This is a genomic window from Micromonospora sp. NPDC005710, assembly GCF_040630995.1.
Lineage (GTDB): Bacteria > Actinomycetota > Actinomycetes > Mycobacteriales > Micromonosporaceae > Micromonospora.
In genome coordinates this window covers 230200-287870 of the sequence record NZ_JBEXYP010000004.1, presented here as the reverse complement: position 1 = coordinate 287870, position 57671 = coordinate 230200, and the positions used below count along the sequence as shown (strand labels likewise).

Genomic DNA, 57671 nt, shown 5'->3' with positions numbered 1-57671 from the left:
GCTGGTCCGACGGGGACGTGGTGGCCCGGGAGGTGACCCGGCTGGGGGCGATCGAGCTGGTCGAGCGGCGGCTGGACCGGCCGGACCGGGCGGAGGTGGCCGCCGCGTTGCTGACCGGCCTTCGTCAGGACGGGCTGGGGTTGCTGCCGTGGACGCCGGCGGCGCGGGCTTTGCGCGAGCGGCTCGCGTTCCTCCGGCACCACCTGGGTGACCCGTGGCCGGACGTCGGCGACGACTCGTTGCTCGACTCCGCGCCGAGCTGGCTCGGCCCGGAACTGGCCGCCGCGCGCCGCCGTGCCGACCTGGCGCGGGTGGACGTGCCGTCGGCGCTGCGTCGGCTGCTGCCCTGGGCGCAGGCCGCCCGCCTCGACGACCTGGCCCCGGAGCGGATCGAGGTGCCGAGTGGTTCCCGGGTCCGGCTGGACTACAGCGACCCGGGCGCGCCGGTGCTCGCCGTGAAGCTCCAGGAGACGTTCGGCTGGCCGGCGGCCCCCCGCATCGCCGACGGCCGGGTGCCGGTGCTGCTGCACCTGCTCTCCCCCGCCGGCCGGCCGGTGGCGGTCACCGCCGACCTGGCGTCGTTCTGGCGTACCGGCTACCCGCAGGTCCGCTCCGAGCTGCGCGGGCGTTATCCCCGGCATCCGTGGCCGGAGGACCCGGGAACGGCGACGCCCACCCGGCGCGTCACGCCACGTCGGCGCTGAGTGCCGGCCTACTCCTCGACGACGTCGGCCACCACGACTGTGACGTTGTCCGGCGCGCCGGCGTGCAGAGCCAGGTCGATCAGCTTGGCGGCGCAGGCGTCCCGGTCGGGGTGGCCGCTGAGCACCTCGGTGAGGGTGTCCGGGCGGACCACGTTGGAGAGCCCGTCGCTGCACAGCAGCCACCGGTCGCCGTCCCGGGGCACCATCGTCGCGTACGACGGGGAGACCTCGTCACCCTGCAACGCCTGGGTGACCACGGCGCGGCGCGGATGGCTGCTGGCCTGGTCCGGGGTGATCACGCCCTGATCCACAAGCATCTGCACGAACGTGTCGTCCCGGGTGACCTGCTTGAGCACGCCCTCGCGGAACAGGTAGGCCCGGGAGTCGCCGACGTGCGCGAGCGCCAGGCAGCTGCCGGTACGGGCGAAGAGCAGCGCGGTGAGCGTGGTGCCCATGCCCTGGCGCTCGGGATCGTCGTCGACCGCCTGCCGGATCCGGGAGGTGGCCAGCGCGATGCCGCCCTCGAGCGCGGCCACCAGGGCGTCCTCGGGTGTCTCCACGTCCAGTGGGGCGACCGCGTCGATGGTGAGGGCGCTGGCCAGGTCGCCGGCGGCCATCCCGCCCATGCCGTCGGCGACGGCGACGAGCCAGGTGCCGGCGTGCAGGGCGTCCTGGTTTCCGCTGCGGATCAGCCCACGGTCGCTCGTTCCCACGGAACGCAGCTTCAGGGTCATGGGAGGCAGCCTGCCAGGCGAAGGGCGCAGTTGTCTCTAGGAGATCAGGACGACGGCGCGTGGCGCGGTCAATCTCACGTCCGGACGGCGGCCTCCGGGAGCCACCCGCCGGGCTGACCGCCCACGTGGGATGCCGAAACCCATCCAACCAGATCAATTGACAGGGCGTGCCGGCACTGGAAACATCGAGCCGATGACTGGGAGCGCTCCCAGCTTTGGGCGCACCACCGTGCCACCACCACCGTCCCACTTTCCGTCCCGGAAGGACTCCCCGTGACGCCATCCCGACGCCGCCTCCTGCTGGCTGTGGCGACAACTCTGGCCCTCACCGGCGTGGGCGCCGGCGCGGCCCACGCCGACCCACCACCGGACGCCCCCGAGCAGATCGACAACGGCGACTTCAGTGAGGGGGTGAGCCCCTGGTTCTCCTTCGGCACCGGCGCGCTCGCGGTCACCGACGGCCAGCTCTGCACCACAGTCGCGGGCGGGCTGGCCAACCCGTGGGACGCTGGCATCGGCCAGGACGGTGTGCCGCTGATCGCCGGCGCCGAATACACCCTCGGCTTCGCGGTCTCCGCCACTCCCGGCGCCGCGGTCAAGGCCGTGTTGCAGCTCGGCAGCGCCCCGTACACCACGTACGCGGCCGTCGACGCCACAGCCACCGGCACCGTCCAGCGGGTCGAGCAGACCTTCACAGTGCCGGACGACAACCCCAACGCCCAACTGATCTTCCAGGTCGGCGGTGCCGCCCAGGCGCAGACCATCTGCCTGGACGACGTCTCGCTGCGTGGCGGTGAGCCTCCCGAGCCGTACGTGCCGGACACCGGGCCGCGGGTGCGCGTCAACCAGGTCGGCTACCTGCCCAGCGGGCCGAAGAACGCCACTGTCGTCACCGAGGCCACCACCGCGCTGCCCTGGCAGCTCCGTAGCGCCGCCGGCACCGTCGTGGCCAGTGGCACCACCACCGCTCGCGGTGTCGACGCCGCCTCCGGGCAGAACGTGCAGACCGTCGACTTCACCGGGTACCGCACTCCCGGCACCGGGCTCACGCTCACCGTGGACGGCGAGACCAGCCACCCGTTCGACATCTCCGGCACCCTCTACGACCGGCTGCGCTCCGACTCGTTGCAGTTCTTCTACGCCCAGCGCAGCGGCATCGCCATCGACGGTGACCTGATCGGCGACGAGTACGCCCGGCCCGCCGGCCACCTCGGCGTCGCACCCAACCAGGGCGACACCAACGTGCCCTGCCAGCCGGGTGTCTGCGACTACTCCCTCGACGTGCGCGGCGGCTGGTACGACGCCGGCGACCACGGCAAGTACGTGGTCAACGGCGGCATCGCCACCTACCAGTTGCTGAACACCTTCGAGCGGACCAAGACGGCGGCCACCGCCGACGGAGGCGCGGACCTGGCCGACAACACGCTTCGGGTGCCCGAGCGCGGCAATGCCGTACCGGACATCCTCGACGAGGCCCGCTGGGAGCTGGAGTTCCTGCTGCGCATGCAGGTGCCCGCCGGCAAGCCGCTCGCCGGCATGGTCCACCACAAGATCCACGACCAGAACTGGACCGGGCTACCGCTCGCCCCGCACGCCGACCCGCAGCCGCGCGAGCTGCACCCGCCGTCGACCGCGGCCACCCTCAACATGGCCGCCACCGCGGCCCAGTGCGCCCGGCTCTTCGCCCCCTACGACGCGGCGTTCGCGACCCGCTGCGGCACCGCCGCGAAGACGGCCTACGCCGCCGCCAAGGCCCATCCCGCCGTGTACGCCAGCCCGACCGACGGCACCGGCGGCGGCGCGTACGACGACGGCAACGTCACCGACGAGTTCTACTGGGCGGCGGCCGAGCTGTACCTGACCACCGGGGCCCAGAACTACCTGTCCGACCTGACCGCCTCGGCGCACCACACCGGGAACGTGTTCGAGGCACGGGGCTTCGGCTGGCAGAGCGTTGCCGCGCTGGGCCGCCTCGACCTGGCCACCGTGCCGAACGGGCTGCCCGCCGCCGATCTGGCCCGGGTCCGCGCCTCGGTGACCACCGCCGCCGACACGTACCTCGCCGAGCTGCGCCGGCAGGCGTACGGGCTGCCGATGCCCGGTGACGCCGACAGCTACTTCTGGGGCGGCAACAGCAACGTCATCAACAACGCCGTCGTACTGGCCACCGCGTTCGACCTGACCCGCAACCCCGTCTACCGCGACGGGGCCGTGCAGGCAATGGACTACGTCCTCGGTCGCAACGCCCTGAACATCTCCTACGTCACCGGGTGGGGTGAGCACGCCGCGCAGAACCAGCACAGCCGGATCTTCGGCCACCAACTCGACCCGAGCCTGCCCCGACCGCCCGCCGGTTCCCTCGCCGGTGGCCCGAACGCGGCCCTCCAGGACCCGTTCGTGGCGCAACTGCTCACCGGCTGCAAGCCGATGTTCTGCTACGTCGACGACATCAACTCGTACTCCACGAACGAGGTGGCGATCAACTGGAACTCGGCGCTGGCCTGGATCTCCTCGTTCCTGGCCGACCAGGGTGACGCCGGCGCCGTGCCGGCCACCACCTGCACGGCGCGCTACACCAACTACGGCGCCTGGCAGGGCGGCACCGGGTTCACCGGCCAGCTGACCATCCAGAACACCGGTGCCAGCGCCGTCAACGGCTGGAGCGTGCGGTTCGCGTTCACCGGTGACCAGCGGGTACGCGAGGCGTGGCTGGCGAAGGTCACCCAGTCCGGCGCAACGGTGACCGCGCGCAACGAGTCGTACAACGCCAAGATCACCCCCGGCGGCACCGTCACGTTCGGCTTCAACGCGACGACTGGCGGCGGCGCCAACCCGGGCCCCGGCCTGATCACGGTCAACGGAGCGGCCTGCTCGCTGACCTGATCCCGTTGCGGTGGCCGCTCTGCCGGGCGGCCACCGGGACCGCACCCTATGCGCGGCCGGCGGGTCAACCGCCGGCCGCGTTGTGCGTCGCGACCAGGCCGGGGAGGTCGTCGAGCGAGTCGATCCGGAACAGGCACCGCTCGGCCACCGGGGCGGGATCGAGGATGTGCCCCCACGGACCACGCCGGATCAGGCAGGTCGTCATTCCGGCGTCCAGGGCCGGGAGTACGTCGTTGTCGGGCCGGTCGCCGACGTACAGGATCGACGACGCGACGCCACCGCCCGCGGCGACGACCCGCGCGAAGAACGCCGGTGACGGCTTCGCCACCCCCCACCCGTGCGACGTGCCGATCATGTCCACCGGCAGGTCGAGGGCGCGCAGGGTCGCCTCCGCGTGGGCTGGCTGGTTGCCGGCCAGGCCCACGAACAGGCCCTGGTCCTTCAGGGACTCCAGGCATCCTCGCGCGTCCGGGTACAGGTCCTCCTCGGCGAACGACTCCGGCTGGCCGGCAGCCGCCCGGCGCTCCACCTCGGTCGTGAGGTCGAAATCGGGCCGGAAGACCCGGAACGTCTCCTGATAATCCAGACCCCTGGCGATCACCGCACCGAAGACCGCCGAGAACGTGTGCCGGGGTACGCCGAGCCAGTCGGCCCAGGCAGCGAACTCGTGAGACTCGTCGAGAATGGTCCCACCGACGTCGAAGATGACCGTGTCAATCATGTCCGTCCCCCGTTGACGCGCGCACGTCCGTGCAGCATAGAGGGGGCCACGACGGCTGACCGGTCTCGATGATCATCTATGGCGGCGGCAGGATCGCCGAGATTCCCCGTCTGCTTCGCGCGCCCGCGGTGTGTGCCACCCATTTGTGTTCCGGCGGCGCGTGGTCATCCGCAGTGCCGCCGCCCACTGTGGTGGCGACGGAGCGCCCCGGGGCCGACGGCGCCGGTCCGTCGGAAAGCCGTTCGCGGCGAGCGGGCCGATGCCTACGACAGACGCTGTCGAGCTGATGACGTGGACGAATCACCAGGCCCGCCGCAAAACCGATGGATCGGCCGCGCCACGTGAGCCATCGTGACGTCATGGATGGCCACCAACCAGCCGACCGCGATCGGTCACGCCGAGCAAGCCAGCGTGACCCCATCAACAGCGACCAAGCCGTCGGCGGGGATCGGCCGCACCAAGCAAGCCAGCGTGACCCCGTCATCGGCGGCCAAGCGGCCGACAGAGACCGGCCGCGCCGAGCAGGGCACGGTGAAGCCATCAACGGCGACCAACCCGCCGACAGGTCTGGACGACCAGGCCACGGTGCCGCCGGGGATGGCGACAGCCCAAGCGGCGCGGAGCGTCGGGTGTGGGCCGCGATGCCGGCCGGGGCGCGGACCGCGCTGGCCGGGCTCTCCGGCGCGGACCTGCGCACTGTGCTGTTGGGCGTGGCCCGCGACCGGGCGGCAGCCGTGCGTACGCCCGAGGTGGTGCGCCGCTGGCAGGTGGACCGATTCGTCCGCCCGGCCCGCGCCGACCCACGTGCGCTCGCCCGGGTGGAGGCCCGGATGTGGCAACTCCTGCCCGCCGACGTCGCGGGAGTGGAACTGGCGCCGGTAGTGCCGCTCGGCACCTCCTCGGCCGTCGCACCGGTCAGCCAGAACAGAATCGTCACCACCATGCGTGCCAGCGAGGTGCTAAGCGACCCCACGAACGCCCTCGCCGTCGAGGCGGCCGTACGTCGTCGCCGGCAGCGTGAGGTGCACCTGGCCGCCGCCCATCGGGTGCTCCGGGCGCAGGATTTCGGCAGCGGCGCGTCGGCGCACTTCCGCCTCTTCGCGCTGGTGTCCAGCGCCCGGGACACTGGCTCGGGCGACACGCAGGCCCGGCTGCTGATCCGACACCTCAGCTACTGGCGGGCCGTGCTCGCCGAGTTGGCACCGGCGGCCGCGCCTCGGCTGCACGTCACCACCTTCGACGACCCGGTGGTACGGGAACGGCTGGCCGACACCGTCCGACCGGCGCTCGCCGGCGATGTGGTGCCCCTGGTGGACGAACCGGAGCGATCTCGCGGTCGCGGCTACTACACGGACTGCGCCCTGCGGATCACCGTCCTGGACGGCAGCCTGGAGATCGGCGACGGCGGCCTCACCGACTGGACTGCCCGGCTGAGCGGCGACGCCAAGGAACGATGCCTCGTCTCGTGCCTCGCCACCGAACGTCTCCTCGCAGCCACCACCCGCTGAGCCAGGAGGCGGAGGATGACGCACGCCGCGGGGTCCAGGAGCCGGTGCTCGGCGATGCCACCGGCACGCCACAGCTGAGCAGCGTCGGCCGCACGCCAGGACTCGACAGCGTCGGCTGCACGCCAGGGCTCGGGCTCCGCGAGACTGGCGAGTGAGCCCAGCCACGGGTCGGCGTGCCCAGCGGGCCCTGGCCGGGGCCATCGACGAGCGCCGACCCGGGGCTACCTCCAAGGCCCTGCCGTTTGGGTTCGAGTCGCCACGCACTGCCGCCGCTCGAAGCAGCCAAATCTGGCCTACCAACCGGCCGGAAAAGTGTCGTACATCTGTTCTATTCTTGGTCCATGGTGGAGGAGTTGAGGCAGGCGGAGGCGGCAATCGCTGACTGCCTCGACGCGCCGGCGTGGGCTCTTCCGGAGCATGACCTCGTCGCGGCACTCGACGCCGCGCACCGGCTTGAGCAACGCCTGGCCGCGGTCAAGCTGGCCCTCGTGCGGGCGCTGGACGGTCGAGGCACCGCTACCGCCCAGGGGGCGTCCTCGACGGCTGTGTGGCTGCGCGACCGGCTGCGCCTCGGGGTCGGCGCTGCCCGTCGTCTGGTCGAGCTGGCCGCGACGCTCGACAGCGCCCCGACCGGTGTACGGGACGCGCTGGCCGGCGGCACGGTCGACGTGGAGCAGGTCCGGGTCATCGCCGACACGGTCAGCTCAGTGCACACGGCCGCCGGCAGCCAGGCGGCCCAGAAGGCAGTCGGCGTGCTGGTCGAGTGGGCCGGGCAGTTCGAGCCGATCCTGCTGCGCAAGCTGGGCACCCGGATCCTCGATCACGTCGCCCCGGAGCTCGCCGACGCCGCCGCTCAGGCGGCGATGGAGGCCGAGGCCCATCGGGCCCACCGAGACCGTCAGGTGACGTTGTCCGAGCTGCGGGACGGCCGGTTGCGGTTGTCCGGCAGCCTCGATGCCGAGGCGGCGGGTCTGTTGCGCGCGGCTATCGAGCCGCTGACCGCACCGTCCGGTCCGGACGATCGGCGTTCTCCCGGGCAGCGCCGGCACGACGCGCTCGCCGACCTCTGCCGGCTCGCCCTGCGCACCGGCGAATTGCCCGAGCACGGCGGTGATCCTGCCCAGCTCGTCGTCACCACCAGCTTCGATACGTTGGCCAGGCAGCTCGACGCCGGCACCCTCGACACCGACCTGCGACTCACCCCGGAGACGGTTCGTCGGCTCGCCTGCGACGCGGCGATCCTGCCCGCCGTCCTCGGCGGCAGCGGCCAGACACTCGACGTGGGCAGGCAACGCCGACTCGTCACCGGCCCCCTACGACGCGCTCTGGTCCTGCGCGACCGTGGTTGCGCCTTCCCCGGCTGCGACCGCCCGCCGCGCTGGTGCGACGCCCACCACATCCGCCACTGGGCCGACGGCGGCAGCACCAGCCTGACCAATGCCGTCCTGCTCTGCGCCCACCATCATCGACACGTCCACCGCGGCGAATGGACCGTCCGGCTCGGCGGCGACGGTCACCCGGAATTCGTTCCGCCGGCCTGGCTCGATCCCGACCGGCTTCCTCGCCGCAACCAGTACCACCGGCGGACGTGACCTACCACCGATCCGACTCCTGCGGAGAGAGCCAACATCGACGAAGAAGCCAGTGCCCCAACAGGCAGAGGGCCCGAACAAGCCGGAGGACGCCAACAAGCGGAGGACCCCGACAAGCCGGAGAACCCGAACAAGCCGCAGCCCGGGAGCTGTTCGGAGCCGAGGAACGATCTGCGGGCGGGCTGTGACGGATGCCGCATCCGGCGGGGCGTCGACGCGCATCCGGCGGGCCCTACGGTCGAGGTGTGGGCACCACGGCGCGGGTTGCCGGCCGCTGGCGGTCGTTGTCGCCGCTGCCGCCGCCCGGTCGGCTGCGCACTCTGTCGCTGGCCACCCTCGCCAACACTGTCGGTACCGGGCTGTGGGTGACGGGTGCGGCGCTCTTCCTCACCCGCGCGGTGGGGCTGAGCCCGACCGAGGTGGGGCTCGGGCTCACTGTCGCCGGTCTGGTCGGGCTCACTGCCAGCGTGCCGCTCGGCGGGCTCGCCGACCGGCGGGACCCCCGCAGCCTCCGGGCCGTCCTGCAACTGGCGCAGGCCGCTGTCGCCGCCGCGTACCTGCTGGTCGGCTCTTTTCCGGTCTTTCTGCTGGTGGCCACACTGGACGCTCTGCTGATCTCCGGCAACCTTGCCGTCCGCGCCGCGCTCGTCGCCGCGGTGGGCGGCCCGCAGGGCCGGATACACGCGTTCGCGACCCTGCGCGCGGTGGCCAACCTGGGGGTGGCGCTGGGTGCGGGGCTTGCCGCGTTCGCGCTGGTGGCGGACACCGGGTGGGCGTACCGGCTGCTGGTGGTCGGAAACGTCGCCACCTATCTGGTGTCGGCGGCGCTGATCATGCGACTCCCGGCGTACCCGCCGGTCCGGCGGCGGCTGCGGCCGAGGGCCGGCCGGGCGCTGCGCGACGGGCCGTTCGTCGCTGTCGTGGGAGCCTCGGCGGTGCTCTCCGTGCACCACGTGGCGTTGACGCTCGTGCTGCCTCTGTGGGTGGTGGCGTACACCGACGCGCCGCCGGTGACGGTCTCCGCCCTCCTGCTCGTCAACACGCTGCTGACCGTGTTGCTCGCCGTACGGCTCAGCGGGAGGGCGCGGCACGCGGTGCCGGCGGCGGCGACGGCGCGCCGGGCCGGGCTGGTGCTGGCGGCCGGGATGCTGCTCTGGGCCGCCACCGCTGTCGTGCCCACCGCGGCGGCGGTCGGCCTGCTGCTGGGGGCGACGGTGATCTACACGGTGGGCGACCTGTGGCACGCCGGGGCCGGGGCGGCGCTGGCCTACGACCTCGCCGCCCCGGACGCCCTCGGTGCCTACCAGGGGGTGGACGGACTGCTCGCCGGGCTGGTCCGCGCGGCCGGCCCGGCCCTGCTGACCTGGTTGATCATCGACGGCGGCCCGGTCGGCTGGCTGGCGCTGGCGGGTTTGCTCGCGCTCACCGGCCTCGTCGTGCCGCCGCTCACGCGGCGCGCGGTGGCCCGGCGCGCCGACCGGTCACCGAAGCCGGGCTGACCGTCAGCCGATCTCCTCGTCGACGAAGCACCAGCGCCAGGCCTCGCCCGGCTGCGCCGAGCGGATCACCGGGTGGCCGGTGGACGCGAAGTGCTTGCTCGCGTGCTGGCTCGGCGACGAGTCACAGCAGCCGACCTGCCCGCAGCTCAGGCAGGTGCGCAGGTGCACCCAGTAGGTGTCACCGATGGCGACGCAGTCCGCGCACTCGTCGGGGGTACGGGGCTCGGCGGCACCGGCCTCGGTCAGGTGCTGACAGCTCACTTCTCAACCTCTCGCAGCAACGACTCTTCCAGGTCCAGGTCACGGTAGGCCTGCACCAACACTTCCTCGGGGATCCGACCGGAGTCCCGGGCCGCCCGGAACACGTCCCGCTCGGCGTCGATCATCTCCTGTCGCAGCCGACCGTACGCCTGCGACGGGGTCTCCCGCTCGTTGCCGCCGAGTCGTTCCCACGCCATGTTGGTGCGGTCCTCCACCGCTCGGCGCAGCCGGTCCACCACCGCGTCCGGCGCACCGTCGGCCAACTGGTCGAGGCGGTCCTGGGCGGCCTTGCTGGCCTGCTGTTGGACGGCGGCCGCGGAGAGCGCGTCCTGCACCGGGTCGTCCGCCGGCAGCTTCAACCGCCGGGAGACAACCGGCAGGGTGGCGCCCTGGCCGACCAGGGTGAAAACGATCACGGCGAAGGCCAGCCAGATCAACAACGCCCTGGGGTACGGCTCGTCGTCGGCGAGGGTCAGCGGCAGGGCCAGCGCGGCGGCCAGGGTCACCACGCCCCGCATCCCGGCCCAGCCGATGATGATCGGGAACTTCGGTGACGGCCGGGCGTCCCGACGGCGGACCCGCGGAACCAACCGGGCCAGGTAGGTGGCCGGGAACAACCAGACGAACCGGGTCAGGAAGACGGTGGCGAGCACCGCGACGGTGATCAGGGTGAGCGAGCCGATCGGCTCGTCGAGGTCGCGTACGACCTCTCGCAGTTGCAGCCCGACCAGCAGGAAGACCAGGCCCTCCAGCAGGAAGCGCACCAGCCGCCAGAACGCGCCGATCTGCAACCGGGAGGCCGCCGACAGCAGCTGGGGCAGCTTGTGCCCGAGCACCAGACCGGTGACGACCACCGCGACCACCCCGGAAGCGTGCAGGTGTTCGGCGGTGAACACCACGGCGAACGGGATGATCAACGACAGCGCGTTGTCCAGTAGCGGGTCACTGATCCGCCGATGCAGGAAACCGAACACCAACGCCCCGAGCGCCCCGATCAGGATGCCGCCGCCGGTGGACCGCAGCACCTCGATGGCGATCTTCTCGGTGCCGACGGCCGAGCCGACGGTGGCCATTGTCGCGACCCGCAGCAGCACCAGCGCTGTCGCGTCGTTGACCAGGCTTTCGCCCTCCAGGATGGTGACGACCCGGCGGGGCAGCCCGACCCGGCGGGCGACGGCCGTGGCGGCCACGGCATCCGGTGGGGCGACCACCGCGCCGAGGGCCAGGCAGATCGCGAACGGCAGCTGCGGCAACAGCAGGTGCAGCACCAACCCGACCACGAACGCGGTGAACAACACCAGGCCGACCGCGAGCAGCAGGATCGGCCTGATGTTGTTCTTGAACGCCGGCACCGAGGTTTCCAGCGCGGCCACGTACAGCAGCGGCGGCAGGATGCCGACGAGCACCAACTCCGGGTCGAGTTCGACCTGCGGGAAGCCCGGCACGAACGAGAGTCCCAGGCCGAAGACGACGAGCACGATCGGCGCGAGCAGGCCGAGCCGGCGGGCCAACGCGGCACCCAGGGTGGCGATCGCCAGGAAGACGACGACCGGAAACAGGCTTTCCATGGGGTACGAGCCTAGGGGTACGGCTGTCCGGCCCCGATCAGCCGCCCGGGCGCAGTTTCGGGAGCACCTCCGCGCCGAACGCGTCGATGAAGCCGCGCTGCTCCTGCCCGACGTGGTGCAGGGCGATCTGGTCGAAGCCGAGCTGCGCGTACTCCTCCAGCCAGCCGACGTGCCGGCCCAGGTCCGCCGACACGTTCACCACCTCGGCGACCCGCTGCGCCGGTACGTCGGCGGAGACCACGTCGAAGTGTTCGACGGTCTCCAGGTCCCAGCAGACCGGCGGGGCGAAGACGTTGCTGCGCCACTGGTCGTACGCGAGCGCCTCGGCCTCGGCCTGCTCCGGCGCCCAGGAGACGTGCACCTGGAGGTGCAGCGGCCCTCGCCCGCCCGCGTCCCGGTACGCGTCGATCATTTCGCGCAGGTGCGCGACCGGGGCGTTGACGGTGATCAGCCCGTCGGCCCATTCGGCGCACCAGCGGGCGGTGGCCACGCTGACGGCGGCACCCACCAGCGCGGGTGGCTGCTCGGGGCGGGTCCACAGCTTGGCGCGGTCCACCCGGACCAGGCCGTCGTGGCTGACCTCCTCGCCGGCCAGCAGGGCCCGGATCACGTCCACGCACTCGCGCAGCCGTGCGGCACGTACGTCCTTGCGCGGCCACGGGTCGCCGGTGATGTGCTCGTTGCTGGCCTCGCCGGTGCCCAGGGCCGCCCAGAACCGGCCCGGGTACATCGCGCCGAGGGTGCCGATGGCCTGCGCGATGATCGCCGGGTGGTATCGCTGGCCGGGTGCGTTGACCACGCCGAACGGCATGCCGGTGGCCTGCAACGCCGAGCCCAGCCAGGACCAGGCGAAGCCGGACTCACCCTGCCGGGCGCTCCACGGGGAGAAGTGGTCGGAGCACATGGCCGCGTCGAAGCCGGCCCGCTCGGCGTGCATCACCGCCTCCAACAGGGCTCGTGGACCGATCTGCTCGTGTGAGGCGTGAAATCCGAACGACGTCATGGGCACACCTCCTACCCACGACGGCCCCGGCTGACGCGTGCCGCGCCCCGACCTACTCGGCGTGCGCCCCGGCGCCGGCCGAGGCGGCACCCTCACCCACCCAGACCGTCTTGGTGTTGCAGAACTCCCGCATGCCCAGCGCCGACAACTCCCGCCCGTACCCGGAGTTCTTCACACCGCCGAACGGCAACTCCGGGTAGGAGGTGGTCATCCCGTTGATGAAGACGTTTCCGGCGTCCAGGTCGGTGGCGAAGCGTTCCTGCTCGGCAGGGTCCCGGGTCCAGGCGTTCGAGCCGAGCCCGAAGCTGGTGCCGTTGGCGACCTCGATGGCCTCCTCGTACGACGAGACCCGGAACAGGCCGGCGACCGGGCCGAAGACCTCCTCGGACCACATCCGCATCTGTGGGGTGAGGTCGGTGATCACCGTCGGCGGGTAGAACCAGCCGTCGCCGCTCGGCGGCTCGCCGCCGCAGAGCACCGTCGCGCCGTTGTCCGCCGCGTCGCGGACCTGGGCGTGCACCTCGTCGCGGCCACGCTCGCTGGCCAGCGGCCCGACGTCGGTGTTGGGGTCCATCGGGTCGCCGACGCGCAGCGCGGCCATGTTGGCGGCGAACTTCTCGGCGAAGGCGTCGAACACGTCGGTGTGCACGATGAACCGCTTCGCGGCGATGCAGGACTGGCCGTTGTTCTGGCAGCGGGCGGTGGTGGCCACCTCGGCGGCCCGGTCCACGTCCGCCGAGGGCATCACCACGAAGGGGTCGCTGCCGCCGAGTTCGAGGACTGTCTTCTTCAACTCCCGTCCGGCGATCTGCGCGATGGATCTGCCGGCGGGTTCGCTGCCGGTGAGCGTCGCGGCGCGCACCCGCGGGTCGCTGAGGATGTGGTCGACGGCCTCCGAGTCGACGAGCACAGTGGTGAAGGCTCCCTCGGGGAAGCCGGCCCGCCGGAACACGTCCTCCAGCAGCAACGCGGTCTGCGGCACGTTCGAGGCGTGCTTGAGCAGGCCGGTGTTGCCGGCCATCAGCGCCGGGGCGGCGAAGCGCATCACCTGCCAGAGCGGAAAGTTCCAGGGCATCACCGCGAGCACCACGCCGATCGGCTGGTAACGGACGAACGCCCGGACGGCCTTCACGGCGTCGGCGTCGGCCGGCTCATCGGCGAGGAACGCGGGGGCCCGGTCGGCGTAGAAGCGGGCGGCGGAGGCGCATTTCGTCACCTCGGCCTGCGCCGCGACGTACGTCTTGCCCATCTCCGTGGTCATGATCCGGGCGATCTCGTCGCGCTCGGCGTCCAGCAGGTCGGCCGCGGCGTTCATCCACCGGGCACGCTCGTCGACAGTCGTCTCCCGCAGCTGCTGGAACGCCAGGTCGGTGCGCTCGATGGCGTCGTCGAGTTGCTCGGTGGACATCGCCTCATAGGTTTTGAGCACCTGTCCGGTGGCGGGGTTGGTGGTGGCGATGTGGGGCATTACGTCCTCCTGTCACTCGAACAACGAGTGTCGTACGCCCGGCTCCTCGCGGCGGCGGGCGGCGCGGCGGCGCTGGATCACGACCAGGTCGACCACGGCGACCACGGCGAGGAGTGCGCAGACCACGCCGAGCCAGGCGATGCCGGCCCAGAACGCCAGCACCGCGAAGAGCACCATGATCACCAGCCCGAACCCGGCAAGGGTGAGCCGCAGGTTCAACGCGCTGTTCGCGTGGCCGACCGTGCCTCGGGCGCGCCGGGGCTGCGATCTCGTCATGTTCAGGGAGCTACCCCCGATCGGCCGGGTTAACCGGTACGGGACGCCCCAGCGCCCGGAGGCGGCGGTGTGCTCCGGCACATCCGTTCGCGCCGGGGCCTCGCCGACCGCAGGATGGGCGCATGTCAATGACCCTCGCCGTGCCGGTGACCGTCTCCATCGCCCGCCGCGTCGACCCCGGCCGGGCGAGCGAGATGGTGGCCTGGATGCGGGCCGGTACCGCGCTGGCCGAGGCGTTCCCCGGGTTCCTCGGGGCCGGCTGGGTGCAGAGCGGCCCCGGTTCGCCGGAGTGGCACATGCTCTACCGCTTCGCCGACGCCGAGACGCTGCACCGGTGGGAGGAGTCGCCGCAGCGGCACTGGTGGCTCAGTTCGGCGCAGGGCATCGTCGAGCACACCCGGGTCGAGCGGCGTACCGGGATCGAGGGGTGGTTCGACAGGCCGCTGGAGCAGTCGGTGGACCAGGTGGAGCCGGCCCCGCCCGCGTCGCCACCCCGCTGGAAGCAGGCGGTGACCATCTGGCTGGCATTCTTCCCGCTGAGCCTGACCGCCACACTGCTGACGAGCCGTTTCCTGGACGCGGTGCCGCTGGCGGCCCGGGTGCTGCTGATGACGCTCTGCCTGACCCCGCTGATGACGTACCTGGTGCTGCCCCGGATCACCAGGGCGTTGCACTGGTGGCTGCACGGCCAGCGGGCCCCGTGGCGGGACGCATAGCACCTCGACGGCTTCGGTGTCGGCACTCTGCCGCATTCCCGACAGCAACTTCCCGGCAAACCACGTCCTGCGCATAGAGTTACCGCGCTGTCGCTCTGTGCTGCGGGAACGGGAGACGTCATGCCTCGACGCTGGGTCGCCGCCCTGGCCTGTTTCGCCGCGCTCGTCGCGCTGGCCTGCGAGGGCGGCAACTCCGCGGAACCCCGCCCCACCACGAGCGCCCCGCCGTCGGGCGGTCCCGGCGGCATCGCCGCCCTCGGCGACTCGATAAGCACCGGCTTCGCCTCCTGCCTGGTGCTCACCTCCTGCGAGCGCAACTCCTGGTCGACGGGGGACGGGCTGCGCGTCCAGAGCCACTACCGGCGGCTGCTCGAACAGAATTCGGCGATTCGCGACCGGACGTACAACCATGCCCGTCCCGGCGCCCGCGCGGACGCTCTGGAGGGTCAGGCCCAGGCTGCGGTACGCGACCGCGTCGACTACGTCACGGTGCTGATCGGCGCCAACGACGTCTGCCGGGGCGGGGTGGACGCGATGACGCCGGTCGCGCAGTTCCGGGCCGACGTCGACCGGGGCCTGCGGGTCCTGCGGACCGGCCGGCCGAAGGCCCGGGTGCTCGTGGTGAGCATTCCCGACCTGTACCGGCTCTGGGAGGTCGGGCACGGCGACGCGCGGGCGACCCGCGCGTGGCGGCGGGGCATCTGCCCGGCCCTGCTGGCCGACGCGACCTCGACAGCGCCCGCGGACCGGGCGCGCCGGGCCGCCGTCCGGGACCGGATCGACGCGTACAACGCCGAGTTGAAGGCGGCCTGCCGGGCGTACGGATCACGGTGCCGGCACGACGGCGGCGCGTTGCACAAGGTCCGGTTCACGCTGGACCTGCTCAACCCGTTGGACTGGTTCCACCCCAACGCCACCGGCCAGGGCCGCATCGCCGAGGCGACCTGGCGCCCCTCCGGCCTGGCCGGCTGACCATCCGGGTGGGTCGTCAGGGCTGACGCGGCTCCGGAACGGCGTTGCCGCGGGAACGGTAGAGGGCTCGCGACCGTTGGGCGAGGTCCTTCGTGGCGGACGAGTTGGCCCAGGTGCCGAGCACTATTGCCGCACCCGGGACGATCTTGGCGACCATTCGCTTCGCGGCCCGGACACCTGCCATCTGGGCCAGCCGGACACCGAGTTGCAGCATGACCCGCCCGAGCGGACGCTGACCGCCCAGACCGAAGAGCGCGTCGGCGCGTTCCCGGCCGGCGGCCACGCCGAGTGCCAACCGGGCGCTCTCGGCGACCTTGTGCACCCGCTGGAGCACCAACAGGTCGCTGGCCCGGTCACTGTGCAGGGGGTCGATGCCGTACGCGGCGGCGATGTGCAGCGCCATCCGCGCCTGGGTCCAGGCCAGCACGCCCACGTCGATCACGGCGCCGGGCAGCCCGGCCGCGCCGGAGACCGCGCCGGACAGCCGGGCCAGGTTGACGAACTTGCGGGCCGCCTGGTCGGCCAGGGCGTCGGCGGAGACCCCCGGCTGCTCAGCGCGGGCCCGGGCGGCCCACTGCGCGGCTTCCGGCCCGAGGCGGCGAACCGCCTCCAGGGCAAGGTGCTCCGGCGCGTACTGCGGGTCGTCGCGCATCCGGTCCCAGAGACGGGCCGGCGGACCCTCGGGGGCGTCCACCGGCCCGGCCGGCAGGTCGGCGGGCGGCTGCGCGGCGGCGGGCTGCGGAGCCGACGGTTGTGGAGTAGGGGCGGCGGGCTGACCGCCGACGGGCGGCGGGGTGTCGGTCACCAGGTCTCCCCAGGGGTGGAAACGGTGGACAGGGCGGCCGATGGAGCGGTCAGCGGCGGCGGTTGGACAGCCGGGCCGCCAACCCCTTCAGCTTCTGCTGGTTGGCCGGCTTGGCCATCTCGCGACGACCGCGCTCGACCAACTGCTGCCCCTTCGGCGATCGCAGGAACGTGGTGATCCGCTGCATCAGTGACATGGCGTCCTCCTGTCGACGATCCCGTGTTCATGTGTACCTCGAACCTGCAACACATGTACCCGGGACGCCTGAGCCTCAACCCTGACCGTCCATAGTGGGCGGTAGGTTACCGCCCCGCCGGCACGATGGCGTCGACGACCCGGGTGGCCCGCCACTCGTGCTGCTGGTAGTACTCGGGATACGCGGAGACCTGCACCGCCTGGGCGGCGTCGGTGAGCCGCATCCGCTCCCAACCGGGCACCTGCTCCAGCGCGCCGAGGAACTGCCGGGTGGCGAACTCGGGGTCCATCAGCCGGCCCACCGGGCCCCAGCCGCTGCTGGACCGCTGCTGGAACAACCCGACCGAGTCGTGGTCCCAGCCGACGCCCTGGTGCGGATAGTTCTGCGACTCGGGCAGCACGCCGCTGGCGACGTTGTAGAGATTGCTCTCCTGCATGGCGGTGGCCACCGCGATCACCAGACCCCGGCGCGGCACCCCCATCCTGCGGCCGGCCCGAACGATCGCCTCCGCGTTCTCCATCTGGTCCTCGTCCAGCCCGGCGACGGGAGCCGGGTCGGTCGGGCGGGCCGGGGTGACCTTGCGGGCCGGTGCCGTGGTGTCCGGGTCGGCGGGGGTCGCCGTGGCGGACGGGGCGGCGGCAGCGGTGCTCGGGGCAGCAGTGCGGTCGAGGGAACGGGAGGCGCGCTGCTGCTCGGCGCGCTGCGCCAACTCGGCGCTGGACAGCGATCTGCCCCGGGTCGCCGCGTCCGCGTCCTCGTTCCTAACCTGAACGACGGCGGTCAGACCGAGGCAGCACACCACACCGGTGGCCAGCGCCACCTGTGCCCGGCGTCGACCGGTCAGGTCCCGGGCATACGCCCGGAGCCGGCTCGCGGCGGTTGTCCGTTCGGTTGAGGTGCCATCCTCCGTATCGGCAGTGGGGCTGCTCGGGGCGTACGGGTCGTCGAGGGTGCCGTCGTCACGCATCAACCGAGGCTAGGCAGGTGGAAACCCCGATCACGCACGGTGATCACGTGGTCCTCGACACAGATTCGCCAGGTACTGGTGGACGACCCGGGCGGCTCGACCCGCCCGGGGAACGAACCTCGCGTACCGGATGAAGCTGGCGGCGCACGCGGGTCGGCACGGCCCGGGACGGGGCCGGACATCAGACCTCCGAGCCTGACATGATCGACAAACTCGGCCTTTGCGCCGAAGAGGCCCTCGGCCGATCGGTCAACAGGGCCTCGGCCCGGTGGCGTAAACAGATGATTGGTCCGGTCATGCCCAACTCCCGCCCGACGGATTGCCCGGCGCAGGAATGCACCAGGATGGCGGGTACGTTGCTCGAACGGGTGCCCTCCGTCGCGACGGCGCCCCGTAGGCACATTTCAGGAGGTCCGCACCGGTGCTCGACCCACACGAGCTCTACCAGCTCACCGACGACCTGCCCGACCTCGGGCAGCCGGTCCTGATCCAGGCCCTCACCGGGTTCGTGGACGCCGGAAACGCCAGCCGACTGGCGCGTGAGCAGCTACTCACCTCGCTGGAGGGTCGGCCGATCGCCACCTTCGACGTCGACCAACTCTTCGACTACCGATCGCGACGACCGGTGATGACCTTCGTCGAGGACCACTGGGAGAGCGTCGACGCGCCCAAGCTGGAGCTGCACCTGCTCCAGGACGACGACGAGACCTCGTTCCTGCTCCTCACCGGCCCCGAACCGGACCTGCAGTGGGAGCGTTTCGTGGCCGCCGTCGCCGGGCTCGCCGCCCGACTCGACGTCCGGCTCACCGTGGGGCTCAACTCGATCCCCATGGCGGTCCCGCACACCCGGCCGACCGGGGTGACCGCGCACGCCACCCGCCCTGAGCTGATCGCCGGCTACGAGCCCTGGCTGCAACGTGTCCAGGTGCCCGGCAGCGTCGGTCACCTGCTCGAGTTCCGCCTCGGCGAGCAGGGCCGCGACGCGCTGGGCTTCGCCGCCCACGTGCCGCACTACGTGGCGCAGACCGAGTACCCGGCCGCCGCCGAGGTGCTGCTCACCTCGGTGTCGCGCAGCACCGGGCTGCTGCTGCCCGGCGACGGGCTGCGCTCGTCCGCCGAGGTGGTTCGCGTGGAGATCGACAGGCAGGTCGCGCAGACCGAGGACGCCGCCGCCCTGGTCCAGGCCCTCGAGGAGCAGTACGACGCGTTCGCCCGAGGGCGGGGCGAGAAGAGCCTGCTCGCCCCGGACGCCGGCCCACTGCCGACCGCCGACGAACTGGGCGCGGAACTGGAGCGCTTCCTGGCCGAACAGACCCGTCCCGGCGACACCCCGGGCAGCTGACCCGGCGTCGCGGCGGCGGATACGGCAGGCTGGGGGCATGCGCCTGGCGACCTGGAACGTCAACTCGGTGAAGGCCCGCCTACCCCGGCTGCTCGAATGGCTGGCCGACACCGGGCCGGACGTCGTCTGCCTCCAGGAGACCAAGTGCCCCGACGGGGCCTTCCCGGCGACCGAGGTGGGCGAGCTGGGCTACATGGTGGCCAGCCACAGCGACGGTAGGTGGAACGGGGTGGCCATCCTGTCCCGGATCGGGCTGGGCGACGTCCGCGTCGGGTTCGTCGACGAGCCCGGCTTCCCCGCGCCCGAGGCCCGGGCCATCTCCGCCACCTGCGACGGGGTGCGGGTCTGGTCGGTGTACGTGCCCAACGGCCGGACACCGGACGACCCGCACTACGCGTACAAGTTGGCCTGGTTCGCGGCGCTGCGCGACGCGCTGGCCGCGGAGCTGGCCGGCGGGTTGCCGCTGGCGGTCTGCGGAGACTTCAACGTCGCCCCGACCGACGCCGACGTCTGGGACCCGGCGGTCTTCACCCACTCCACGCACGTCACCCCGGCCGAACGGTCGGCCCTCGCGGCGCTCCGCGACCTGGGCCTCAGCGACGTCGTGCCCACCCCGATGAAGGGTCCGCACCCCTTCACCTACTGGGACTACCGGGCCGGGATGTTCCACCAGAACAAGGGCATGAGAATCGACCTGGTGTACGCCTCCGCGCCGTTCGCCCGAGCGGTCCGCTCCGCGTACGTGGACCGCGAGGCCCGCAAGGGCAAGGGCCCCTCCGACCACGCGCCGATCGTTGTCGACGCGGACCTGGTCCCGGCGGTCGAGACGTTCTGAGTGGCTGACGAGGCGTTCTGAGTGGCTAGGGTGGGCAGATGGCAGTCGTGAAGATCAACGCAATCGACGTCCCCGCCGGTGGCGGCGCGGAACTGGAGAAGCGGTTCGCCGCCCGGGCCGGCGCGGTGGAGAACTCCCCCGGCTTCCTCGGCTTCGAACTGCTCCGCCCGGTCGCCGGCGAGACCCGCTACTTCGTCTACACCAAATGGGAGAACGAAGAGGCGTACCAGGCGTGGGCCGCCGGCCCGTCACGCGCCGCCCACGCCGCCGCCCCCGGCGACAAGCCCCGCCCACCGGTCGCCACCGGTGCCAGCCTGCTGGAGTTCGAAGTGGCGCTGCACGTTCCCCAGCCCTGACCGGCGGCGGCGTGATCCACTCGAGTTCATTGAAACTGCGGTGTCCGGGTCGGCCTGACACCCCGACTTCAATGACCCCGAGTCGATCAAGCGAGAGCGGGCGAAGCAGCCAGCCTCCTGTCCGGGTCAGCCTCGGGAATCAGGACTTGCGGGAGGACTGGAGGGTCGCGAAGGCGATCACGTTGTCCGCGTAGCCGGTGCGGCCGCCGATGAACTGCCCACCGCAAGTGATCAACCGCAGCCCTGGTGGTCCGTCGTGGCCGTAGATCCGCTCGGCGGGCAACTGGTCCTTCGGGAAATGTTCGACGGTGTCGACCCGGAACACCACAGCCGACTCGTCCGCCCGGGCCACCTCGATCAGATCGCCGGGCTTGAGTTTGCCCAGGTCGTAGAAGACGGACGGGCCGGACTTCGTGTCGACGTGCCCGACGATCACCGCCGGGCCGGGCTCACCGGGTGTGGGCCCGCGGTCGTACCAACCGGTCTCGTTGTGCTTCTCCAACGGTGGTACGGCGATCGAGCCGTCCCGCGCCTGCCCTACTGGCGCCACCGGCGCGGCCACCTTGATCGCCGGCACCGAGAGGCGCACCGGGCGACTGGCCGACAAGCCGACCGACTCACTGCGGGCCGGCCGGTCACCGCCGGTCGGGGCCAGGTCGAACGGACCGACCGAGCGGCCCAGCCCGGCCCCGGTGGCGAAGACCCCGGCCAACACCAACACCACCGCCAACGGTACGGACCAGGGGCTGCGGCCGGACGGACGGCTCCGCCGAGGTGCGACGGCGGTCGGGGCACGCGCCGCCACCGACGGACGGTCGGGATCCGACCGGCGCTGGGAATCGGGCGGGCCGTCGACGTCCGGCCAACCGTCGTCGAAGGTCGGCCACTCATCGTCGGGCGGCGACGCGGGACGCCCGGCAAACGGCTGGCGCCCGTCATCGGTTGGCGACGCGGGGCGGCCAGAGATCGGCTGGCGTGAGCCTGGTGGCGGCGGTGTGGGGCGGAAGATCTCCATGACGGCCTCAGCGACGCGCTGTGGCTCGGGGGCGGCGCAGCGCCATCACGGCGATGATCAGCCCGGCGATGGTCAGTGCCGCGCCGACGGGCAGCAGCAGCTTTCCGGTCACTCCGCCGCTGCTTCCACCGAAGCCGGTTGCCGGACCACGACTCGGCTGGTTGGGGATCTTCTTGACCACCTGAAGCATGGTCGAGGCGGTTTCGCCGCCACGGCACTCCAGCTTGACCCGGTAGTTGCCGGGGCGGGTGCGCTCCCGGACCATCGGCGCGGCGGTGAGCACCCCGCCCTGCGGTTGTACGCCGACCGCTCCGAAGGCGTCGGAGACCACAGTGGCGCCCACCGAGTTGTCCCCACAACTGGCCCGGATGCCGACCAGGTAGCCGGGCTGCACCGTGCTGGGGCTCACCTCGACGAAGATGTCGGCCGACGGCGCCGGCTGGGGCGCACCACCGGGCGGCCCTCCCGGCTGCGGCGCGAGCCCGACGGCAGCAGCCCGCTCAGGCGCGGCCAGAGCAGGCGCGGCCGCCAGGAACGGTCCGGCGAGCACGGTCGCCAGCGACAGGGTCACGACACCGCGGGTCACTCTCACGATGCCCCCTCTCGACGCCGTACGGCCGGGTCGAGCAGTGGAGCACCCGACCTGCCGTACCAGTTGGATCCTCTCATTTCCGGTCGCACATCACATCCGATCTGGCGGCGGCGTCGCGTACGCTCGGGTCGCTGTGACCGCCACCGACAATGACCCCGCCGTCCCGCCCGTCAACCGGACGATCCGCACGTTCCACCCCCGCCGGGGTCGAATGAGCGACCGGCAGACCGACGCGCTGAGCCGGCTCTGGCCCGCGTACGGCCTGGATGTGCCGGACGGACCTGTGGTGCCCGTCGACCTGGCCGACCTGTTCGGTCGCCGGGCGCCAGTGGTGTTGGAGATCGGCTCGGGCATGGGCGACAGCACCGCTGCGATGGCTGCCGCCGACCCGGATCGAGATTATCTGGCGGTCGAGGTGCACACGCCGGGAATCGCGAACCTGCTCGACCTGGTCGACCGCGCTGGCCTGCGGAATGTGCGGGTGGCGCAGGGTGACGCGTTGTCACTGGTCAACGGCTTGCCCGAGTGTTCGTTGGACGCCGTGCACGTTTTCTTCCCGGACCCGTGGCCGAAGGCCCGCCACCACAAACGGCGGATCATCCAGCCGGTGCACGTGGCGCTGCTGCGGTCCCGGCTGCGCTCCGGCGGCGTCTTGCACTGCGCTACCGACTGGGCCGAGTACGCCGAGGCGATGCGGGAGACGTTGGAGGCGGACCCGGAGTTGGTGGACGCGTACGGGGGCTTCGCGCCGCGTCCGGCGCACCGGCCGGTGACGAAGTTCGAGCGGCGGGCGATCACGGCGGGTCGGCCCGTCGCCGATCTGCTGTACCGCCGACGGTGACCGAAACGCCTGAACCGGGACGTGGCGGGGTGTTCGGGACGCCCGGACGGGGGTCCGGTGCGGGCCTGGTTGGCGTACCGGGGCATGATCCAGGCACCATGGACAGGCTATGACGCTCACCGCCGCGCTGCCGACAAGCGCCGACCCCGACACCCTCTTCGACGCGTTCGCCGGCTGGGCGAAGGAGCGCGGCCTCGACCTCTACCCCCATCAGGAAGAGGCGGTCATCGAGATCGTCTCCGGCGCCAACCTGATCATGAACACGCCCACCGGCTCGGGGAAGAGCCTGGTGGCGATCGCCGCGCACTTCGCGGCCCTCGCCGACAGCCGGACGACCTTCTACACCGCGCCGATCAAGGCCCTGGTGTCGGAGAAGTTCTTCGCGCTCTGCGAGGTCTTCGGCGCCGAGAACGTCGGCATGCTCACCGGCGACGCGAGCGTCAACGCCGACGCCCCGATCATCTGCTGCACGGCGGAGATCCTGGCGAACCTGGCGCTGCGCGAGGGTACGAAGGCCGACGTCGGCCAGGTGATCATGGATGAGTTCCACTTCTACGCCGAACCCGACCGGGGCTGGGCGTGGCAGGTGCCGATCATCGAGCTGCCGCAGGCCCAGTTCATCCTGATGTCCGCCACCCTGGGGGACACCACCAGGTTCGTCGACGACCTGACCCGCCGCACCGGGCGGCCGACCGCGGTCGTACGCACGGCGGAGCGGCCGGTCCCGCTCATCTTCTCGTACGCGATGACACCACTGCACGAGACTCTCGAGGAGCTGCTGGAGACCAAGCAGGCCCCGGTGTACGTGGTGCACTTCACCCAGGCCGCCGCGCTGGAACGCGCCCAGGCGCTGACGAGCGTCAACGTCTGCACCCGCGCCGAGAAGGACATGATCGCCGAGGCGATAGGTGGCTTCCGGTTCACCGCCGGTTTCGGCAAGACGCTGTCCCGGCTGGTCCGGCACGGCATCGGCGTGCACCACGCCGGCATGCTGCCCAAGTACCGCCGCCTGGTGGAGACCCTCGCCCAGGCCGGCCTGCTCAAGGTCATCTGCGGCACCGACACCCTCGGCGTCGGCATCAACGTGCCGATCCGCACCGTGCTCTTCACCGGCCTGTCAAAGTACGACGGGGTCCGTACCCGCCTGTTGAAGAACAGGGAGTTCCACCAGATCGCCGGGCGGGCCGGCCGGGCCGGCTACGACACCATCGGCCGGGTCGTGGTGCAGGCCCCCGAGCACGTCATCGACAACGAGAAGGCCCTCGCCAAGGCCGGCGACGACCCGAAGAAGCGACGCAAGGTGGTCCGCAAGAAGCCACCGGAGGGCTCGATCGGCTGGGGCCAACCCACCTTCGACCGCCTCGTCGACGCCGAGCCGGAACCGCTGACCTCCAGCTTCCAGGTCAGCCACTCGATGCTGCTCAACGTCATCGGCCGGCCCGGGGACGCGTTCACCGCGATGCGGCACCTGCTCACCGACAACCACGAGGAGCCGACCGCCCAGCGCCGACACATCCGCCGGGCCATCGCCATCTACCGGGCGCTGCGCGCCGGCGGGGTCGTCGAGGAGCTGCCCGAGCCGGACGAGACCGGCCGACGCATCCGGCTCACCGTCGACCTGCAGCTCGACTTCGCCCTCAACCAGCCGCTCTCCCCGCTCGCGCTGGCCACCATCGAGCTGCTCGACGCCGAGTCCCCGTCGTACGCCCTCGACGTGCTGAGCGTGATCGAGTCGATCCTCGACGACCCCCGGCAGATCCTCTCCGCGCAACAGTTCAAGGCACGCGGCGAGGCGGTCGCCGCGATGAAGGCCGAGGGCATCGAGTACGAGGCGCGCCTCGAACTGCTCGACGAGGTGACCCACCCGAAGCCCCTGGCGGAGCTGCTGGAGGCCGCGTACGAGATGTACCGGCAGGGGCACCCGTGGGTAGCCGACCACCAACTCTCCCCCAAGGCCGTCGTCCGCGACATGTACGAGCGGGCCATGACCTTCACCGAGTACGTGCAGTTCTACGGGCTGACCCGCTCGGAGGGTCTCGTCCTGCGCTACCTGGCCGACGCGTACAAGACGCTGCGCCAGACCGTGCCCGAGGACGCCAAGACCGAGGAGCTGATCGACCTCATCGAGTGGCTGGGCGAGTTGGTCCGCCAGGTCGACTCCAGTCTCATCGACGAGTGGGAGCGGCTGCGCAACCCGTCCGACGTGGCCGAGGTGGCCCAGGCGCACGCCGCCCTGACGGATCGGCCGCCGGCGGTGACCCGCAACGCGCGGGCGTTCCGGGTGCTGGTGCGCAACGCGCTGTTCCGTCGCGTCGAGCTGGCCGCGCTACGCCGCTGGGATCTGCTCGCCGAGTTGGACGCCGAGGACGGCTGGGACTACGACGCGTGGGCCGACGCCCTCGCGCCGTACTTCGAGGCGTACGACTCGATCGGGGTCGGGCCGGACGCCCGCGGGCCGGCGCTGATCATGATCGAGCAGGGTCGGGAGCGGTGGACCGTACGGCAGATCTTCGACGACCCGGACGGCGATCACGACTGGGGCATCAGCGCCGAGGTCGACCTGGCGGCCTCGGACGAGGTCGGCGCGGCGGTGGTCCGGATCACCGACGTCGGCCAGCTCTGAGCTGTCGATCGGCGCGGTGCCGACCGGCAGGGCCCGGGCGCGGACCCGACAGCGCAGGGGTACGCCGGGCGGCGACGTCCTCGATCCAGCCGAACAGCAGCACCGCCCCGGCGGCCAGTAGGCACACACCGGTCAGTCGCAGTGCGATCGAGGCGGGCGAGTTGTAGGGAAGCACCGGCGCGAGCAACAGGAACATCCCGAGGCTGGCCGGGATGTGCCAGAGGTAGATGGTGACCGCTCGGGCGTTGACCACCCGGAGCACCGGGCCGAGCGGCGCCCGGCCGACGAGCCGGGGCCGCACCCTCAGCAGCACGCCGACGAGGGCCATCGACCACAGCGTGGTGCCACCCGCGATGTGGTTGAGGTCGACGGCCCGACCGGTGCGCATGGCGGCCACCACCCAGGTGCCGCCCACCCCGGCGAGGCCGGCCACGAGCCAGCCGTACCACCGCCACGGGATGCGGTGCAGGAGCCGGTCGTGGTGGGCGAAGCCCATCAGCCAGCAGGACAGGTAGGCGGCGACGAAGTAGCCGGCGTGCACACCGGCGAGGTGCATCCCGACCGGCAGCGCGGTGGCGACACCGATGCTGGGCCACGGCCAGCGGCGGAACAGCCGCAGCAGCACCGGGGAGAGCAGCACCAACCACAGGTAGGTGACTACGTACCAGAGCCCGATGTGGAACGCCCAGGCCCAGGACGGCCCGCCTACCGGAGGCACCCGCAGGGGTACCACCCACCACAGCAGTTCGGCCCAGCCGGTCACACCGCTCGGGTGCCAGTCGACGGAGAGCACCGCCAGGGTGACCGCGCCGAACGCCCAGAACGGCAGCAGGAGGCGGCGCAGCCGCCGGCGCACGGCCGAGGGGCCGTGCCGGTCCAGTGACGACGCCATCAGCGATCCGGCGATGCCGAACATCAGACCCATCGCCGGGACGAGCAGGCTGAGCCAGATCCACCCGGTCACGTGGAAGAGCACGACCCGGACCAGCGCTGCCGCTCGCAGCAGGTCCAGGTAACGGTCGCGGTCGGCTGCGGGGTCGGCGGACTGGACGGTCCTCGCCGCCGTACCCCTGCCAGGGATGACCCTGGACGCCTCATCAGTGACCACAACGCACAATAACGCCACAAATAAGACAAAGTTCGCGGCATCGCGAACGTGAATCGGGGTCCTACCCGCCCCCGGACGGCTGTTCCTCTGATCAGCCAGCGGCCTTCACGCGGCCTGCCGGTGAGTGTCAGACGGTGAACCAGATCCGTCGACGACGGGCCAAAACGAACAGTGTCGCTCCGACACCCAGCAGCAGGCCCGCACCCGCGACCACGCCGCCGGTCGACTGGCCGGTCACCGGAAGGCCGCCTCCCCCGCCGTCGGCGCACCCCGCTGGCCGCTCCCACCGGTACGGGCCATTCAGGTGGCTGACCTGCGGGTCGAACTCCTCCGACCGCAGTGTGACGGCCAGCCCCGCGACGGCCGGAAAGGAGACGTCGACTGTGGTGCCGGTCTCGATTCTCCGCCGCTGCTCCGGGCCGCGACTGGGGTCGAAGGTGACCAACAGGTTCCAGCCGATGTTCGGAGCCGACACCGCGATGACGAACTCGTCGCAGGTCGAGCGGGCACGGATGCCCGGGACGATGCAGTGACCTGGATCGGCGACCCAGGAGTACACGGCAAACGCTTCCCGCTCTCCCGCGACGGTGACCGTGAGGACGTCGAATCCCCGGGGCACCTCGATTCCCTTCACGGACTTCCCCGGGGCCAGGGAGATGGTTCGCGAAAAGCCCACCGGGAAGGCCTTGACCACCAGGTCGACAGTCCGCCCCGCGGGCGGGTTCGCCAGGTCGACGAGCACGGTGCCGTCGCACCGGGACTGGAAGGTGGCCGTCGGATCGGTAGGAGGCTGCCCGCACCTGCCGTCGAGTGGGACGCCGCCGGAGAAGCCGGACGTCTCGTAGTAGCCGTCGTCCCACTGCACCCACACGATCAGGTCGGCGAAGGTCGTGGTGCCCGGCAGGGTCTGGCTGCCGACCACCGGCTTGCCCACCGAGTGCGGAAAGACGCCCTCGGGGCTGGCAGCGATGGGGTCGATGCTGCTGTCGGGCGGGTACACCTCCACCGTGACGAAGCGGTACCGCGTCGAATCGGTCGCCTGCGTCTTGGCAAGGACTGTCCACTGGATCTGGTAGGTGCCGTCGGCCAGGCACCGAACCTCGTGATCGATGCTGAAATCCGAAGCATCCGCGTTCGCCGGGGTCATGAGGACAAGCGTGCCGGCGAGGCCGACCACGACCGCCCCGAGAGCAGCGACCACTCCCCGTGGCCACGAGCGAACATCGATCATGGGTGCTCCCGTGATGAGGTGAGCGAGGGTGGGTCGACCCGGCCGGCGCGACGCCCTGATGTCGAGTACGCGTACCCCCGCCTCCGTGTCGAGTGGAGGCGGGACCGGCCGGTGAGCCGTGGCAGATGTTACCGGCGGCGACCCACCGGCGGTGGCCCACGACACGCCTCCGGCCGGTCGATTCGTCCGGTTCCCAGGAGGCGGCACACCCTCTCAACTTGGCTGGGCAATGTCAGACCCGTCGATTAGAATGTGTGTACTAATAAAGTTCCTGACCTGGGAGGACGCCCATGACCGCGCCCGCCTCCACGCCCCTCACCCCCTACGCCACACTGCTCGGTTTCACCCGCTACGTCGACCGCACCGGCCCCACCAAGGCGACCTTCGTCGGCGGGCTGCGCAAGCAGCGCGCGAGCCGGACCGGCTTCAACCCGCACGGCCAGTTCGTCAAGGCACTCAAGGCCGACATCGCCTTCCACACCGGCGGCACCCACCTCGCCGGGGTGGCCGACATCGTCAAGCCACGGTGGCGCCCGCTCTACCAGACGCTCGTCCCCGGTGCCACTACCTGGCTGCACTCCCTCGGCGAGCCGGCCGCCATCGATCTCGCCCAGACCCGCGACGCCCTGGCCATGCTGGGCGACCTTCCCGTCAAGATCAACCCCCACTTCGGGGTACGCCACGCCGACGGCCGCGCCGAAGCGATCCGCCTGCACTTCGACGAGGCCCCACCGAGCGAAGAATCGGTGCTCGCCACCCTGCATCTGATGGCCCGACACATGGACGCCGTGCTCCCGCACGCCGAGCCGGTCCTGGTCGACGTCCGCCGTGGCCAGGCCCACCGCATGCCCGCCGACGCCAAGCCCGACCAGATCGAACGCTGGCTCTCCGGCGAAGCCGCAGCCTTCCGCGCCATCTGGTCCACCGCCGCCTAACGCCACCACTCCCCACCACCTCCGACGCTCGTACCGCTCGCGCCCCCAACGCTCCACGCGCCCCGACCCCATGCCCAACGCCCTGGTCCCTCGGCACCTGACGGCCACGGCCCCTCAAACGCTCCACGAGCCCATCCACAGTCCACGCGCCCACCCCTCGCGCCGCCCATCCGTCCACCGTGCTCTAACCACCCAAGATCCGCGCAACTTCGGGGATTCTGCTGTCTGGCGACGCAAGGAGACAGCAAGAACAGCGAAGTTGCGCGGATCTTGGCGTTACGGCCGCCAACCGAGGGTTATCCACAGGGGCAGCAGCACAGCGTCAACGCCGGTCATCGTATTTGTCATGCCTATTTCCCCACGGCGGCCGACGAAGCTTCAGGGACGCGTCTTTCGCGGTTCCCACGTCGTTGCCGAAGGCCTGCTTACCCGGGCGGAGTTACGCAGTGCGGCGTGGCGTCCGCTATTCCGGGATGTCTACGCCGACACCCGGCTGGTGATCACCCACCGCACCCGATGTGCCGCCGCAGCACTGTGGGTTCTGCCACCGGGTGCAGCGATCGCTGGTCGCAGTGCGGCGGCGCTCTATGGCGCTGTGTCGGGTGCCGACCACGAGCCCATCGATGTGCTCGTGCCCGCAGGGCAGCGGTTCGGGCCGGTCTCGGGCCTCGTTGTGCACACCGGCACGATTACCGCGAAAGACATTGCGGTACGTCAGGGCATCCCGCTCACCACGCCCACGCGCACGTGTTGGGACCTGGCCCAGTGGTTACCAACAGAGGACGCAGTGGCCGTCGTGGATCGTCTCGCCCACCAACGGTTGGTGGTCCTCCCCCAACTGCGAGTCGCTTCTCGAGCGGAGATCGGCAAGCGAGGGTGGAAACGGATGGTGAGGGTGGCTGAGCTGGCCGACGCGGGCGCGGAGTCGATTCCGGAGTCCCGGCTCCGCGTGCGGATAGTCCTCGCCGGAGTGCTGATGCCCGTAACTCAATTCGTGGTTGAGCGAGATGGGAGGTTCGTGGCCCGTCTCGATCTTGCGTGGCCGCACCTCAAAGTCGCCGTCGAGTACGACGGCCTGTGGCACGACGATCCCGAGCAGTTCCATCGGGACCGACGCCGCCTCAACCGACTCCTCGGTGAGGACTGGATAGTTCTGCACGTCACCGCGAAACGGTTCCGCGAGGACTTCGACGGCTTTCTTGCCGAACTCCGTCAAGCCCTTCGCTCCCGCTCCCGTTGACCCGGCCACAGCACGATCGCTCAGCCCCAGGCACCCCGAGATCCGCGCAACTTCAGGGATCCTGCTGCCTCATCAGCTCACGAGGCAGCATCTTCCCCGAAGTTGCGCGGATCTTAGATTCAGCGGGGCTTGCGGGGTGCGGGTCGCGCAGGTGGCGCTGGCGGGGGCGGGGGGATCAGCTGGCGGGGAGGTACTTGGCCAGGTCGTCGAGGATCTTGTTGGCGGCGCCGACGCCGATGCCGGTCATCCAGACCTCGTCGGAGACGGGGTACGCCTTGCCGGCCTTCACCGCGCCGAGGCCCTTCCAGAGCGTCCCGCCGGCGACAGTGGCCTGCTCGGCGGCGGCCTTGTCGCCGTACGCGGTCACGAAGATGACGTCACCGTCGACCTCGTTGATCCGCTCGGGGCTGACCAGGTCGAAGCGCTTGTCCTCCTTGTTGGCGAGCAACTGCCGTTCGGGGCGGCCCAGGCCGGTGTCGCCGACGACGATGCCGGAGAACGAGTCCGGGCCGTACACCCGGATGTTGCCGGGCAGGAAGCGCACGATGGAGACCTTGCGCCCGGCGGCGTCGCCGAGGGTCGCGCCGAAGTCCTTGGCCCGCTTCTCGTACGCGGCGAGCAGATCCTTGGCCTGCTGCTCCCGGCCGAGCGCCTTACCGTCGAGGAGGAGGTTGTCCTTCCAGGTGATGCCCACCTTGTCGGTGAACACGGTGGGCGCGATGGCGGCCAGCTCGTCGTAGAACTTCTCCTGGCGGAACTTGCTGCCGAGGATGAGGTCCGGCTTCAGCGCGTTGATCGCCTCCAGGTCGGGTTCGGTGAGAACCCCGACCTCCTTGATGCCGGCGAGCTTGTCCGCGCCGAAGTACGTCGGCCAGCTCTTCGCCTCACCGGCGGTGGCGGCGCCGACGGGTGTGATGCCCAGCGAGAGCGCCGTGTCGATCTTGTCGGTGTCGAGCACGACGACGCGCTTGGGCTCGACCGGGACCTTCGTGGTGCCCATGGCGTGGGTGATCTCCCGGGTCTCCCCGGTGGTGGAACCGGCGACCGGGTCGCTCTCACCGCAGGCGGTGAGGCCGGCACCGAGGGCGACGGCCGCGGCGAGAGCGGCGACGAGACGACGCATCAGAGTCCTTTCGAGGGGTACGGGCCGGCGAGCGGGTTGGCCGCGTCGTCGGTGGCGGGTCGGGCGTCCGGTACGGACGCCGTCGACGAGGAGGGGTCGACCGTGGCTGCGGTCATTTCGGCCGGGCCACCAGCGCCACCCGGCGAAGCGACCGCCCCGCCAGACGCGGCAGGAGCAGCGGCAGCCGGAGCGGCAGCGGCAGGAGCGGCAGCCGGGGCGCTGCCGCCGGTGTAGGCGGGCACCACGAGCGGTGCGCCGGTCACCGGACAGGGCACGACCACGCAGGCCAGCCCGAAGACGTCGCGGACCAGGTCGGCGGTGAGGATGTCCCGGGGCGGCCCGGCGGCGACCACGGTGCCGGCGCGCATGGCGACCAGGTGGTCGGCGTAGCGGGCGGCCTGGTTCAGGTCGTGCAGCACGGCGACGACGGTGCGGCCCCGCTCGGAGCGCAGTCGGTGCAGGAGGTCCAGCACCTCCACCTGGTGGGCCAGGTCGAGGAAGGTGGTCGGCTCGTCCAGCAGCAGGGCGTCGGTGTCCTGGGCGAGTGTCATGGCGATCCACACCCGTTGCCGCTGACCGCCGGAGAGGCTGTCCACCGGCCGTTCGGCCAGGTCGCTGACGTCGGCGAGGGCCATCGCCTGGTCCACCGCGGCGCCGTCCTCGGCCGACCACTGCCGCCACCACCGCTGGTAGGGCTGTCGGCCGCGCCCGACGAGGTCCGCCACAGTGACGCCTTCGGGAACCAGCGGGCTCTGCGGCAGGACGCCGAGGCGGCGGGCGACCTCCCGGGTCGGCAGGTCACGGATGGCGGTGCCGTCCAGCAGCACCGTGCCTCGGCGGGGGGTGAGCAGCCGGGCCATGGTGCGCAGCAGGGTGGACTTGCCGCACGCGTTGGGCCCGACGATCACGGTGAACGCGTCGGTGGGCAGGTCGAGGTCGAGCCCGTCGAGGACTGTCCGCTCGTCGTAGCCGGCGACCAGGTCCCGGGTGGAGAGCATCACACGACTCCTTCAGGCGTCACGACGACCGCCGCCGGCCGCGCAGCAGCAGGAAGATCAGGTACGGGCCGCCGATCGCGGCGGTCAGCACACCGGCGGGTAGTTGGGTGGGTGCGAACAACCGCCGGCCGGCGAGGTCGGCCAGCACCAGCAGGAGGGCGCCGAGCAGCGCGGCGCAGACCAGCGGTGGTCGTTCGGCGCGTACCAGTCGACGGGCCACCTGCGGGGCGACGAGCGCCACGAAGTCGACGGCGCCGACCTGGGCGGTGACCATTGCCGCGACGAGGACGCCGGTGCCGGCGAGGCCGATCCGGCGGGCCACCGGGCGCAGCCCGACGCCCCGGGCGGTGGCGTCGTCCAGGGCGGCGCTGTTGAGCGCCCAGCCGGCCCAGGCCAGCACCGGCAGCAGCACCAGCAGGGTGCCGGCGATCCAGGCGGCCTCGGTCCAGCCCTTGCCGGCCAGGGTGCCGATCAGCCAGATCTGCGCGCGTAGCCCGTCGATCGGGTCGGCGCTGAGCATGACCACCTCGGTGAGCGCCCGGAAGCCGAACGCGACAGCCACCCCGGCGAGCACGAACCGCTGCGCGGCCAACCCGTGCCGGGCACCGAGGGCGAACAGCAGCACCGCCGCGAGCAGCCCACCCACCAGTGCGGTGGGCGCCACCAGTACCGCGGCCATTCCGCTGGTCAGGGCCACCGTCGCGGCGAGGCCGGCGCCCTGGGTGATGCCGATGACGTCCGGGCTGGCGAGCGGGTTGCGGGCCACGCTCTGGATCAGCGTGCCGGCCACGCCGAAGGCGGCGCCGGCCACTGCCGCCAGCACGACCCGCGGCAGCCGAAGATCAAGAACCACGAGGTCGTACGGAGTGCCGGCACCGGAGAGGGCACGCAGCACGTCGGCTGGGGCGACGTACGGGGTGCCCAGCGAGAGGCTGAGCACGACGGCCAGCAGGAGCAGCACTGTCAACGCGGCGGCCACCAGCACCGCGCGACGGCGGATCAGCAGGCTGACCGGGCCGACGCGCACCAGCGACCGCCCCGGCAGCCCGGTGGTGGTCACGCGGTCACCACCCGGGCGCGGCGGACCAGCACGGCCAGCAGTGGCGCGCCGATCAGCGCGGTGACGATCCCGGCCGGGATCTCCCCGGGCGGGGCGACGAGCCGGCCGACGATGTCGGCGGCGAGCAGCAGCGCCGGCCCGAGCAGGGCGGAGACGGCGAGGGTCCAGCGGTGGTCGGCGCCGACCAGGGCGCGGGCCAGGTGCGGAACGGCCAGTCCGACGAACGCGACGGGTCCGGCGGCGGCCACCGCCGCGCCGGTCAGCAGGACGGCGGCGAGGCCGCCTCCGAGGCGGACCAGGCCGATCCGGTGGCCGAGACCACGGGCCACGTCGTCGCCGAGGGCGAGCGCGTCCAGCCCTCGGGCCACCAGGGCGGCCAGCACCAACCCGGTGAGGACGAACGGCAGCACCTGCGCGGCGACCGACAGGTCGCGACCGGCGAGCCCGCCGACCACCCAGAAGCGGTACTCCTCGAAGGTGCGGGCGTCGATGCTGAGCAGCGCGTACACCCCGGAGGCCAGGCTGGCGTCGAGCGCCGCGCCGACGAGCGCGAGGGTGACCGGGCTGGCGCCCTCGCGGGCGCGGGTGGCGATGGCGAAGACCAGCAGCCCGGCGATCAGGGCTCCGGCGATGCCGAACCAGACGTACCCGGCGAGCGTGCCGACGCCGAAGACGGAGATCGCGAGCACCACCCCGAACGACGCGCCGGCGCTGATGCCCAGGATGCGCGGCTCGGCGAGGGGGTTGCGGGTGAGCGCCTGGAACAGCACGCCCGCCACGGCGAGCGCGAGCCCGACAGCGAGGCCGAGCGCGGTCCGCGGCATCCGCAGCTCACGGACGATGGTGCTGGCGTCGCCGCCGTCCGGCGCGACGAGCGCGTGCCAGACCTGGCCGACGCCGAGTGGTCGGCTGCCGAGCGCGAAGCTGGCCAGCACTGTCAGCAGCAGCACCAGCGCGGCAGCGACGGTGACTGTCACCCGACGCCCGGTGTGGGTGCTGGCCCGACTCCGGGTCGGCCGGCTGGCGAGGGCGGTCACGAAACTCCTGCACGATCGGGCTTAGGTTCGCCTAACCTTAGCCGACCTGCGAAAAGGGGCCTAACCGGCGTCTGTCGATGCCGGGTCAGGCACCTCCGGCCCGCCCTGTGGTGTCTCCGGTACGTCCAGCGAGCCGCCGTCGCCGGCCGCCGCACCTCCGCGCGGCAGGACGGTGAGTGGTCGCATCATCTCGTTGTCCTCGTGTTCCAGTAGGTGGCAGTGCCAGGCGTAGCGACCGGGCAGGTCGAAGCGCGCCCTGATCCGGGTGACCTCCCACGGGTACGCGAGCACCGTGTCCATCCGCCCGCCCTCCCCCGGGTCCGGTCGCACCTGGCCCGAGTGTCCGCGCCCGAGCAGCTCGAACTGGACCTGGTGCAGGTGGACGGGGTGCACGTGCCGGGTGAAGTTGCGTACCTCCCACTCCTCGGTGTCGCCGAGGGTGGGCTGCTCGGTCACCGGGTCGCTCCAGCGCAGCGGCAGACCCCGACCACGTTCGTCCAGGACGCCGAGCAACATGATCATCGAGCCGCCGGAAATCCGTTCGTTGAGCGACAGCCGGCGTACCCGCTGGGCCGTTCCGAGGTGCGGCTGCGACGGCAGCCGAAGCTGCTCCGGCGGCACGCTCGGATCGGCGTCTGCCTCGTCGGTGACCACGAAGCGCAGCACCTGCCCGGTGGTGTGCGGGTCGGCCGGCGGGAAGTCCACCCCGGGCCGACCGCCGCCGTACATCCCGTCCGGCCCTTCGTTGACGAGGTACAGCTCGGTGCCGGCCGGTACGTCGCTGAAGTCGACGATCGCGTCGACCCGCTGGGCGGGGCCGAGTGTCACGCGCTCGTGCGGCACCGCCTCGGGCAGGAAGCCGCCGTCGCTGCCGATCTGCCAGACCGGCAGCACCGGCCGAGCCGGCCGGGCGGTGGCGTTCGCCACCACGCTGAGCAGCAGGAAGCGGCTGTTGCAGGCGTTGAGCAGCCGGAACCGGTAGCGCCGGCGCTGCACCGTCAGCGTGGGCCAGGTGCGGCCGTTGACCACGATCGTGGAGCCGGAGAACCCGGGCACCCACACCGGCGGCCCGTCGCCGCCCCCGGAGTACCGAGTGGGGTAGCGCAGCTCTCCGTCGGCGGTGAAGCTGCGGTCCTGGATCATCAGCGGAATGTCGTGGTACGAGGCGTTCGGCGCGTCGTCGCGGGCGGGCGCCGGGCCGGGCAGCGCACCGTCGGGCAGTTCGTCGTCGCCGAGCAGGTAGAACCCGGCGGGCCCGGCGTAGACGTTCTCCCGGGTGAGCCCGAGCGCGTGGTCGTGGTACCAGAGGGTGCAGGACCGCTGGTCGTTCGCGTACTCGAAGGTGGCCGAACCAGGTGCCCAGCGCAGGCCGGACCGTTCGGCGAAGCGGGACCGGAACTCCCGGTACGCGCTGCCGGACACGGCAAAGTCCGGCGGCAGGTCACGGGCAACCGGCAGGTACCACGCCTCGGAGTGCCCGTCGCTCTCCTGGGTGCTGTGCCCGCCGTGCAGATGCACCACCTGGGGCACCGGCCCGCGGTACCCCTGTGGGCTGCCGTCCCACTGCCCATGATGGTCCCGGTGCTCGATGCCACCGCCCGGGTTGGCCCAGTGCAGGGTGGGGTCGACCGGCAGCAGGTGCGGCAGGTGGTCGCCCCGGTCGTCGACGAGCTGGTTGACCCAGGTGACCCGCACCGCGCGGCCCACCCGCGCCATGATGGTGGGCGCCGGCCAGCCGAAGCTGCCGGGGTGGGCGGTGGAGCCGTAACCCCACACCGTGGTGCGCGGCCACGAGGGCGGCAGGACCTGCTGGCGGAACTGGCGGACCGCGATCTCGTACGTGTCGCGTTCCGGGTCGGTGGCCACTGTCGGCATGGCCGGGGGGATCCGCAGCGACGTCACGTATTTCGGGATGTCACCGACGTTCAGCGGCGCCGCCGCGGCGAGCGCCCGGCCCGATGCCGCCCAGCCCGCCGGGATCAGCGCCGCAGCGCCGCCTGTCGCACCGGCCGCGAGCAGCCGACGTCTGGTGACCATGCCGCACCTCCCAGATCGCTTCGAACCTCGATATGAGAATGAGATTCGCGGACGGCGACAGGGCGGACAGATGGCCAATGACACCCAGAAGAGGAAGATTCGCGTCATAGGGTGTGAAGATGCGATTCGACCAGCACACGGTCGTCCTGCTGACCCGACCGTCGGATCCGCCGGAGCTGCCGCAGGACGCGATCGACAGGTTGCGGGACGCGCACCTGGCCCACCAGGCGGGCCTCGTGCAGCAGGGCCTCGTCCTCGCGGCCGGGCCGTTCCTGCACCCCGACGACGAGCAGTTGCGGGGCTTCGTGGTGCTGTCCATCGCCCCGGACGAGGCACGCTCGCTCTTCGCCGACGACCCGGCGGTGCGGGCCGGTCGCCTGGTCGCGCGGGTCACGTCGTGGCTGCTGCCGGAGGGCACCCTGCGGTTCGAGAGCGTGCCGGTGCCGCAGTCGATGCTGGAGGCGGCCTCCGGGGACTGACGGCCGGTCAGCCGGCCGAGCCGCCGCCGGTCTCCGCCGGCAACTCCCCGAGCGGGACCACCCGCAGGGCGTCCATCGGCCCGATGATCACCCGCAGGTCCGGGAAGAGCTCCCGCAGCACGTGCCGGCATCCGTCGCAGGGCGCGACGACCTCACGACCGCGGTCGGCGACCGTGACGATCGTCTCCAGCGCGGTGACACCCTGGGTGGCGGCAGTGCCGATCACCACCAGTTCGGCGCAGGCCCCTCCGGCGGCGTGCCGGACGTTCACACCGGTGAAGACCCGCCCGTCCGCGGTCCGGGCCGCCGAGGCGACAGTGTGGTGCGGGCTGCGGCAGCGCAGCTTGGAGACCGCGGTGGCGGCCTGCACCAACGCGCGGTCGGTGTCGCGCATCTCCATCCGGCTCCCCCAGGACACTCGACGTCGGCCGCCAACTCTAGGTCCCGCCGGTGGCCGTCATGGGACCGGAGGTGGCCGTCGGAAAGCCGGCCACCCGGTAACCAAGGGGCGCTGCGACGCCCGGCTGCCTATCCTTGGGCACGACATGCAGAATCCAACCGCCTCCGTCGCGTCCGACCCCGTTCGCGAGCTGCACCGCCGCCTCACACCTCTGATGTTCCGCGACCAGCGCCGACTCCAGCGGCGGCTGGACGGTGCCCGCAAGCTGCGCGACCCGCAGCGTCGGGAGGCGGCGCTCACCGAGATCACCGCCGACCTGGTCCGGGCCGAGCAACGGCTCGCCGCCCGCCAGGCGGCGGTACCGGTGATCACGTACCCGGTGGGTCTGCCGGTCAGTGAGCGCAAGGACGACATCGCCGCCGCCATTCGCGACCACCAGGTGGTGATCGTGGCGGGCGAGACCGGCTCCGGCAAGACCACCCAGATTCCCAAGATCTGTCTGGAGTTGGGGCGCGGCATCAACGGGCTGATCGGGCACACCCAGCCCCGGCGGCTCGCCGCCCGGACGGTGGCCGACCGGATCGCCGACGAGCTGGGCACCGAGTTGGGCGACGTGGTCGGCTACAAGGTGCGCTTCACCGACCAGGTGAGCGAGCGCAGCCTGGTGAAGCTGATGACCGACGGCATCCTGCTGGCCGAGCTGCAGACCGACCGGATGCTCAACCAGTACGACACGTTGATCATCGACGAGGCTCACGAGCGCAGCCTCAACATCGACTTCATCCTCGGGTACCTGCGGGAGCTGCTGCCCCGACGACCCGACCTCAAGGTGATCATCACCTCGGCGACGATCGAGACCGACCGGTTCGCCAGGCACTTTGCCGGCCCACCCACCGCCGACGAGCCGGAGGGCGTTCCCGCGCCGGTGGTCGAGGTGTCGGGCCGCACCTACCCGGTGGAGGTGCGCTACCGGCCCCTCGTCGAGCTGGCCGAGGGTGAGGAGGACGCCGACGAGGAAAACGTCCGCGACCAGATCGAGGCGATCGGCGACGCCGTCGCCGAACTGGCCGCCGAGGGTCCCGGCGACATCCTGGTCTTCCTCAGCGGCGAGCGGGAGATCCGGGACACCGCCGACGCGCTGGCCAAGCTGGTCCCGACGAAACGGTCGCTGCTCGGCACCGAGATCCTGCCGCTGTACGCGCGGTTGTCCTCCGCCGAGCAGCACCGGGTCTTCGCCGCGCACACCTCGCGCCGGGTGGTGCTCGCCACCAACGTCGCGGAGACCTCGCTCACCGTGCCCGGCATCAAGTACGTGGTGGACCCGGGCACCGCCCGCATCTCCCGCTACTCCAGCCGGCTCAAGGTGCAGCGGCTGCCGATCGAACCGGTCTCCCAGGCGTCGGCCAACCAGCGCAAGGGCCGCTGCGGTCGTACGTCGGACGGCATCTGCATCCGCCTCTACGACGAGCAGGACTTCCTGTCCCGGCCCGAGTTCACCGACCCGGAGATCCTGCGGACCAACCTGGCATCGGTGATCCTCCAGATGACCGCCATCGGGCTCGGCGACCTCGCCGCGTTCCCGTTCATCGACCCACCGGACAAGCGCAACATCACCGACGGCGTGAACCTGCTGCACGAGCTGGGCGCGTTGGACCCGACCGAGGCCGACCCGGCGAAGCGGCTCACCGCACTCGGCCGGCGACTCGCCCAACTGCCTGTCGACCCGCGGCTGGCCCGGATGGTGGTCGAGGGCGAACGCAACGGCTGCGCGACCGAGGTGCTGGTGATCGCCGCCGCGCTCTCCATCCAGGACCCGCGGGAGCGGCCGGCGGAGAAGCAGGCCCAGGCGGACCAGGCGCACGCCCGGTTCGCCGACAAGGAGTCGGACTTCGTCGCCTACCTCAACCTGTGGCGCTACCTGCGCGAGCAGCAGCGGGAGCTGTCGTCCAGCGCGTTCCGCCGCATGTGCAAGGCGGAGTACCTGAACTACCTGCGGATCCGCGAGTGGCAGGACATCGTCGGCCAACTGCGGCAGGTGCTGCGTACCCCGGCCGAGGGTGACCGGCGGGGTGGGCGGCCGGCCCGCGACGCCTCGGACGACGCGGACACCGGCCGGGGTCGCCGGGGTGGCACGGACCTGCCGGATGAGATCGACACCCCGAAGGTGCACCAGTCGCTCCTGCCCGGCCTGCTGTCGCACATCGGCCTGAAGGACGCCCAGAAGCACGAGTATCTGGGGGCACGCGGCGCGAAGTTCGGGATCTTTCCCGGGTCGGCGTTGTTCAAGAAGCCGCCGCGGTGGGTGATGGCCGCCGAGTTGGTGGAGACCTCCCGGCTGTGGGGGCGCATCGCCGGGCGGGTGGAGCCGGAGTGGGTCGAGCCCCTGGCGCAGCACCTGGTCAAGCGCAGCTACAGCGAGCCGCACTGGGAGAAGAAGCAGGCCGCGGTGATGGCCTACGAGAAGGTCACCCTGTACGGCGTCCCGCTGGTCAGCTCCCGGAAGGTCACCTTCGGGCGGATCGACCCGACACTGAGCCGGGAGCTGTTCATCAGGCACGCCCTCGTCGAGGGCGACTGGCAGACCCACCACCAGTTCTGGGCGGACAACAAGCGGCTGCTCACCGAGATCGAGGAGCTGGAGAGCCGGGCCCGACGCCGGGACATCCTGGTCGACGACGAGACCATCTTCGGCTTCTACGACCAGCGGATCCCCGCCGACGTGTCCTCCGGCCGGCACTTCGACAGCTGGTGGAAGAAGACCCGCCGCGAGCAGCCCGACCTGCTCACCTTCACCCGCGACCTGCTGGTCAACGACGGCCGGCCGGGGGTGGACGAGGACGACTACCCGGACGAGTGGCAGGCCCACGGGGTGAGCCTCCCGCTCACCTACCGGTTCGAGCCGGGCACGCCTGACGACGGCGTCACCGTGGACATCCCGTTGCCGCTGCTCAACCAGGTGCCGGCGGAGAGCTTCGACTGGCAGGTGCCGGGTCTGCGCGAGGAGACGGTGATCGCGCTGATGCGCTCGCTGCCCAAGGCGATCCGCCGCAACTTCGTCCCGGTGCCGGACTACGCCCGGGCCGCTCTGGCGGCGATCACGCCGGGCGAGGAGTCGCTGCTGGACGCGCTCACCCGGCAACTGCGCCGGATGACCGGGGTGACGGTGCCCCGCGACGCCTGGGAGCCGGGCAAGCTCCCGGCGCACCTGCGGGTGACCTTCCGGGTCCTCGGCGACGACGAGAAGCCGGTCGCCGAGGGCAAGGACCTGCCGGCCCTGCAACGTCAACTCCGCCAGGAGGTACGCCAGGTGGTGGCGGCCGCCGCGCCGGAGGTGGCCCGCACCGGGCTGCGCGAGTGGAGCATCGGCACCCTGCCTCGGACGATCGAGCAGGTCCGCGCCGGTTATGCGGTGACCGCGTACCCGGCGTTGGTCGACGAGGGCGCCACGGTCGGGGTGCGGGTCTTCGACTCCCCCGCCGAGGCGGAGGCGGCGCACTGGGCCGGCACCCGCCGACTGCTGCGGCTCACCGTGCCGTCCCCGGCGCGGTTCCTCCAGGGCCGGCTCGACAACGCGGCGAAGCTGGCGCTCAGCCGCAACCCGCACGGCGGCGTGCAGGAGCTGATCGAGGACGCGGCGGGCGCTGCCATCGACCGGCTGATCGCCGCCGCCGGTGGGCCGGCGTGGGACGCCGACGGTTTCGCGGCCCTGCGCGAGAAGGTCCGCGCCGACCTGGTCGACACCGTCGTCGAGGTGATGGACCGGGTCCGCCGGGTCCTCGCTGCCTGGTACGCCGTCGAGCAGCGGCTCGGCGCGACCCGCAACCTCGCCGTGGTGGCGGCGCTGGCCGACATCCGCGGCCAGCTCGCCGGGCTGGTGCACGCCGGTTTCGTCACCGAGACCGGGTACGCGCGGCTGCCCGACCTGCTGCGCTACCTCACCGCCATCGAGCGTCGACTGGACCGGCTGGGCGGTAACCCGCAGCGGGACCGCCAGCAGCAGGACCGGATCGCCGTGGTGCAGAAGGAGTACGCCGACCTGCTCGCCAACCTGCCGCCGGCCCGGCGGCAGGAGACGACCGTCCGGCAGATCCGCTGGATGATCGAGGAGCTGCGGGTGAACGTCTTCGCCCAGGCGTTGGGCACCCCGTACCCCGTCTCGGAGCAGCGGATCTACCGCGCGATGGACGACGCCGAGGGCCGCTGAGCCGGACCGCGAAGCCGCCGCCGACCTGGTCGCTGCGGCGGCCTCGCGAGGCTCAGGTCAGAGGCTCGACGCCGGGGGGCAGCTCGCCGAGGTTGATCGCCGACTGGATGTAGTCGAGCAGGATGCGCCGAAGCTCCCGACCGGCGTGGGTGGGTACGACGTCGCGCCGCCGGGCCACCGCGATGGTCCGCCGCACCCCGGGCGGGGCGAGAGGGGTGATCCGTACGCCCGGCCGGCGGGCCAGCACGATGCCGGGCACGAGCGCGATGCCGAGCCCCGCCTCGACGAAGCTGAGAACCGCGTCCATCTCGCCGCCGTCCACAGCGAATGTCGGTTCGAAGCCCGCCTCCCGGCACGCCTGGATCGTCGCGTCGCGCAGGTCGTACCCCTCCCGGAACATCACCATCGGCTGGTCCCGCAGGTCGGTGATGCGCAGTTCCCCGGTCGTGGACGCGGTCGCCACCTTTCCCACCGACGCCACCACCAGGCTCTCCCGCAGGATCGGGTCGACCCGCAGCCCCGGGTCGGCCCCCTGCGCCGGCATGATGATCAGGGCCAGGTCGAGGTCGCCGCGGAGCAGGTCGCGGACCAGGTCCTGGGAGCCGCCCTCCTCGACGCGCAGGTCGATGGTGGGGTGCGCGTCGCGGAACCGGCGCAGTACCGGCGGTGCGAGCGAGGTGGCCAGGCTGGGGGTGGCCCCGAGCCGGACCCGTCCCCGGCGCAGCCCGACCAGTTCCTGGACCTCCCGGGTCGCGGTCTCCACGTCGGCGAGGATCCGGGTGGCCAACGGCAGCAGCACCTCACCCGCCGCGGTGAGCGCGATGTTGCCCCTTACCCGCTCGAACAGCGGTGCCCCGAGGTCGGCCTCCAGAGCGTGAATTTGCTTACTGAGAGAAGGCTGAGTGATGCCCACGATGTCGGCGGCTTGGGTGAAATGTCGTACTTCGGCCACCGCGACGAAGTACCGGAGCTGATGGAGCTGCATCTAAATAGCCTACGGCTATCAACACTGCGAGTTTGATGCATTGGACGACTGATCGAAGTGCTCCTAGCGTCGGTCCTGTGGTAATCACGAAAACTCGGTCGCCCATCCGCTCGAACGTCGGCCTCAAGGCCGTCATGGCGGTGACGGGCATCCTGCTGGCGCTGTTCCTCATCGCCCACATGCTCGGGAACCTCAAGGTGTTCACGGGCGAGACCTCGTTCGACCACTACGCGCACTGGCTGCGCGACATCGGCAAGCCGCTGCTGCCCGGCGTCTGGTTCCTGTGGATCCTGCGCACCGTGCTGGTCGTGGCGGTCGTCGCCCACATCGTGGCCGCCACAGTGCTGGCCCGACGGGCCCGCGCCGCCCGACCGGTCAAGTACGCCCACCGCAAGAAGATCAACGGCAGCTACGCCGCCCGCACGATGCGCTGGGGTGGCGTGATCATCCTGCTCTTCGTGATCTACCACATCCTGGACCTGACCACCGGCACGCTGAACCCGGTCGGCAACGAGAGCAAGCCGTACGGCAACGTCGTCGCCGACTTCGCCCCGGAACGCTGGTACGTCACGCTCTTCTACACGCTCGCCATCCTCGCGGTGGGCTTCCACCTGCGCCACGGCGCGTTCAGCGCGTTCCGCAGCCTCGGCCAGCAGACACCACGCGGCGAGCGCCGGGCGCGTACCGCGGCCCTGGTCTTCGCCGTGCTGCTCTGCGCCGGGTACCTGGTGGTCCCGTTCGCCGTACTCACCGGATTGGTGTCCTGACATGGAACTCTTCACCGAGGGCGACCCGATCGCCGACACCAAGGCTCCCGCCGGCCCGGTCGAGAAGCGTTGGGAGACCCGGCGCTTCGAGGCCAAGCTGGTCAACCCGGCCAACCGCCGCAAGATGACAGTCATCGTCGTCGGCACCGGCCTGGCCGGCGGCTCCGCCGCCGCGACCCTGGCCGAGCAGGGCTACCACGTCAAGTCCTACTGCTACCAGGACAGCCCCCGCCGGGCGCACTCCATCGCGGCCCAGGGCGGCATCAACGCGGCGAAGAACTACCGCAACGACGGCGACTCCGTGCACCGGCTCTTCTACGACACCGTCAAGGGCGGCGACTTCCGCTCCCGGGAGTCGAACGTGCACCGGCTCGCCGAGGTGTCGGTGAACATCATCGACCAGTGCGTCGCCCAGGGAGTGCCGTTCGCCCGCGAGTACGGCGGCCTGCTCGACACCCGCTCCTTCGGCGGCGCCCAGGTGCAACGCACCTTCTACGCCCGGGGCCAGACCGGCCAGCAACTGCTGCTCGGCGCGTACCAGGCCCTCGAACGGCAGATCGGCCTCGGCAACGTCGAGATGAACACCCGGCACGAGATGCTGGAGCTGGTCCTCATCGACGGCAAGGCCCGCGGCATCGTCGTTCGGGACATGGTCACCGGCGAGATCAGCACCGAGATGGCCGACGCCGTGGTGCTCGCCTCCGGCGGCTACGGCAACGTCTTCTACCTTTCCACGAACGCCAAGGGCTGCAACGTCACCGCCACCTGGCGGGCGCACCGCAAGGGCGCGTACTTCGCCAACCCCTGCTACACGCAGATCCACCCCACCTGCATCCCGGTCTCCGGCGACCACCAGTCGAAGCTGACCCTGATGAGCGAGTCGCTGCGCAACGACGGCCGGGTCTGGGTGCCGAAGACCAAGGGCGACGACCGCGACCCTCGCGAGATCGGCGAGGACGAGCGGGACTACTACCTGGAGCGGATCTACCCCTCCTTCGGCAACCTGGTCCCCAGAGACATCGCCTCCCGCGCCGCGAAGAACGTCTGCGACGAGGGCCGCGGCGTCGGGCCGACCAAGCTCGGCGTCTACCTCGACTTCGCCGACGCCATCGGCCGGCTGGGCCGCAAGGCCATCGAGGCCAAGTACGGCAACCTCTTCGAGATGTACGAGCGGATCACCGGCGAGGACCCGTACGAGGTGCCGATGCGCATCTACCCCGCCGTGCACTACACGATGGGCGGCCTGTGGGTCGACTACGACCTCCAGTCGAACATCCCCGGCCTGTTCGTGATCGGTGAGGCGAACTTCTCCGACCACGGCGCGAACCGGCTCGGCGCGTCGGCGCTGATGCAGGGCCTCGCCGACGGCTACTTCGTGCTGCCCACCACCATCGCCAACTACCTGGCCTCCGGCGGGCTGGAAAAGGTCGACCCCAGCCACCCGGCCGCCGTCGAGGCCCGCACCGCCGTCGAGGACCGCGTCCAGCGGCTGCTCGCCATCAACGGCGACCGGACCGTCGACTCGTTCCACCGCGAACTGGGCCAGATCATGTGGGAACACTGCGGCATGGAGCGCTCCGAGGCCGGGCTGCGCAAGGCGATCGGCGAGATCCGCGACCTGCGCGACGCGTTCTGGCAGCGGGTCAAGGTGTCCGGCACCGGCGAGGAACTCAACCAGTCGCTGGAGAAGGCCGGCCGGGTGGCCGACTTCTTCGAACTGGCCGAGCTGATGTGCATCGACGCCCTGCACCGCGAGGAGTCCTGCGGCGGCCACTTCCGGGCCGAGCACCAGACCCCCGACGGTGAGGCGCAGCGCGACGACGACCGGTTCGCGTACGTGGCGGCCTGGGAGTTCACCGCCGACGGCGAACCCTCGGTGCTGCACAAGGAAGACCTGACATTCGAGTACGTCCACCCCACGCAGCGGAGCTACAAGTGAACCTGACCCTGCGCATCTGGCGCCAGAGGGGCCCCGAGGACAAGGGCCGGATGGTGACCTACCCGGTCGACGACGTGTCCCCGGACATGTCGTTCCTGGAGATGCTCGACGTGCTCAACGAGCGGCTGATCCTCGCCGGCGAGGACCCGGTGGCGTTCGACCACGACTGCCGCGAGGGCATCTGCGGCATGTGCGGCCTGATGATCAACGGCGACGCGCACGGGCCGCAGCGCGGCACCACCGCCTGCCAGCTGCACATGCGGCAGTTCAAGGACGGCGAGACCATCGACATCGAGCCGTGGCGGGCCAGCGCCTTCCCGGTCGTCAAGGACCTCGTCGTCAACCGGAGCGCCTTCGACAAGATCATCGCGGCTGGTGGGTATGTCACCGCGCCGACCGGCAGCGCCCCGGAAGCCCACTCCACCCCGGTCGCCAAGGCCAACGCCGACGCCGCCTTCGAATCCGCCGCCTGCATCGGCTGCGGCGCCTGCGTGGCAGCCTGCCCGAACGGCTCCGGCATGCTTTTCACCGCCGCCAAGCTCACCCAGCTCTCACTCCTGCCGCAAGGCCAGCCGGAGCGCTACACCCGGGTGATCGGCATGGTCGACGCGCACGACGAGGCCGGCTTCGGCGGCTGCACCAACGCCGGCGAATGCACCCCCGCCTGCCCGAAGGGCATCCCGCTGAACACCATCGGCCGCCTCAACCGCGACTACCTCACGGCCACCGCCAAGGGAGCCAACAACACCCCCGGCTCCTGAGGCCCGCCGCACGACACACCACGACCGCCGTACCCCGCCGAAGGGGTACGGCGGTCTTGCTCTTTCGCGGCTTGGGGCTTTGGTTGCGGGCTTCGGCTGCGGGCTGCGGCTTGGGGCTTTGGTTTCGGCTTCGGCTTTGGTTGCGGTGGGGCTGGGGCGACCGTCCCCGGCTCCGGGCGGTCAGGCTTGATCCCTCCGCCGGGGACGGTCGCCCCAGCCCTGACGCTGGTTACGGCTCGTCGGCACCTTGCGCTCCTGCCGGGGTACGTCGGCACCTTGGGGACGGTCGCACGAGCCCTGACGCTGGTTACGGCTCGTCGGCACCTTGCGCTCCTGCTGGGGTACGTCGGCAGCTTCCCGAACCGATGCACTCATGAACCCGGCCCCGGTGAGCCGAACCCGTGCCCACTGCGGCCGGCGCGGCACTTCATCCCCTCGCGCTCCGGCCCGTGCTTCCGCGGCGAGCCGAGACCCGCGCGCCCGCCGAACCCTGTCGCGCCAAGCCTCACTCGCGCGTCCTTCGCCTTGCCCGTCCCGCCTTGCTCCACCCGTCCGGCCTTGCCCCGCCGCGCCGCCGCCCGCCCTGTCGCGCCGCCGCCCGCCCTGTCGCGCCGCCGCCCGCCCTGTCGCGCGCACAGCCCCACAGGTCCACGCGAACGGTGAGGCCGTCACTTTCGAGTCGCGCATCACGATGATCCACTCGGGCTTCAGGAAGTCGGGCTGTTATCGGGCCTGGGATAGCGCGACTTCAAGGAACCCGAGTGGATCAAGGCTAGGTGGCCCGAGCATCAGCCCGACAAACCCGGCAAGGCACGCATCCTTTCGCTTGACGGAGGCACTCGCCGTGGAGGCAGGCACTCGCCGCCCCGATGCGGACACTCGCCCGCGCGAATGCAGGCACTCGCCGCACGAATACGGGCGCTCGCCGCACGAATACGGGCGCTCGCCGCGTGAACGCGGGCACTCGCCGCGTCGAGGCGGGCACTCGCCGCGTGAAAGCGGGGACCCAGCGCCGTCCATGGACTCGCCGCGTGAACGCGGGCACTCGCCGCGTCGAGGCGGGCATTCGCCGCGTGAACGCGGGGACCCAGCGCCGTCCACGGACTCGACGCGCGAATGCGGGCACTCGCCGCTCCGAAATCGGCACTCGCCGCGCGAAGGCGGGGACGTAACGCGGTCCACAGACGCGACGCGCGGGTGCGCGGACTCGCCGGTCGATGCGCGGACCCGACGCTCGATGCGCGGGCCCGACGCGCGGGGTGCACGGGCGATGCGCGGACTCGACACGCGGATGCGCGGATCTAGGCCCGCGCCCTGCGTCCTCAGGCCGGAGACCGGCGGCCGGTTCAAGCGCCCGAGCCCGGGTAGCAGTCTTCTCAGACGGCAGTGAGAAGGGATGACGGAGATGAAGGCGCTCACCTGGCAGGGAAAGCGAGACGTACGGGTCGAGGAGGTTCCGGACCCTCGAATCGAGGAGCCGACCGACGCGATCGTCAAGATCACCTCGACCGCGATCTGCGGCTCCGACCTGCACCTGTACGAGGTGCTCGGGCCGTTCCTGAAGCCGGGTGACGTCCTTGGTCACGAGCCGATGGGCATCGTCGAGGAGGTCGGGTCGGAGGTGACCGGGCTGAAGCCGGGCGATCGGGTGGTGGTGCCGTTCAACATCGCCTGCGGAAGGTGCTGGATGTGTTCGCGCCAGCTCTACGCCCAGTGTGAGACGACGCAGGTCACCAGCGAGGGCAAGGGCGCGTCGCTGTTCGGGTACACGTCGCTCTACGGTTCGGTGCCGGGTGGGCAGGCGGAGTATCTGCGCGTACCGCAGGCGCACTTCGGGCCGATCAAGATCCCGGAGACCGGCGCCGACGAGCGTTACCTCTACCTGTCGGACATTCTGCCGACGGCGTGGCAGGCGGTGAAGTACGCGGACACCCCGCCGGGCGGCACCCTGGCCGTGTTCGGGTTGGGTCCGGTCGGGCAGCTCTGCGCGCGGGTCGGCCGTCACCTCGGCGCGGGCCGGGTGATCGGGTTGGATCTGGTGCCGGAGCGTCTGGAGTTGGCCCGCCGGCACGGCATCGAGGTGCTCGACGTCAGTGAGCTGTCCGACGTGCCGGGCGCGTTGATCGACCTGGTCGACGGGCGCGGCCCGGACGCGGTGATCGACGCGGTGGGGATGGAGGCGCACGGGTCGCCGGTGGGCAAGTTCGCCCACGCCGCGGTCGGCCTGCTTCCGGACAAGCTGGCGCAGACGATGACCGACCGGGCGGCCATAGACCGGATGTCCGTCCTGCACGCCGCGGTGAAGGGGGTTCGTCGTGGCGGCACCGTGTCGGTGTCCGGGGTGTACGGCGGTGAGGCGGACCCGATGCCGCTGATGGAGATGTTCGATCGGGGCATCCAGGTGCGGATGGGGCAGTGTCACGTGCGCCGGTGGACCGACGAGATCATGCCGTTGCTGTCCGGCGACGACGACCCCTTGGGCGTGGAGGATCTGCGTACCCACCGGGTGCCGTTGGCCCGGGCGCCGCAGGCGTACGAGATGTTCCAGAAGAAGGACGACGGCTGCATCAAGGTCGTGCTCGAACCATGAGTGCGCGGGTGCCGTGAGCCGGGTGGTCGTGATCGTCGGCGCGAGCAGCGGGATCGGCCGGGCGGCGGCCCGGGCGCGGCGACCGCCTGGTCCTCGCCGCTCGCGCCACCACGACCCTGGCGGTGGTACGCGCAGAGTGCGCCGGCGTCGACGTGCTGACCGTGCCGACCGACGAGACCGAGCCGGGCGCGCTGGACGCGCTGGCGGCTGCGGCGATCGGTCGGTTCGGCCGCGTCGACGTGTGGGTGCGCAGACGGCGGCGGTGATGGCGTACGGCCGTTTCGACGAGGTGCCGGAGCGGGTGGCACGAGCCATCGTGGACTGTGTGGACCGACCCCGCCGGGAGGTTTCGGTGGGCCGGCTCAACGTGGTGCTGCGGGCCGGCTTCACGGTCCTGCCGGGGGTCTACGACGTCCTCGTCGGGCCGTTGATGCGATCCGCCGGCCTGAGTGGACGGTCAGTCGCCGCGCATGATGGCTCGGCCTTCGCCCCGAACCCCTCCGGCGAGGCGGTCCGCGGTGGCCACCTGCCTGACCTGCGGGAACTCGTTTCCCGGCCGTTGGATGCGGTGGTTGGCGCACTGCGTCGACGGTTCGGCTGACCTGTTCGGAGTTGTTCGGGACAAGTTCGGAGGCCCCTGTGCATCGATCAACTCCCCTAGGGTGGTGGGCCAGCAAGCGCTCTGGCGCACCACGATCGGGGAGAAGATTGACAATGCGACTGAACCGTAGGACGGCACTCGGCTTGGGCACGATGGCCACCGCGGGAACGGTACTGGGCGCCGCCGCCCCGGCGAGCGCCGCCGACGCCGCGCCGACGACCCCCGCTCGGGCCGCCCTCCGGGTCGCCTCCGCCTTCACCACGCACAGCGCGGCCGCCGGCGGGAACTGGCAGGCGTACATCAGCGTCGCCGATCCGGCCGGGGCGCCGGTGGTCGCTGTGGAGGCGGACGCGGACCGGCGGATCGAGGCGTACAGCGTCAACAAGATCGCCGTCGCCACGGCGGTGCTCGACAAGGTCGACAGGGGGCTGCTCACCCTGGACCAGCAGGTCGAGGTCAGCTCGACGATCGTCGTACCGGGCGGTGACGGCATCTTCAGCCTGGACGGCGCGTACCCGAGCCTGGTGACCATCGGGCACGTGCTGGCGAACCTGCTGACCGTCTCGGACGACACGGCGGTGCGGCTGTGCGGGCTCGTCGCCCCGGCCGCCGAGATCAACTCCATCCTGGTCGCCAAGGGTTTCCCGAACACCCAGGTCCAGCCGGTGGCCAACCCGAACCGGTTCTTCCTCGGCACCAGCACCCCTCGGGAGACGCACGACCTGTTGCGCGCCCTGGTCGCCGGCACGCTGCTCTCCCCCGCCTCGACGACGTACCTGTTGGGCCTCCTGCGCTCCCCGGTGGCGTTCACCGACGGCATCCGGCGCACCATGTCGTCCGACGAGCGGGCCCGGATCGCCACCAAGGCCGGTTGGTACGCCGACGCCCGGCACGAGGCCGGTGTGATCTTCGACCGCTCCGGCGCCGCGGTCCTCACCTACGCGATCTTCGCCGACGGGCAGGCCAACCCGGAGGACTTCGGCGCGACCCACCCGGCGGTGCAGGCCCGGGCCGCCATGGGTCCCAAGTTCCTGGCCGCTGTGGACCGGATCGCGGGCGTCGGCACGACGTTCCGGATCGCCGCCCGACGCCCCAGCAACGGCGGCTGAGATACGTCCCCGGGTCGGTCGCCGCTGCCGGCGACCGACCCGGCGTGACGACCGCCGAGGCACGGGTCGGTTCGGGTGACTACCGTGTAGGGCGGACACGTCGGAGGGACGGCAATGGCACGAGCGCAGAACACGGACGTCGAACGATCGCTCGGACGGCGGATGCGGGGCGCCGCCGGCTTGGCCGCGCTCGCCGGCCTGGCCTGGGTCGCCCGGGATGTGCCGGCGGCGCTTGGCGGCCGGCTCAGCGGGGCGCGGGCGGAACGGGCGGCCCGCTCGCCGCAGTTCCGCGAGGGCACCTTCCACAACCGCGCCGGCACCCGCACCATGATCGCCGAGCCGGGGCGCAACCTGCTCCGCGAGCTGATCTTCGGCAAGCAGAAGCGGCGCCCGGCCGCGCCGGTGCCGCTGCTCCGACCCAGCGACGGCGCGCCGGAGGCCGCCGACGAACTCAACATCGTCTGGTACGGCCACGCCTCGACGCTCATCGAGATCGAGGGCCGGCGGGTGCTGCTCGACCCGGTCTGGAGCGACAGGTGTTCCCCGTCGGGTCTGGTCGGCCCGCGCCGGCTGCACGAGCCACCGGTGGGCATCGACGATTTGCCCCCGCTGGACGCCATCCTGATCTCGCACGACCACTACGACCACCTCGACATGGCCACCGTGCGGGCGCTGCTCGCCGGGCAGTCGGCGCCGTTCCTGGTGCCACTCGGCGTGGGCGCGCACCTGGACCGCTGGGGCGTACCCGCCGAGCGGATCATCGAGCTGGACTGGTCCGAGTCGCACCAGGTCGCCGGCCTGGAGATCACCGCCACCGCCGCCCAGCACTTCTCCGGCCGGGGGCTGCGCCGCGACGGCACCCTCTGGAGTTCCTGGGTGGTGGCCGGGGCGCGTCGCAAGGTCTTCTACACCGGCGACTCCGGCTACTTCGACGGGTACGCCGAGATCGGCGCCGAGCACGGGCCGTTCGACGTGACGCTCATGCAGATCGGCGCGTACGACAAAGCCTGGCCGACGATCCACATGTTCCCGGAGGAGGCGGTGGACGCCCACCTCGACCTGCGGGGTGGGCTGTTCGTGCCGGTGCACTGGGCGACGTTCAACCTGGCCCTGCACGACTGGTCCGAGCCTGTCGACCGGCTGTGGGCCGAGGCGAAGGCACGCGACGTGCGGCTCGCCGTGCCCCGTCCCGGCGAGCGGGTCGTCGTCGACGAGCCGCCCGCCGTGGACGGGTGGTGGCAGTCGGTCGCCTGACGTCCGGCCGGCCCCGGCGCCGCCCGACGTCCGGGCTGGGCGACGAGCCGTCGACTCAGAGCACGAACGCGTCGGTCCAGAGTGCGCCGGACCGGCCGGAGAGCGCGTCGAGCATGGCCACCGCCTGACCGTCGGTGAGCTGCGCGACGAAATCCACGATGGCGCGGCCCCGGGCCCTACCGATCCGGTCCGGGGTACGCGGGTGCAGCTCCGCCTCGGCCAACTCGACGAGGTCGTGCAGCCGCCGGGGCAACCGGGACTCCTCCTCCGGGTCGAGCAGCCACTCCCAGAGCGCCTCGACCAGGGTGCCCAGCAGCCGGGCCTGGCCGCGCTGGTGCAGGGCGAGGTCGGGGCGGGCCAACACGAACCGGTGGTGGACGAACTTGAGCACCTGCACCTCGTGCCACTGCGCGCAGCCCAGCAGCACGTGCCCGGAGCGCACCGACGGCTGTTCGGTGACGGTGATCGCCTCGACGAAGCGGGTGGACCAGCGGGCGGAGAACCGGGCCACGTACTGCTCGGCCTCGATCGAGCCGTCGAACGGCATCGCGAGCAAGCCGTCCACCAACTCCTCGCGGACGTGTTCGACGGCGGCGGCGAACGCGTCGTCGTCGGCGATCCAGGCGTCCTTGCGGTGCAGTTGTCGGCGGAGTCGCTCGATCGCCGCCCCGGGTCGCCGGGCCGCCGTGGCGAGCGCCGCGTCGGTGATCGCCCGGAGTTGCAGGCTCTCGCGCTGCCAGGCCATCAACTCCGCGGAGACCGAACCCTGCTGGAGCACGCCGACCCGGTAGAAGTCCTCCACGTCGTGGATGGCGTACGCGACGTCGTCGGCGGTGTCCATCACCGACGCCTCGACCGTCTGCTGCCACTCCGGGATACGGCCGGCGAACGGCGCCCGGGCCTGCCGCAGGTCGTCCAGCTCGGTCCGGTAGGCGCCGAACTTCGACGAGCCGCTCTCCGGGTCGTCCGACGGTGGGGTGGCGCCGCGCGGCGGCGGGTCCATGGTGCGGGGGTGCGGGTCGGGGTGGTCCAGGCGGGTCCACGGGTACTTCAGCATCGCCGCGCGGACCGCCGCGGTCAGGTCCAACCCGGTGGTGGCGGCGCCGCGGATCTCGGTGCTGGTGACGATCCGGTACGACTGCGCGTTGCCCTCGAACCCGTCGGACAGGCCGAGGCGCTGGCGGGCCAGCCGGTCCAGCACCCGCTCCCCCAGGTGCCCGAACGGTGGGTGGCCGAGGTCGTGGGCGAGCGCCGCCGCCTCCACCACGTCGGGGTCGCACCCGCCGAGCCTGTCCAGCAGGTCACGCCACCGCTCGTCGGCGTTCAGCCGTTCGGCGACCGCCCGGGCCACCTGGGCGACCTTGAGGCTGTGGGTGAGCCGGTTGTGCACCAGCAACCCGGAGCCGACCGGGCTGATCACCTGGGTGACACCACCGAGGCGGGCGAAGAACGGCGAGCCGACGATCCGGTCCCGGTCGGCGCGAAACGGGTTGGCAGTCAGGTCGCCGAGGGCTCGGGCGCTGCCGCCGAAGAGCCGCCGGGCGCGCGGCTCCGCAGCAGATTCCATGATCGCCACGCTAGCGCAGGCCCGACGGGACCGTCGCCGGTCACCCCCGGCCGGGCTGCGGCGGTTCGGTCCCCCCGCCCCGGCCGGGTGCGGCGACAGGTGTCCGACCCGCCCGGCACAATGCAGGCGTACCCGCTCTGTGAAGGCGGATCGAGTCGAAGGCGGATCGAGATCGTGACCCAGTCTGTTCATCAGCGGATCGCCGACGAGCTCGGCGTGGCCGAGCGCCAGGTGCGGGCGGCGGTGGAACTGCTCGACGGCGGTTCCACGGTGCCGTTCATCGCCCGTTACCGCAAGGAGGCCACCGGCCTGCTCGACGACACCCAGCTGCGCACCCTCGAGGAGCGGCTGCGGTACCTGCGCGAGTTGGAGGAGCGGCGGGCCGCGGTGCTGGAGTCGATCCGCGGGCAGGGCAAGTTGGACGAGGCCCTGGAAGCGCAGATCATGGCCGCCGACTCGAAGTCCCGGCTGGAGGACATCTACCTCCCGTACAAGCCGAAGCGGCGGACCCGGGCGCAGATCGCGCGCGAGGCCGGTCTCGCCCCGCTGGCCGAGTCGCTGCTGGCCGACCCGAGTCAGGACCCGCGGGCCACCGCCGCCGGGTTCGTCGACGAGGACAGGGGCGTCGCCGACGCCGCCGCCGCGCTGGAGGGCGCCCGGGCCATCCTCATCGAGACCTTCGCCGAGGACGCCGACCTGATCGGCACGCTGCGCGAGCAGATGTGGTCGCGGGGCCGGCTGGCTTCCCGGGTACGCGACGGTCAGGAGACGGCCGGCGCCAAGTTCGCCGACTACTTCGACTTCTCCGAGCCGTACCCGAAGCTGCCCTCGCACCGCATCCTGGCGATGTTCCGGGGCGAGAAGGAGGGTGTGCTCGACCTGACCATGGAGTCCGAGGAGGCGGGCGAGGCGGATACGGCACCGACCGGCCCGACCCGGTACGAGGCGGCCATCGCCGGACGGTTCGGGGTGTCCGACGCGGGCCGCCCGGCCGACCGATGGCTGACCGACACGGTGCGCTGGGCGTGGCGTACCCGGATCCTCATCCACCTCGGCGCGGACCTGCGGATGCGGTTGTGGCAGGCCGCCGAGGAGGAGGCCGTGCGGGTCTTCGCCACCAACCTGCGGGACCTGCTGCTCGCCGCGCCGGCCGGCACCCGGCCCACGATGGGCCTGGACCCGGGCCTGCGGACGGGGGTGAAGGTGGCGGTGGTGGACGCCACCGGCAAGGTGGTCGCCACCGACACCATCTACCCGCACGAGCCGCGCCGGCAGTGGGACGCGTCGGTGGAGACCCTGGCCCGGCTTGCCGGGGCGCACGCTGTGGAGTTGATCGCGATCGGCAACGGCACCGCCTCCCGCGAGACCGACAAGCTCGCCGGTGAGCTGATCGCCCGGCATCCGCAGCTGAACCTGACCAAGGTGATGGTCTCCGAGGCCGGCGCGTCGGTCTACTCCGCCTCCGCGTACGCCTCGCAGGAACTGCCCGGGATGGACGTGTCGCTGCGCGGCGCGGTCTCCATCGCCCGCCGCCTCCAGGACCCGCTCGCGGAGCTGGTCAAGATCGACCCGCGTTCGATCGGCGTCGGCCAGTACCAGCACGACCTGTCCGAGGTGAAGCTGTCCCGGTCGCTGGACGCGGTGGTGGAGGACTGCGTCAACGCGGTCGGCGTGGACGTCAACACCGCCTCGGCGCCACTGCTCACCCGGGTCTCCGGGATCGGCGCCGGCCTGGCCGAGAACATCGTGCTGCACCGGGACGCCAACGGGCCGTTCCGCTCGCGTACCCAACTGAAGAAGGTGGCCCGGCTCGGGCCGAAGGCGTTCGAGCAGTGCGCGGGCTTCCTGCGCATCCCCGACGGCGACGACCCGCTGGACTCGTCGAGCGTGCACCCCGAGGCGTACCCGGTGGTGCGCCGGATCCTCTCCACCACCGGGCAGGACCTGCGCTCGGTGATCGGTAAGAGCGGAATCCTGCGCGGGCTGCGGGCAACCGACTTCGTCGACGACCGGTTCGGCCTGCCCACCGTCACCGACATTCTCGCCGAATTGGAGAAGCCGGGCCGGGATCCCCGCCCCGAGTTCCGCACCGCCACCTTCGTCGAGGGGGTGGAGAAGATCGGCGACCTGACACCGGGGATGGTGCTGGAGGGCGTGGTCACGAACGTGGCCGCGTTCGGCGCGTTCGTCGACGTCGGTGTGCACCAGGATGGTCTGGTGCACGTCTCGGCGATGTCCCGGACCTTCGTGAAGGACCCCCGCGAGGTGGTGAAGTCCGGTGACGTGGTCAAGGTCCGGGTGCTCGACGTGGACGTCCCCCGCAAGCGGATCTCGCTGACCCTGCGCCTGGACGACGAGCCCTCGGCCGGTGGTGGTGGCGGTCGGACGAGCCAGGAGGGGCGCGGCGGCCCGGCGCAGCGCACGCCGCAGGCTGGGCGCGGTGGGCAGGGCGCAGCCGGTGGCCCGCAGGCTGGTCGCGGCAGCGGGCAGCAGGACGGGCAGGGCGGTCGCGGCAGCGGGCAGCAGGGCGGGCGCGGCGCGCAGGGCGGTCGCGGCGGCGGGCAGGGTGGTCGGGAGGGCCAAGGCGGTCGCGGCGGCGGGCAGGGCGGTCGCGGCGGACAGCAACGGCAGGGCGCACCGGCGCCGGCCAACGACGCGATGGCGGAGGCCCTGCGCCGCGCCGGACTGGCCTGAACCCGCCCGGCACGTCAACCCCGGGCCTCTCCGTCGATCTTGCGCTTGCTGTCCCGATATAAGCCGCAATTCGCCTATCTCGACGACCACAACTGCAAGATCGACGGGGGTGCCGCGCGTCCCCGGGTCGCGTACCGTGGCGGGCGTGGCGGGCGACGACCAGGACTGGCGGGACCAGCGGGAACGGGCGGTGCGCGCGCACGCCGACGCGGACGCTCGGGCCCGCGCCGCCGAGCAGGCGACGGCCGCGACGTTGGTGACGCGCTTCGCCGCCGAGGCGACCGGGCGCGGGTTGCGTCAGGTACGGCTGACCGCGACGTCCTACGACGGCCGGCACCGCTACCGCACCAACCTGACCGGCTGGTACGTCGATCGGGCCCGCGCCCGGGCGGTCGACACCCGGGGGCGCTTCTACCTGCTGACGGTGCCGGCCAGCCTGCGTTCGCTGCTGCTCGGTGCGGCACCCGAGCCGTCCCCGCCGCCGCTGGTGATCGGCCGGGGTGGCCGCGACGGCGAGTCCATGCCGTTGGAGGCGCTGCTGAGCCAGCGCCTCGCGGCGGGCGACGACTGGCGCTGACCGCGCACCGGGGTCAGCGCCGCCGGTGGCTGTCCACCGCCTCGCGCAGCGCCCGCTCGACCCGATCGGCGCCGGCGGCGACGGAGAAGACCCTGTCGTAGTGCTCCCGACCGGCCTGACCGAGCAGCTCGAGCTTTTCCCGGCCCAGGTCGCAGAGTTCCCGCAGGGCGTCGGCGATCGAGTCGGGGTCACCGGGCCGGGCGGTGATACCCGCGCCGCTGTCACGGGCGACCGCCGCGGCGTCCCCCTCCGCCGCGACGAGCAGAGCCCGCCCGGCGGCGAGGGTGGCCTGCACCTTGCTCGGCATCGTGTACGCCGACATGCCACCCGGTCGCAGGCTCACGTAGTGCGCGTCACCGGTGGCCATCAGTGCGGGCATCCGTTCCCGGGGCACCCGCCCGAGGAACCGCACGTGTGTCACGTTCGCCTCCTCGGCCCGACGGCGGAGCCGTTCCTCGGTGGTTCCGGAGCCGGCGATCAGGCAGACCAGACGGGGGTCGCGGATCCTTGCGCAGGCGTCGATGAGCGAGTCGAGCCCCTGCGCCTCGCCGAGCGTGCCGGCGTACACGAGCACCACCTGGTCCGCGCGGAGCCCGAGCTCGGCGCGGAGGTTCGCGCGGCCCGGGTGAGGTGTCTCGTCGGCCCACACCGGAATGTGGACGAGCTTCTCCCGGGGCACGCCCCGACTGGCGAGCAGGTCGGCCGCACCGGGCGAGACGTAGGCGATCCGGCCGGCGCTGCGGTACATCCCGCCGCACCAACCGGCCATCCCCCGCTCGATCATCCGGGACACCCGGTCGGTGCCGATGAAGCCGCTGGCCACGGCGCTGTCCGGCCACAGGTCCAGGACGTGCAGCAGCGTCGGCACCCGCTGCACGTACCTGGTGAACCACATGGGCACCGCCACGCTGATCGGTGAGTTCCCCACCCAGAGGGCGTCCAGGCCACGCAGCGCGGACGTGCCGGAGACCAGCGCGGAGGCGGCGAACGAGCCGTAGTTCGCCATCCGTCGCAGCGCCGAACGGTCGTGGCTGGGATAGAGGGCCACCCGGCGGATCCTGGTCGTCCCGTCGACCTCGTCGAGGCGGCGGGTCACCCGGTAACCGGGCGCCAACTCGCCGGTCGGGTAGTTGGGGAAGCCGGTGAGAACCTGGATCTCGTGCCCCCGGTCGGCGAGGGCCCGGGCGAGCATTCCGGGAAGGGCGGCGGCGCCCGGCTCCGGGTCGAACCACTGGGTGAGCAGGCCGATCCGCATGGGCCTCACCTCGCCGCCGCGTTGGCGACGGGACGGGTGGGCTGCTCGCCGTCGGCCTGCCACAGCGTGGTCAGCGACTCACCGAGGTCGTACGCGGGCGCCCACCCGAGCACCCGGTTCGCGCGTTCGATGTCGGCGCACATCCAGGGCACGGCGGCCGAGCGGCTCGCGTCCGGGGCGAAGCTGCCGTCGCGGATCTCGCCGGTGAAGCCGGACACCTCGGCCAGCAGTTGGACGACGTCG

The 57671-nt window shown here is 71.8% G+C and carries 50 protein-coding genes (2 of these 50 only partly in view); 26 read left to right on the top strand and 24 right to left on the bottom strand.

All coding sequences use genetic code 11. The annotated features are described in order from the left end of the window. Window positions 1–704, top strand: the end of a protein-coding gene (gene hrpB, locus ABZ406_RS07700; protein WP_357756921.1) for an ATP-dependent helicase HrpB. 1837 nt of this gene lie to the left of the window's left edge; 704 of the gene's 2541 nt are visible here — the last part of the coding sequence; its start codon lies off the left edge, out of view; the stop codon is at window positions 702–704. Between the two features lie 8 nt (window positions 705–712). On the opposite strand, the gene ABZ406_RS07695 is transcribed toward hrpB, so the two are convergent. Then, window positions 713–1438 (bottom strand): protein phosphatase 2C domain-containing protein, encoded by a 726-nt coding sequence (locus ABZ406_RS07695; protein WP_357756918.1) that lies wholly within the window; start codon window positions 1436–1438, stop codon window positions 713–715. A gap of 273 nt (window positions 1439–1711) precedes the next feature. On the opposite strand from ABZ406_RS07695, the gene ABZ406_RS07690 reads away from it, so the two are divergent. Beyond that, window positions 1712–4321: a glycoside hydrolase family 9 protein gene (locus tag ABZ406_RS07690; RefSeq protein WP_357756915.1), complete on the top strand. Its 2610-nt coding sequence runs from the start codon at window positions 1712–1714 to the stop codon at window positions 4319–4321. Window positions 4322–4385: 64 nt separating this feature from the next. On the opposite strand, the gene ABZ406_RS07685 is transcribed toward ABZ406_RS07690, so the two are convergent. Next, window positions 4386–5042, bottom strand: a complete 657-nt coding sequence (locus tag ABZ406_RS07685) for an HAD family hydrolase (RefSeq protein WP_357756912.1) — start codon at window positions 5040–5042, stop codon at window positions 4386–4388. Window positions 5043–5671: 629 nt separating this feature from the next. Between ABZ406_RS07685 and ABZ406_RS07680 the strand changes: the two genes are divergently transcribed. From ABZ406_RS07680 to ABZ406_RS07670, 3 genes are all read left to right on the top strand, one after another. Next, the gene (locus ABZ406_RS07680; RefSeq protein WP_357756910.1) at window positions 5672–6550 is read left to right on the top strand and encodes a hypothetical protein; all 879 of its coding nucleotides are present in this window, start codon (window positions 5672–5674) and stop codon (window positions 6548–6550) included. Window positions 6551–6891: 341 nt separating this feature from the next. Continuing rightward, a complete protein-coding gene (locus ABZ406_RS07675; RefSeq protein ID WP_357756907.1) occupies window positions 6892–8142 on the top strand; it encodes a DUF222 domain-containing protein in 1251 nt (416 codons plus the stop codon). 245 nt (window positions 8143–8387) lie between these two features. After that, on the top strand, window positions 8388–9641 hold the full coding sequence (locus tag ABZ406_RS07670; protein ID WP_357756905.1) for an MFS transporter: 1254 nt from the start codon (window positions 8388–8390) through the stop codon (window positions 9639–9641). A 3-nt stretch (window positions 9642–9644) separates the two neighbouring features. On the opposite strand, the gene ABZ406_RS07665 is transcribed toward ABZ406_RS07670, so the two are convergent. Genes ABZ406_RS07665 through ABZ406_RS07645 form a run of 5 tightly spaced genes read right to left on the bottom strand, consistent with a single transcriptional unit; the run spans window position 9645 to window position 14217 of the window. Then, entirely contained in the window at window positions 9645–9902 is a 258-nt protein-coding gene (locus tag ABZ406_RS07665) for a UBP-type zinc finger domain-containing protein (RefSeq protein WP_357756902.1), read from the bottom strand. Next, on the bottom strand, window positions 9899–11470 hold the full coding sequence (locus ABZ406_RS07660; protein WP_357756899.1) for a Na+/H+ antiporter: 1572 nt from the start codon (window positions 11468–11470) through the stop codon (window positions 9899–9901). Before ABZ406_RS07660 ends, ABZ406_RS07665 begins: the two co-directional genes overlap by 4 nt. 37 nt (window positions 11471–11507) lie before the next feature. Next, window positions 11508–12473 (bottom strand): TIGR03885 family FMN-dependent LLM class oxidoreductase, encoded by a 966-nt coding sequence (locus ABZ406_RS07655; RefSeq protein WP_357756896.1) that lies wholly within the window; start codon window positions 12471–12473, stop codon window positions 11508–11510. A 52-nt stretch (window positions 12474–12525) separates the two neighbouring features. Next, window positions 12526–13941 carry an NADP-dependent succinic semialdehyde dehydrogenase gene (locus ABZ406_RS07650; RefSeq protein WP_357756893.1) on the bottom strand — a complete coding sequence of 472 codons (1416 nt, stop codon included), beginning with the start codon at window positions 13939–13941 and terminating at the stop codon, window positions 12526–12528. Between the two features lie 12 nt (window positions 13942–13953). Further along, window positions 13954–14217 carry a DUF6343 family protein gene (locus tag ABZ406_RS07645; RefSeq protein ID WP_357756890.1) on the bottom strand — a complete coding sequence of 88 codons (264 nt, stop codon included), beginning with the start codon at window positions 14215–14217 and terminating at the stop codon, window positions 13954–13956. Between the two features lie 122 nt (window positions 14218–14339). Between ABZ406_RS07645 and ABZ406_RS07640 the strand changes: the two genes are divergently transcribed. Next, entirely contained in the window at window positions 14340–14933 is a 594-nt protein-coding gene (locus ABZ406_RS07640; protein ID WP_357756887.1) for an antibiotic biosynthesis monooxygenase, read from the top strand. 120 nt (window positions 14934–15053) lie between these two features. After that, complete coding sequence (locus ABZ406_RS07635; protein WP_357756885.1) at window positions 15054–15905, top strand: GDSL-type esterase/lipase family protein; 852 nt, start codon at window positions 15054–15056, stop codon at window positions 15903–15905. 16 nt (window positions 15906–15921) lie between these two features. On the opposite strand, the gene ABZ406_RS07630 is transcribed toward ABZ406_RS07635, so the two are convergent. The 3 genes from ABZ406_RS07630 to ABZ406_RS07620 form a co-directional block, all read right to left on the bottom strand. Further along, the gene (locus ABZ406_RS07630) at window positions 15922–16710 is read right to left on the bottom strand and encodes an EcsC family protein (protein WP_357756882.1); all 789 of its coding nucleotides are present in this window, start codon (window positions 16708–16710) and stop codon (window positions 15922–15924) included. Between the two features lie 49 nt (window positions 16711–16759). Further along, a complete protein-coding gene (locus tag ABZ406_RS07625) occupies window positions 16760–16906 on the bottom strand; it encodes a hypothetical protein (protein ID WP_165435705.1) in 147 nt (48 codons plus the stop codon). A gap of 106 nt (window positions 16907–17012) precedes the next feature. After that, the gene (locus tag ABZ406_RS07620; protein ID WP_357756879.1) at window positions 17013–17873 is read right to left on the bottom strand and encodes a peptidase M23; all 861 of its coding nucleotides are present in this window, start codon (window positions 17871–17873) and stop codon (window positions 17013–17015) included. A 421-nt stretch (window positions 17874–18294) separates the two neighbouring features. Here ABZ406_RS07620 and ABZ406_RS07615 point away from each other — a divergent pair, with 421 nt between their 5' ends. The 3 genes from ABZ406_RS07615 to ABZ406_RS07605 are packed head-to-tail and all read left to right on the top strand — an operon-like array spanning window position 18295 to window position 20406. After that, window positions 18295–19215 carry a PAC2 family protein gene (locus tag ABZ406_RS07615; RefSeq protein WP_357756876.1) on the top strand — a complete coding sequence of 307 codons (921 nt, stop codon included), beginning with the start codon at window positions 18295–18297 and terminating at the stop codon, window positions 19213–19215. Window positions 19216–19252: 37 nt separating this feature from the next. Next, window positions 19253–20050 carry an exodeoxyribonuclease III gene (locus ABZ406_RS07610; RefSeq protein WP_357756874.1) on the top strand — a complete coding sequence of 266 codons (798 nt, stop codon included), beginning with the start codon at window positions 19253–19255 and terminating at the stop codon, window positions 20048–20050. A 38-nt stretch (window positions 20051–20088) separates the two neighbouring features. Beyond that, window positions 20089–20406: an antibiotic biosynthesis monooxygenase gene (locus tag ABZ406_RS07605; protein ID WP_357756870.1), complete on the top strand. Its 318-nt coding sequence runs from the start codon at window positions 20089–20091 to the stop codon at window positions 20404–20406. Between the two features lie 139 nt (window positions 20407–20545). On the opposite strand, the gene ABZ406_RS07600 is transcribed toward ABZ406_RS07605, so the two are convergent. Together ABZ406_RS07600 and ABZ406_RS07595 are read right to left on the bottom strand one after the other, a co-directional pair. Further along, window positions 20546–21211, bottom strand: coding sequence for a class F sortase (locus ABZ406_RS07600; RefSeq protein WP_357756867.1), 666 nt, complete (start codon window positions 21209–21211; stop codon window positions 20546–20548). A 217-nt stretch (window positions 21212–21428) separates the two neighbouring features. Then, window positions 21429–22016 (bottom strand): hypothetical protein, encoded by a 588-nt coding sequence (locus tag ABZ406_RS07595; protein ID WP_357757280.1) that lies wholly within the window; start codon window positions 22014–22016, stop codon window positions 21429–21431. Between the two features lie 208 nt (window positions 22017–22224). Here ABZ406_RS07595 and trmB point away from each other — a divergent pair, with 208 nt between their 5' ends. Both trmB and ABZ406_RS07585 read left to right on the top strand, forming a co-directional pair. Then, a complete protein-coding gene (gene trmB / locus ABZ406_RS07590; RefSeq protein ID WP_357757276.1) occupies window positions 22225–22854 on the top strand; it encodes a tRNA (guanosine(46)-N7)-methyltransferase TrmB in 630 nt (209 codons plus the stop codon). 109 nt (window positions 22855–22963) lie between these two features. After that, window positions 22964–25477: a DUF3516 domain-containing protein gene (locus tag ABZ406_RS07585; RefSeq protein ID WP_357756865.1), complete on the top strand. Its 2514-nt coding sequence runs from the start codon at window positions 22964–22966 to the stop codon at window positions 25475–25477. On the opposite strand, the gene ABZ406_RS07580 is transcribed toward ABZ406_RS07585, so the two are convergent. After that, window positions 25455–26585, bottom strand: a complete 1131-nt coding sequence (locus ABZ406_RS07580; RefSeq protein WP_357756862.1) for an acyltransferase — start codon at window positions 26583–26585, stop codon at window positions 25455–25457. The two genes, ABZ406_RS07585 and ABZ406_RS07580, sit on opposite strands and share 23 nt — an antisense overlap. 127 nt (window positions 26586–26712) lie before the next feature. Then, entirely contained in the window at window positions 26713–27816 is a 1104-nt protein-coding gene (locus ABZ406_RS07575; RefSeq protein ID WP_357756859.1) for a hypothetical protein, read from the bottom strand. Window positions 27817–28106: 290 nt separating this feature from the next. On the opposite strand from ABZ406_RS07575, the gene ABZ406_RS07570 reads away from it, so the two are divergent. Together ABZ406_RS07570 and ABZ406_RS07565 are read left to right on the top strand one after the other, a co-directional pair. After that, window positions 28107–28751, top strand: a complete 645-nt coding sequence (locus tag ABZ406_RS07570; protein ID WP_357756856.1) for a hypothetical protein — start codon at window positions 28107–28109, stop codon at window positions 28749–28751. Between the two features lie 895 nt (window positions 28752–29646). Further along, a complete protein-coding gene (locus ABZ406_RS07565) occupies window positions 29647–29991 on the top strand; it encodes a hypothetical protein (protein WP_357756853.1) in 345 nt (114 codons plus the stop codon). Window positions 29992–30166: 175 nt separating this feature from the next. Here the strand turns inward: ABZ406_RS07565 and ABZ406_RS07560 are convergent, their stop codons facing one another. Genes ABZ406_RS07560 through ABZ406_RS07540 form a run of 5 tightly spaced genes read right to left on the bottom strand, consistent with a single transcriptional unit; the run spans window position 30167 to window position 36246 of the window. Next, complete coding sequence (locus tag ABZ406_RS07560) at window positions 30167–31114, bottom strand: iron-siderophore ABC transporter substrate-binding protein (RefSeq protein ID WP_357756850.1); 948 nt, start codon at window positions 31112–31114, stop codon at window positions 30167–30169. After that, window positions 31114–32112 carry an ABC transporter ATP-binding protein gene (locus ABZ406_RS07555; RefSeq protein WP_357756848.1) on the bottom strand — a complete coding sequence of 333 codons (999 nt, stop codon included), beginning with the start codon at window positions 32110–32112 and terminating at the stop codon, window positions 31114–31116. The genes ABZ406_RS07560 and ABZ406_RS07555 overlap by 1 nt, the downstream gene beginning before the upstream one ends. Before the next feature lie 19 nt (window positions 32113–32131). Beyond that, window positions 32132–33172 (bottom strand): iron ABC transporter permease, encoded by a 1041-nt coding sequence (locus tag ABZ406_RS07550; protein ID WP_357756845.1) that lies wholly within the window; start codon window positions 33170–33172, stop codon window positions 32132–32134. Beyond that, window positions 33169–34209, bottom strand: coding sequence for an iron ABC transporter permease (locus ABZ406_RS07545; protein WP_357756842.1), 1041 nt, complete (start codon window positions 34207–34209; stop codon window positions 33169–33171). The genes ABZ406_RS07550 and ABZ406_RS07545 overlap by 4 nt, the downstream gene beginning before the upstream one ends. A gap of 60 nt (window positions 34210–34269) precedes the next feature. Beyond that, entirely contained in the window at window positions 34270–36246 is a 1977-nt protein-coding gene (locus ABZ406_RS07540; protein WP_357756840.1) for a multicopper oxidase domain-containing protein, read from the bottom strand. A 119-nt stretch (window positions 36247–36365) separates the two neighbouring features. Here ABZ406_RS07540 and ABZ406_RS07535 point away from each other — a divergent pair, with 119 nt between their 5' ends. Next, the gene (locus ABZ406_RS07535) at window positions 36366–36725 is read left to right on the top strand and encodes a YciI family protein (RefSeq protein WP_357756837.1); all 360 of its coding nucleotides are present in this window, start codon (window positions 36366–36368) and stop codon (window positions 36723–36725) included. A gap of 7 nt (window positions 36726–36732) precedes the next feature. Here ABZ406_RS07535 and ABZ406_RS07530 read toward each other — a convergent pair whose 3' ends face one another. After that, on the bottom strand, window positions 36733–37125 hold the full coding sequence (locus ABZ406_RS07530; protein ID WP_357756834.1) for a cytidine deaminase: 393 nt from the start codon (window positions 37123–37125) through the stop codon (window positions 36733–36735). A 145-nt stretch (window positions 37126–37270) separates the two neighbouring features. Here ABZ406_RS07530 and hrpA point away from each other — a divergent pair, with 145 nt between their 5' ends. Continuing rightward, entirely contained in the window at window positions 37271–41329 is a 4059-nt protein-coding gene (hrpA, locus tag ABZ406_RS07525) for an ATP-dependent RNA helicase HrpA (RefSeq protein ID WP_357756831.1), read from the top strand. Between the two features lie 52 nt (window positions 41330–41381). Here the strand turns inward: hrpA and ABZ406_RS07520 are convergent, their stop codons facing one another. Then, a complete protein-coding gene (locus ABZ406_RS07520) occupies window positions 41382–42314 on the bottom strand; it encodes a LysR family transcriptional regulator (RefSeq protein WP_357756829.1) in 933 nt (310 codons plus the stop codon). Between the two features lie 83 nt (window positions 42315–42397). Here ABZ406_RS07520 and ABZ406_RS07515 point away from each other — a divergent pair, with 83 nt between their 5' ends. The 8 genes from ABZ406_RS07515 (at window position 42398) to ABZ406_RS07480 (ending at window position 51335) form a co-directional block, all read left to right on the top strand. Continuing rightward, window positions 42398–43081, top strand: a complete 684-nt coding sequence (locus tag ABZ406_RS07515) for a succinate dehydrogenase cytochrome b subunit (RefSeq protein WP_357757273.1) — start codon at window positions 42398–42400, stop codon at window positions 43079–43081. Window position 43082: 1 nt separating this feature from the next. Further along, a complete protein-coding gene (locus ABZ406_RS07510; protein WP_357756827.1) occupies window positions 43083–45020 on the top strand; it encodes a fumarate reductase/succinate dehydrogenase flavoprotein subunit in 1938 nt (645 codons plus the stop codon). After that, a complete protein-coding gene (locus ABZ406_RS07505) occupies window positions 45017–45781 on the top strand; it encodes a succinate dehydrogenase/fumarate reductase iron-sulfur subunit (RefSeq protein ID WP_357756824.1) in 765 nt (254 codons plus the stop codon). Before ABZ406_RS07510 ends, ABZ406_RS07505 begins: the two co-directional genes overlap by 4 nt. A gap of 1405 nt (window positions 45782–47186) precedes the next feature. Further along, window positions 47187–48371 (top strand): zinc-dependent alcohol dehydrogenase, encoded by a 1185-nt coding sequence (locus tag ABZ406_RS07500; RefSeq protein ID WP_357757270.1) that lies wholly within the window; start codon window positions 47187–47189, stop codon window positions 48369–48371. 122 nt (window positions 48372–48493) lie between these two features. After that, on the top strand, window positions 48494–48637 hold the full coding sequence (locus ABZ406_RS07495) for a hypothetical protein (protein ID WP_357756821.1): 144 nt from the start codon (window positions 48494–48496) through the stop codon (window positions 48635–48637). After that, window positions 48613–48972 (top strand): hypothetical protein, encoded by a 360-nt coding sequence (locus ABZ406_RS07490; RefSeq protein WP_357756818.1) that lies wholly within the window; start codon window positions 48613–48615, stop codon window positions 48970–48972. The genes ABZ406_RS07495 and ABZ406_RS07490 overlap by 25 nt, the downstream gene beginning before the upstream one ends. Window positions 48973–49085: 113 nt before the next feature. Beyond that, on the top strand, window positions 49086–50081 hold the full coding sequence (locus ABZ406_RS07485; RefSeq protein ID WP_357756815.1) for a serine hydrolase: 996 nt from the start codon (window positions 49086–49088) through the stop codon (window positions 50079–50081). A 114-nt stretch (window positions 50082–50195) separates the two neighbouring features. After that, window positions 50196–51335 carry an MBL fold metallo-hydrolase gene (locus tag ABZ406_RS07480; RefSeq protein ID WP_357756812.1) on the top strand — a complete coding sequence of 380 codons (1140 nt, stop codon included), beginning with the start codon at window positions 50196–50198 and terminating at the stop codon, window positions 51333–51335. A 55-nt stretch (window positions 51336–51390) separates the two neighbouring features. On the opposite strand, the gene dgt is transcribed toward ABZ406_RS07480, so the two are convergent. Next, window positions 51391–52902, bottom strand: a complete 1512-nt coding sequence (gene dgt / locus ABZ406_RS07475; RefSeq protein ID WP_357756810.1) for a dGTP triphosphohydrolase — start codon at window positions 52900–52902, stop codon at window positions 51391–51393. A 174-nt stretch (window positions 52903–53076) separates the two neighbouring features. Between dgt and ABZ406_RS07470 the strand changes: the two genes are divergently transcribed. Next, window positions 53077–55596, top strand: coding sequence for a Tex family protein (locus ABZ406_RS07470; RefSeq protein ID WP_357756807.1), 2520 nt, complete (start codon window positions 53077–53079; stop codon window positions 55594–55596). A 145-nt stretch (window positions 55597–55741) separates the two neighbouring features. Then, window positions 55742–56173 (top strand): hypothetical protein, encoded by a 432-nt coding sequence (locus ABZ406_RS07465; protein ID WP_357756805.1) that lies wholly within the window; start codon window positions 55742–55744, stop codon window positions 56171–56173. A gap of 13 nt (window positions 56174–56186) precedes the next feature. Here the strand turns inward: ABZ406_RS07465 and ABZ406_RS07460 are convergent, their stop codons facing one another. Together ABZ406_RS07460 and ABZ406_RS07455 are read right to left on the bottom strand one after the other, a co-directional pair. Further along, entirely contained in the window at window positions 56187–57428 is a 1242-nt protein-coding gene (locus ABZ406_RS07460; protein ID WP_357756802.1) for a glycosyltransferase family 4 protein, read from the bottom strand. 5 nt (window positions 57429–57433) lie between these two features. Then, window positions 57434–57671, bottom strand: partial view of an NAD(P)-dependent oxidoreductase gene (locus ABZ406_RS07455; RefSeq protein WP_357756799.1) — the 3' end only. 689 nt of this gene lie beyond the right edge of the window; 238 of the gene's 927 nt are visible here — the last part of the coding sequence; its start codon lies off the right edge, out of view — the gene reads right to left on this strand; the stop codon is at window positions 57434–57436.

Coding starts and splice junctions, on each gene's coding strand:
- ABZ406_RS07695 (WP_357756918.1), bottom strand. CDS start 1,438: ATGACCCTGAAGCTGCGTTCCGTGGGAACGAGCGACCGTGGGCTGATC.
- ABZ406_RS07685 (WP_357756912.1), bottom strand. CDS start 5,042: ATGATTGACACGGTCATCTTCGACGTCGGTGGGACCATTCTCGACGAG.
- ABZ406_RS07675 (WP_357756907.1), top strand. CDS start 6,892: ATGGTGGAGGAGTTGAGGCAGGCGGAGGCGGCAATCGCTGACTGCCTC.
- ABZ406_RS07660 (WP_357756899.1), bottom strand. CDS start 11,470: ATGGAAAGCCTGTTTCCGGTCGTCGTCTTCCTGGCGATCGCCACCCTG.
- ABZ406_RS07655 (WP_357756896.1), bottom strand. CDS start 12,473: ATGACGTCGTTCGGATTTCACGCCTCACACGAGCAGATCGGTCCACGA.
- ABZ406_RS07650 (WP_357756893.1), bottom strand. CDS start 13,941: ATGCCCCACATCGCCACCACCAACCCCGCCACCGGACAGGTGCTCAAA.
- ABZ406_RS07645 (WP_357756890.1), bottom strand. CDS start 14,217: ATGACGAGATCGCAGCCCCGGCGCGCCCGAGGCACGGTCGGCCACGCG.
- ABZ406_RS07640 (WP_357756887.1), top strand. CDS start 14,340: ATGTCAATGACCCTCGCCGTGCCGGTGACCGTCTCCATCGCCCGCCGC.
- ABZ406_RS07635 (WP_357756885.1), top strand. CDS start 15,054: ATGCCTCGACGCTGGGTCGCCGCCCTGGCCTGTTTCGCCGCGCTCGTC.
- ABZ406_RS07625 (WP_165435705.1), bottom strand. CDS start 16,906: ATGTCACTGATGCAGCGGATCACCACGTTCCTGCGATCGCCGAAGGGG.
- ABZ406_RS07620 (WP_357756879.1), bottom strand. CDS start 17,873: ATGCGTGACGACGGCACCCTCGACGACCCGTACGCCCCGAGCAGCCCC.
- ABZ406_RS07610 (WP_357756874.1), top strand. CDS start 19,253: ATGCGCCTGGCGACCTGGAACGTCAACTCGGTGAAGGCCCGCCTACCC.
- ABZ406_RS07605 (WP_357756870.1), top strand. CDS start 20,089: ATGGCAGTCGTGAAGATCAACGCAATCGACGTCCCCGCCGGTGGCGGC.
- trmB (WP_357757276.1), top strand. CDS start 22,225: ATGAGCGACCGGCAGACCGACGCGCTGAGCCGGCTCTGGCCCGCGTAC.
- ABZ406_RS07585 (WP_357756865.1), top strand. CDS start 22,964: ATGACGCTCACCGCCGCGCTGCCGACAAGCGCCGACCCCGACACCCTC.
- ABZ406_RS07575 (WP_357756859.1), bottom strand. CDS start 27,816: ATGATCGATGTTCGCTCGTGGCCACGGGGAGTGGTCGCTGCTCTCGGG.
- ABZ406_RS07570 (WP_357756856.1), top strand. CDS start 28,107: ATGACCGCGCCCGCCTCCACGCCCCTCACCCCCTACGCCACACTGCTC.
- ABZ406_RS07560 (WP_357756850.1), bottom strand. CDS start 31,114: ATGCGTCGTCTCGTCGCCGCTCTCGCCGCGGCCGTCGCCCTCGGTGCC.
- ABZ406_RS07555 (WP_357756848.1), bottom strand. CDS start 32,112: ATGCTCTCCACCCGGGACCTGGTCGCCGGCTACGACGAGCGGACAGTC.
- ABZ406_RS07540 (WP_357756840.1), bottom strand. CDS start 36,246: ATGGTCACCAGACGTCGGCTGCTCGCGGCCGGTGCGACAGGCGGCGCT.
- ABZ406_RS07535 (WP_357756837.1), top strand. CDS start 36,366: ATGCGATTCGACCAGCACACGGTCGTCCTGCTGACCCGACCGTCGGAT.
- ABZ406_RS07530 (WP_357756834.1), bottom strand. CDS start 37,125: ATGGAGATGCGCGACACCGACCGCGCGTTGGTGCAGGCCGCCACCGCG.
- hrpA (WP_357756831.1), top strand. CDS start 37,271: ATGCAGAATCCAACCGCCTCCGTCGCGTCCGACCCCGTTCGCGAGCTG.
- ABZ406_RS07520 (WP_357756829.1), bottom strand. CDS start 42,314: ATGCAGCTCCATCAGCTCCGGTACTTCGTCGCGGTGGCCGAAGTACGA.
- ABZ406_RS07510 (WP_357756827.1), top strand. CDS start 43,083: ATGGAACTCTTCACCGAGGGCGACCCGATCGCCGACACCAAGGCTCCC.
- ABZ406_RS07500 (WP_357757270.1), top strand. CDS start 47,187: ATGAAGGCGCTCACCTGGCAGGGAAAGCGAGACGTACGGGTCGAGGAG.
- ABZ406_RS07485 (WP_357756815.1), top strand. CDS start 49,086: ATGCGACTGAACCGTAGGACGGCACTCGGCTTGGGCACGATGGCCACC.
- ABZ406_RS07480 (WP_357756812.1), top strand. CDS start 50,196: ATGGCACGAGCGCAGAACACGGACGTCGAACGATCGCTCGGACGGCGG.
- dgt (WP_357756810.1), bottom strand. CDS start 52,902: ATGGAATCTGCTGCGGAGCCGCGCGCCCGGCGGCTCTTCGGCGGCAGC.
- ABZ406_RS07460 (WP_357756802.1), bottom strand. CDS start 57,428: ATGCGGATCGGCCTGCTCACCCAGTGGTTCGACCCGGAGCCGGGCGCC.